Consider the following 57,671-nt stretch of genomic DNA (forward strand, 5'->3'; position numbering starts at 1 on the left):
CGGACATTCGGCGCACCCTTCAAGCATTCGCACGGATCACTGCCGGACGCCCGCGGGAACCTCGGAGAGGCCGCGCGGGAGCGGGCACGGAAGGGGGAGCGGGGCGAGGGCGGTGCGGCGGGGCCTGCGGCCGGAGGTCAGGAATCGCGGTTGCGCCGCGCCCAGGCCTTCCGGATTCCTGCTCGCCAGGCCTGGTAGTGGTCACCGCTGTGCGCGTTGTGGCCCAGCGCGATGAGCGTGGTGTCGGTCCAGGCGCCGGCCTCGTCCACCTCCACCCCGCACAGGGCGGGCGCGGCCGCGACGGTGTGCTCGGGGACGATCCCCGAGATCAGCCGGGAGGCGCAGCCGAAGGCACTGCCCTGGGCGAGGTGGGCGCGGAAGCCGTCCTCCGTCGCGGCCGAGGCCAGCCACTCCAGGTCCGCGGCGCTCGCGCCGCCGACGTAGGTGGCGGCCAGGCCCACGCCGCTCCACAGGTCGGCGCGGCGGCCGGCGGGGAACTCGGCGATGCGCAGGACCACGTCGTCCACGCCAGCGCACTCATGGAACCAGAGCATCCGCCCCAGCCCCTGGTCGAAGATCGCACGCTGGGTCCGGTCCATCAGGCCGGCCGTGCGCTGGCGCCCCACCGTCCTGTCGGTGAGGAAGAACCCCTGGTGGAAGCCGAAACCGTCGAAGGCCAGCCAGCGCAGCAGCGGGTGGACCGAGCGGATGCCCCACATCGGCCGCATGTGCAGCCGGGCGTACGCCCAGCCGGTGCCCATGTGGACGAGGTGCGGGTATCGCATCCCCTGCCCGTTGAGCAGGTCCCTGAGCCGTCTGCCGCCGGTGATCGTGAGGATGTCGAGGTGCGCGCAGGCCATGCCCGCGCCCTCGTAGGCGAAGCCGCGCAGTTCCTCGGGGAGGTCGTCGATCCGCTCGACCTCTCGGGCGATCATCGCGTTGAACCCGGTCAGGAACGACTGTCCCGCGGTCTCCAACCGCTCGCGGGCCGGACCCAGCCGGAACCGGCGCGGTCCGAAATCGGCCTGGCCGAGGTTCTTCCACAGCAGGCCGGCCAGGCCCCTCGGCCTGGTCAGCACCAGCTCCGCCGGGCCCGAGGGGGCCGGGACGTCCGGCTCCTCCCGCACGGCGTCCGGGACGTCCTCGGCGCCGTCGTCCTTCGGGCCGTGGTCCTCCGCGCCGGGTTCTCCCACGACGGTGTGCGCCGTGCCGGTCTCCGTGCCGGGTTTCGCGCCGTGGTCCGGTGTGCGGGACTCCTCCGTCCCGAGGGGCGGCGTATCCGTATCCGTACCCGTGCCGCGGTCCGGCGCCCAGGTCTCCGTGCCGTGGTCCGGCGTGCCGGTTTGATCCGTGCCGTAGTTCGCCACGCCGGCCTTCTCGCAGGGAATGTCCCAGAAGTCGTCCTCGAAAGCGTCGGAGACTCTCTCGGTGTCCGCGAACGGGGCGCTCTCGGCGCCGCTTCCGCCCGCGTCCGCTCTCTCCGTCTCAGGGACCTTGTGCGGGGCGGCCCGCTCAGCCTCGTCGCTCTGAGCTATTACCCGGGTGCCCTCCGCATTGCTCACAGGCTCGAACGTAGTAAGACGTATTCCAGCCTTCAAGCACCGCGTTTCTGGTTCCGGGCAAAGAAATTGTTAGGTCTGGAGGTCTGCCCGGGGCCGCGACGGGGAAAGGGACGTCAGGCTCGCGAACGGGCGTGGCTGCACCCGCAGTCCGCCGTGGGACGATCGGTCACGTACCTGCCCGCGTCACGGAAGACGCCCGAGGCCGGGGTGTGGCCGGTCAGCGCGTCGGCCGCGAGCACGACGGCGGCCGCGGTGTAGGCGGAGCGCTCGTGCGGGAACCACTTCTCGTTCACGAACTGCCAGCCGGTCCAGTAGGAACCGTCCTCGTGCCGCAGGTGCTGCATGTCCGCGAAAAGCTTCAGCGCCCGGTCCCGGTCGCCCACGGCGTCCAGCGCGAGCACCAGCTCGCAGGTCTCGGCGCCGGTCACCCACGGCTGGTCGGAGACGCAGCGGATGCCCAGATCCGGCTCCACGAACGTGTCCCACTCCTCGGCCAGCCGCGCCTCGGCGGCCGGGCCGCGTACCGCGCCGCCCAGGATCGGGTAGTACCAGTCCATCGAGAAGCGGCTCTTGTCGGCGAACGCCTCCGGGTGCGCGAGCAGTACGTGACCGAGCTGGTCGGCGGCGAGCTCCCAGTCGGGTTGCGGGTCGCCCAGATGCTCACCGAGCAGCACCCCGCTGCGCAGCCCCTGGTGGATGGAGGCGCAGCCGGTCAGCAGGGCGTACTCGGCGGGCCTGCCGTCGGCCGCCCGCTCCCAGACGATCTCGCCCCGGGTGGTCTGCAGCTCGACCACGAAGTCCAGCGCCGATCGGACGACCGGCCACATCTCGCGGGCGAAGTGCTCGTCCCCGGTCACCAGCAGTTCGTGCCAGACGCCGACCGCCACGTAGGCGGCGTGGTTAGACTCCCCGCCCCGCTCGACGGCCTTGCCCGCGACCAGCTTCATCGGCCAGGAGCCGTCGGCCCTTTGCGTGCGGACCAGCCAGTCGTAGCCCTTGCGCACCGGTCCGGTGAGCCCGGCCACGCTCATCGCCATCAGGCACTCGACGTGATTCCAGGCGTCCACGTGTCCTTCGGGCCAGGGAATGCCGCCGTCGGGTTCCTGCACCGCCGCGATGCTCCGGGCGGTCTGGACGACCTGCTCCCAGTTAATCAGGTCGCTCACCGCTCCTCATTCGCTTCGCGGGCCGCTTCGTTCCTCAGCGAACCGCTCCGCTCACCGCGTCGGGTTCGCTTCCGGTCCATGGGGTCGCTCACACGGGCTTCCGGACGTAGAGCACCACGCTTTTGCCGATGAGCGGGTTGAGCACCGCCTCGGCGATCCTGGTGGCGGCCGGGCGCTTCATGATGTCCCAGACCAGGATCTCGTGGTACGCCTTGGTCAGCGGGTGGTCGTCGTTGTTGACACCGACCGCGCACTTGAGCCACCAGTACGGCGCGTGCAGCCCGTGGGCGTGGTGGTGCGGGCCGATCTCCATGCCGATCGACTTCAGCTTGGCGCTCAGCTCGGCCAGCGTGTAGATGCGGACATGCCCGCCGGGAGCCGTGTGATAGGCCTCGTCCAGCGCCCAGCAGATCCGCTCGGGCAGGAAGCTCGGCACCGTGATGGCCGCCTGGCCGCCCGGCTTGAGCACCCGGAAGATCTCCCGCATCGCGGCCATGTCGTCGGGGATGTGCTCCAGCACCTCGGCCGCGATCACCCGGTCGAAGCTCGCGTCCTCAAACGGCATGGCGAGCGCGTCGCCGGTCACGGTTTCCGCCGTCGCCTCCGGGGGCACCTCGCCGGCCTTGTCCATCGCGGCGAACATGCTCGCCACGCCTTCCAGTTCCTCGGCGTCCATGTCGAAGGCCACCACGTCGGCGCCCCGCCGCAGAACCTCGAACGCATGTCGTCCGGCGCCACAGCCCAGGTCCAGAACTCGGGTTCCGGGCCCCACGGGCAACCGGCCGAAGTCGACAGTCAGCACTCGTCGCTCCTAATGAGGTGATCGGTGTGAGGGGTCTTACGTCGTGCGGCGAGCTTGGATGGCCTCGTGGTAGGCCTCCACGGTCCGCTGGGCGACGACGTTCCAGGTGTAGCGCTCCATGACCCGTTCGTAGCCCTTCCTGCCCACCGCGGCCCGCTCCTCGGGAGAGTCGTGCAGGCGGCGCAGTACGGCGGCAAGCTCCTCGGGATCGCCCGGAGCCACCTGGATCGCCGCGTCGCCGACCACCTCGGGCAGCGCGCCGGTACGGCTGGCGACCAGGGGGGTGCCGCAGGCCATGTGCTCGACGGCCGGGAGTGAGAACCCCTCGTAGAGGGAGGGCACGACCGAGATCTCCGAGGTGGCGATCAGCTCGCCCAGCTCGGTGTCGGAGATGCCGTGCACGAACCTGACACGGTCGTGCAGGGAGAGCTCGGCGACCAGCTTCTCGGTCGGGCCGCCCGGGGTGGGTTTGCTGACCACGGTCAGGTTGACGTCGCGCTCGGTGGCGAGCTTCGCCACCGCCCGCAGCAGCGTCGAGACGCCCTTCATCGGGGAGTCCGCGCTGGCCACCGCGACGATGGAACCGGGGCGCTTGGGCATCTCCGGGCGCGGATGGAAGTAGCGGGTGTCCACGCCCAGCGGGATGAGCCGCATGTTGGCCTGGGGCACGTTGAAATCACGGTGGATGTCGGCGAGAGAGGACTCGCTGACGGTCAGGATCGGGCTCAGCCTCGGCGCGACCTTGGCCTGCATCCGGACGAAGCCGTACCACCTCCGGAGCGAGAACTGCTTGCGCAGCGGCGCGGCCTTCAGCTCGATCCGCCGGTCCATGCTGATCGGGTGGTGGATGGTGCCGACCACCGGGAACAGCTTCTGGATGCCGAGCAGGCCGTAGCCGAGCGTCTGGTTGTCCTGCACCACGTCGAAGTCGCCGAGGCGCTTCTTCAGCGCGCGGTGCGCCCGCAGGCTGAAGGTCAGCGGCTCGGGGAACCCCGCGGTCCACATGGTCGCGACTTCCAGCCAGTCGATCCAGTCGCGATACTCGTGCAGCTTGGGAGTGCGGAAGGGATCTTCATCGCGATACAGGTCGAGGCTGGGAACCTTGGTGAGGATGACGCCCTCGTCGAGCTCGGGATAGGGCTGGCCGGAGAACACCTCGACGCGGTGCCCGAGGGCGACCAGCTCGCGACTGAGATGGCGTAGATAGACGCCCTGGCCCCCGCAGGTCGGCTTGCTGCGGTAGGACAGCAGCGCAACCCGTAGTGAGTCCGCACCTGGCACGGCAACCCCTCTTCCTCCCCTGTCCGAAAAGGGGACAGGTACCGTGAAAGATGACCTTAGTCCTCGGACCCTACCATTTGGTAGCTTCGTATACCGGATGTGGAATTGTTCCTAGCCGGAGCCTCACGTGCCGCGAACTGGGAGATTAGTCCTACCGAACTTGATTCGGTGAAACGTGTTCTCGTTACGGCCCAACGGACATGATGCCCATCCAGAGGTGTGGCGGTACATTCGCCAATCACACAGCACAAGACCGGGCGAAAGTCCCGCCCCACGAGCGAGGAGGACGCGTTGGCCAGGCGCGCGCTGATCACCGGTATCACCGGGCAGGATGGTTCCTACCTGGCCGAGTTCCTGCTCGATCAGGGGTACGAGGTCTACGGGCTGGCCCGTGGGCAGGCCAACCCCCGCGTCTCCCGGTTGCGCAAGTTCCTGCAGGACGTCCAGTTCGTCGGTGGGGACCTGCTCGACCAGGGCTCACTGATCTCCGCCGTGGAGAAGGTCCAGCCCGACGAGGTCTACAACCTCGGCGCCATCTCGTTCGTCCCGATGTCGTGGGAGCAGGCCGAGCTCACCGCGGAGGTCACCGGCATGGGCGTGCTGCGCATGCTGGAGGCGATCCGGGTCTGCTCCGGCATCTCCTCCTCCCGTACGGCTGCCGGATCCGGGCAGATCCGCTTCTACCAGGCCTCGTCCTCGGAGATGTTCGGCCAGGTCCGCGAGACCCCGCAGACGGAGATCACCCCCTTCCACCCCCGCTCCCCGTACGGCGTGGCCAAGGCGTACGGCCACTTCCTGACCCAGAACTACCGCGAGTCCTACGGCATGTACGCGGTGTCGGGAATCCTGTTCAACCACGAGTCCCCGCGCCGGGGCGCCGAGTTCGTCACCCGGAAGGTGAGCCTCGGAGTCGCGAAGATCAAGCTCGGTCTGGCCTCCGAGCTGCGCCTGGGCAACATGGAGGCCCGCCGCGACTGGGGCTACGCCGGCGACTACGTCCGGGGGATGCACCTGATGCTCCAGGCGGACACGCCTGAGGACTACGTGATCGGCACCGGCCGTACGCACACCGTCCGCGACCTCGTGGAGGCCGCCTTCGCCGCCGCGGGACTGGACTGGGAGCGGCACGTGGTCGGCGACCAGACCCTGCACCGCCCCGCCGAGGTGGATCTGCTCTGCGCCGACCCCAAGAAGGCCCGCGTCCAGCTCGGCTGGGAGCCCTCGGTCGCCTTCGAGGAACTCATCACGATGATGGTCGAGTCGGACATCAAGCTGCTGTCCAACGGCGGCGACCCCGACCAGTGAACTCCCGCGCCGGTTCCGGCTCGCCCTCGCCTCTCCACAGGGATCAGTCGGTGATCATGATGGGATTGCCCAGCGGGATGCGGGAGAGCAGCTCCAGCGCGGCGGGCGGAACGCGCACGCAGCCGTAACTGACGTCACGGCCGAACGAGGCCCTGTCCGGCCAGCCGTGCAGGGCCACCGTCGCGGGGCCGCCGGCGAAGGTGTCGAGGGTGCCCGAGTGGGTTCCCAGCGCGAGGAACAGAGGGGTGTAGGTCTGACGACCGGGGATCACGGAGGCGAGCAGGAAGGTCCGTCCCCGCGGGGTGGGTGTGCCGGGCGCGCCCACGGCCACCGGCCAGGATCCGAGCCGGCGTTCGGCGTCGAACACCGTGATCCTGCGAGCGGCCAGCTCGATCCGCACCCGGTAGGTGCTGTAGGCGCCCCGGAGCCCTCCGTCTTGGGTGTAGATCCATCCCGTGGATCGGTTCGGCCGGCTCGGCAACAGGATCCGGTCCCATCCCGGCAGCCTCTGGACGACCGGGACCCAGGTCGGATCGTCCAGCTGGGTGGTCGGCAGCACTCCCAGCGGGGGACCTCCGGGACGGGCGTAGACCACCCGTCTCGCCGTGGGGTGGATGAGGAATCCATCCGCGATGTGAAACGGGTCGGGATCCTTTGGCGCCCCGCGCAATGTCGTATAAGTGGTTATAGTCGGCAACTTTGCTATTTGTTCTTCTGGAATGGGAATCGGTTCGACGGGTACCGGCGGAACGGCCGGTGAGGCGGCCGACGGCATGGTCGGCGAGGCGGTCGGTGAGGTGGTGGGCGAATCGTCGTCCCTTCCACAGGAGGAAACCAGGGCCGCGACGACGAGGATGACCGTGCCCGTCGATCTGGCGTACGGATAACCGGAACCTCCGCGAGGAATCCTCGGTCTCCGCGAGCGACGGTGTCCGGCGGGAGTGGCTGAAGGTTCCATCGAGTTCCCGTGATCGAATCGGTTGTATCCGCACACTTACGGCATTTCCTCTGCTGAAAACGATTACCAATTCATGTTTCTCGGGCCGGTGGAAACGCCATTGAGGGTAGATAGAGAATCGGTTGATGAAACAGTCTGGCAAATACCATGATCAAATAAAATTCACGAAAAGTGACACGAAGCACCATGTCGCGGGTGGTGTGCCCGCCGGGACGCCTTCCGGTGGGCACGACCTGGGGCTCGGTGCGCGTCTGCCATCGATTCCCGGAAATGCGGCGAGAATGAATTGTCGCCGCGTAAAACTTTCTTTGGCTCACCCTGTCTCGTCGCACTGATTGTGAAGCTCTGTCCTGAAATGAGGGGGTGAAATCTCCGGTCCGGAGTCGTGGAGGGCGGGCTTCCATGTCTTCCCTCCGGAACTTCGCGCGAGGTCCTCGGGCCGGGTTCGCTCGATCCGTGAAACGAGTGCGCATTCTCATTCGCCGTCGAGCGCGACTGCGGTTTGAGAGAACCGGGATATGGGCCGGATGGACATCGGTGTTTTAGTCAATGGCCGATGGGCATGGTGGGGTCTGAAAGTCCAGTACGCAGAGCTGGAGTGGAAGGTTATCAGCATGAAAGCGGAGACCCTTGGGGAGACTTACTTAGCAAGCACCAGTGACTCGGTGCCGCAGGCTCGTTCGGAAGTCCGTAGATGGCTCGGCTGCGACCATCCCGCAGTTGAAGAAGTCATTCTGGTGATTTCTGAGCTGGTGACAAATGCCATCATCTACTCGGACCAGGGAAACGCTGGTGACCTCATAGGGGTCTCCCTGACCGCCACGGAGGATTTTCTCCATGTGGAGGTCTCCGACCCGGGTTCGGCGCTCACCGCTCCACATCTCTCGCGGGAGATGACCGTCCAGCCACGAATGAGCGCGGAGGGCGGTCGCGGGCTGTTCATCGTCGACGCGCTCTCCAGGGGCCGCTGGGGAATCCGCGAGCACGGCCGGGGGATGGGCCGGACCGTGTGGTGTGAGATCCCCGTTCCGCCGGCCTCCGGCCGTTCCCGCTCACCCGGCCCGTCCACCGTTTTTGCACTGTCCGACTGACGTGACGGGCGCGCGTCCGTCGATCCGCCGGTGTGGACATGTCCCGGTGGGCCACGGACAGGACACGTCCGTGGCCCACCGGGACGACGTTCTCGGCACCGCCTGAGACGGTGGCTTCGTGTCGATTACTCATAGTGATGAATATTCGACTTAAGGTGAATGTGACCCGGTCGGACATCATCGCGACCACGCGCCCACCGAAGTGCCGGAGCGGTGACGCCCAGCGCCGGGATACCTACCGCAGGCCCATGCCACACCAGCGCGGGGCCTTGTGCCAGCAGGAGGAGTCGTATGCTTTCCCGCGCCCACCGCGCCGCCTTGGCCGTCGCAGCCGCCGCGATCACCACCTCTTTCACTCTCGTCCCCGCTCACGCCGAACCGTCGCCGCAGTACGGAGCCGCGGAGTCCGTCGCCCCATCGTCGCTCGACCTGCGGCTGCGGCACGGATACGTCTCCTCGCCCAAGAGCCGGCAGGCCGCGTGCGCGGCGCGCTACGTCTCCTGCGGTCTCGCCTCCACCCAGCCGCAGAGCGTGAAGGGGGTCAAGAACCTGCGCAGGTGCAGCGGCAACAACCCCGCCTTCCGCGAACTCGACGACGAGACCAAGCCCTGGCCGGCCACGAAGGTGAAAAGCAACATCGTCACCTTCACCTGGGTGCTGACCGCCGCCTACCGGACCGGCACGTGGGACTACTACATCGGCAACACCCGGATCGCGCGGTTCGACAACCAGGGGGCGGTGCCCACCTCGCCCGTCGCGCACACCGTGGACCTGGGAGGCAGGACAGGCCGGTTGAAGGTGCTCGCGGTCTGGAACATCGCCGACACCGACGACGCCTACTACTCATGCGTCGACCTGCAGAGGTAGCCGACCTCCGAGGCGGGCGGCCCCGAAGGCGGCGGACCTTCGGGGGCAGGTGACCGTCTGCCCTCGCGGGCCGCCGCTCGTCCCGCGGGTCGGCCGGCCCGGCGCCGACCGGGCCGGCGACACGGACACGATCGTGGAGTTCGGTGTGTACGGCTACGCGACACGACGTCGTGGCGTCCCGGCGCCCGGCCCCGATGACCTCGTCACGCCGTTGTCTCACGACCGTGGACGGGCCGGTCGACCGCGCCGGATTGCAGGTCCGAATCTCGCTGAAACTGCTGGTCCGAATCTCGCCGCCTCCGGTCCGCGCGCTCGCCATAGCTTTCTCCCGTGAAGATCCCCCTCCTTTCCCGGGCGGGATGTGGCGATGAAAAGGACACTTGATGGATCTGCAGCTTTCCGGCCGCGTCGCGGTCGTCACCGGCGCCTCCAAGGGCATCGGCCTGGCCGTCACCCGTACTCTGCTCGGCGAGGGCGTCCGCGTCGTGGCCGCCTCGCGTAAGAGCACTCCGGAGCTGGAGGCGCTCGACGGCGCCGACCTGCTCCACGTGCGGGCCGACCTGATGGACCCCGAGGCGCCCGCCCAGATCGTGGCGCGTGCGGTGGAGGAGTTCGGCGGGCTCGACATCCTGGTGAACAACGCCGGCGGCCCGCCGCCCGGCGTGGCCCTGCCGCGCTTCTCGTTCCTGGCCCCCACAGACGACGACTGGCGGGTGATGTTCGAGTTCAACCTGTTCTCGGCCGTGCGCGCGATCCGCGCCGCCATCCCGCCGATGCTCCAGCGAGGCGGCGGTTCGATCGTCAACGTCTCCTCGGGCAACGCCCGGCTGCCCGCCCCGATGAACGTCGACTACAACGCCGCCAAGGCGGGTCTGAACAACCTGACCAAGGCGCTGTCGGAGGAGTTCGCACCGCAGGGCATCCGGGTGAACACCGTCTCTCCGGGGCCCGTGCGGACGGCGTGGTGGACCGAGGAGGGCGGTGCGGCCGACATCATCGCCGCCCAGGCGGGCACCGACCGCGACAGCGTGATGGACAGCGTCGCACCGGAGATGATGAAGCTGTCGACCGGACGCCTCGTCGACCCGCAGGAGGTCGCGGACGTGATCGCCCTGCTCGTCTCGCCGCGCTCGGCGAGCACCACCGGCGCGGACTTCGCCGTCGACGCCGGATTCCTCAAGCAGGTCTGACCCGCCGAGGGCGACCCCGCGGGGATCAGGGAGTCGTGCAGACGGAGCCGAGCGCGTCGTCGAGAGCGTCGCGATGCAGCCTGTCCAGGTGCCGGTGCCGTGTGGCGGACAGCACGGCACCGGACAGCCGGACGGCGCAGTCGCTCGCGCCCCGGGTGTCCGTGGTGGCCTTCAACTGCTCCATGACCTCTGTGGTGATCGTGTCGAGCTGCGGCCGGACCTCCCCGGCGAGGTCGGACCGTTCGGCCGGGCGCAGCTCCGGGCGGGTCGTCCATCGCGCGTACAGCCCGCGCTGAACGACCTTGCCGGCCTCGATCTGGTCGCGGAAGAAGCGCAGGCCGGCTGCCGGATTGAGCCCCATGCGGTCGGACAGGCTCGTGACCTGGTCCAGCACCTGCCGCTCCCGGGCGGGGTCGTCGATGGGCTGATCGGTGCCGAACTTCGCCGCGGCGACCTTGTCGGCCAGCAGGATGCGCTGCACGGCCAGCTCGGTCAGCGGCAGGAGAGAGCCGGATCGCCGAAGGTCGCCCGGTGCCTGGTCCGGTGCGGGGACGGGGGGTTTCGAGGCCGCGGCCACGGGCGATCCGCCAAGCATGAGCGCGGACACCGTGAACGCGATCGCGATACGGCGTGACAGCGGCAGAGCGGTGGACATGGCGAGCCTTTCCAGGAAGGACTCCGGGAGTGACCGTCAGGACGGCCGATCATCGGCTCCATGAGTTCTGACAGGCCCAGACCGAGACTAGAGCCTCCCCTCCCGCGGGGGAACAAGGAAACGGTGTGGGTTGAGTCAGTGGATTGCAACTCACAAAACCAGACAAAATCCCCTTAATTGAGATCGGTGACATTTGGTTTGATTGTATGATCCAAGGTGCAATCAAGTGTGAAGCAAAAGGATGAAATTGAAAGATCGGGACATGTTCTCGTTGTTGGCAAATCCATTTAAACCTCGCTAACCGGATTTGCGCATTGCCATGTCGATCATGGGGTACCTCCTGCTTGCCGCCATCGCCGCGGAATCTGATTCCCCGGAGTCATGAAACGACATGGAATTCAATGACCCCTGCTGGTGAAAGACGGTCCCTGGGCGTTGAATCCGGAAAGCGTAGCCGGAGTTTGGCCGTCGCCACAGCGGCAATCGGTGCCATTCTGGCTCTTTTGTGTCAGACTCCGGCGAGTGCCGTCGCCTTCATTGAAAATTCGGTATTACGTCTCCCCGGCGTGCGGGTCGGCAAAAATTACCCTGCAGCGACCTGCCATGCGATTTGTCCTCTCGAAAACTTGCGTCCCTATTTCAAGGGGGCCAAGTCCAAGAATATGAAATCCCGCGACATGAAAGTCGCGGGTATCAAGACCAAGAACAGGGACAGGGACTGGGATGGAGGCCGGGACGGGGACTGCAGGTGCCCGAGAAGGCACTGCAGGCGCCCGCCTGGGCCGCCCGCCCGCAGGGACCACAAGGGCCGCAGGGACCGACCGATCTCTCGGGCGGTCCTCCGGTCCGGCAGGTCCCGCTGGTTCTCCTGGCGCTCCGGGCTCGGCCGGCGAGGTGGGTGCCACAGGCGCCACAGGTCCGGCGGGTCCGGCGGGTCCGGCGGGCCCGGTTGGGCCCCTGGCACCGCCGTCCGCCGTCGACTCGGCGTTCCTGCCCCTCGACGAGATCATCACATCCGTGCGAACCGACGGAACGCTGTTCCTTCGCGACCCGCGGACGACTCCTGTCTGGCACGACATGTCCGGGATACCCAACTATCCCGCGGACACGGTCGACGTCGCCTCGACGGGGTTCTGCCGTACCTTCACATCACGGTGCAGAAGGAAGGTGGAGACATCGCTCATTCGAGATGTCTCCTGGGACTTCCCAGACCGGTACTCGAAGGCTTCTTCGCTCCGGGAGCGCCTCTCGGGCCTCCGGCCTATCCGGCGAACTGCACATCATTCGTCAACGCGACTCCGCCGCTCCAAGTCCTCGTAAGGGCCTGAGCGTATAGCCGCAAATGCCGCGCCTGGGAAATGCCAGGCGCGGCATTTGCCTTTTCGGTTGCTCGTGTGTGCGAGTTCGCGCGCAGGTCACCGCGGATTTTTCTTTGCGGGGCACGGTGATGACCGTTTCGAGCATCACTTACGAGGTCGGCCGTTCGGAGAACCGAGGGGTCCAGGCTTCCATCCACCGGCCGCGATTTCCCGGTCTGTCACGTCCTCGGCTCCGGTCCCTCACGGAGAAACAACCTTGTGGCCGACTCCACACCTCCTGGTCTCACTCACCCTGGCGCTCGGGCTCGTCACTCCTGAATCGCCGGCCGCCGCGTCAACCGACGCGGGCACGATGACGCATTCCGTCGCCTGACGCGCGCAAGGGGACGCGACGTGACTCACCGCCGCGCCCCCTGCCCTCCCGCCTTGTTCTCTCGTTTTCCCCACCGAGCCCTCCGTCGCCGGGCGAGGGTGACGGGCAGGTTCTGGATGTCCGAGCCCTCCGCCGTCAGGTGAGGGTGACGGGCAGGTCCTTGATGCCGTTGATGAAGTTGGAACGGAGCCGCCGGGCCGGACCGGCCTGGGCCAGGTTCGGCAGCCGCTCGGCCAGGACCTCGAAGAGCACCCGCAACTCCAGCTTGGCGAGGTGGTTGCCGAGGCAGAAGTGGGCGCCTCCGCCGCCGAAGCCGATGTGCGGGTTGGGGTCGCGGCCGATGTCGAAGCTCTCGGGATTGGCGAACACGTCCTCGTCCCGGTTGGCCGAGCTGTAGAACACCACGACCTTGTCGTCTTCCTTGATCTCCTGGCCGCCGATCACCGTGTCGGTGGTGGCCGTGCGGCGGAAGAGGTTGACGGGGGAGACCCAGCGGACGATCTCGTCGGCCGCGGTGCGCGCGAGGGCCGGCTCGTCGACCAGGCGCTGCCACTGCTCGGGGTTCTCGAAGAGGGCGAGCATGCCGCCGGAGGCCGCGTTGCGAGTGGTCTCGTTGCCCGCGACGACCAGCAGGAGCACGAACATGTCGAACTCCTCCTCGGTGAGCGTCTCACCGGCCGCGTCGGGCATGATCAACTTGGTGACGATGTCCTCGCGAGGACGCTGGCGCCGCTCGGCCGCCAGCGCGTTGGCGTAGGCGTAGACCTCCATGGCCGCGTTCGTGCCCTCGGCGGGGTCGGCCGCGTAGTCCGGGTCCTCGGCCCCGATCATCTCGTTGGACCATTTGAAGATCTTGTCGCGGTCCTCGACGGGGGCGCCGAGCAGCTCGCAGATCACATACAGCGGCAGCGGGGCGGCGATGTCCCGGACGAAGTCGACGGAGGGAAGGCCCTTGGCCTCGTCGACCAACTGGTTGCAGAGATCGCGGATGCGCTGTTCCAGGGCGCCCATCATGCGAGGGGTGAAGCCCCGGTTGACCAGGGAGCGGCGCCGGGTGTGCTCCGGCGGGTCCTGGTTGAGCATCATCAACCGCTGGAGCTCACGCTGCTCCTCGGGCACCTCGTTGAACAGCGCGAGCTTCCTGCTCGACGAGAACAAGTCGGACCGGCGGGAGACATGCACGACGTCGGCGTGTTTGGTGATCGCCCAGAAGCCCGGCCAACCCCGCTCCGCGTCGCCGTCGTGCAGGTAGACCGGGGTATTGGCCCGTAGCCAGCCCAACTGGTCGTATGGCGCGCCATTGCGCCAGTAGAAGTCCTGGTCGACCAGATCGATGTCCATAGGTCCTCCTGCGCGAACCGTGCGTGCGTCCTTGTGACGCGGCTCATAAAGGTGCAGCCTACGGGGATACGGGATCGGTAGGCCGTACTCACCTGATCTTGTGACATGTTCCTCGCGTGGCCGTCCGCCGCGGACGGAAGAGCCGCGAGTACGTCAAGAAGGCCACCTTCCACGAAGGTCGTGCCGAGCCGTCGGGGGGCCTGACGGCACAATGTTCTAGAACGTGTTCTATTACGCGGCGGCGACGGCGTCAAGGGCGACGACGCCCGGAGCTGCGACGTTCAGGGTCGCGGCGTTCGGGATGGCGGCGTGCGGGATCGCGAGGTTCGGAGTGGTGACGCCCGGGATGCGAGGGTCACAGCCGCGGCGTCCGGGCGATGGCGTGCGGGGCGGCGGCGTGCGAGGCGGTGATGTTCGGAGCGCCGGTGTTCGGAGCGGCACGGTGTTCGAGGCGGCGGGGCCAAAGAACGAGGCCCGGGGAGCGGTCGCTCCCCGGGCCTCGTCTCAGATGACCGTCGGACGGATCAGAAGGCGATGTCCCGCCAGCCGCCGACCTCGGCCGCGGTCAGCGCCCTGGGAAGGATGGCCATGCGGTCGACGGCCCCGGTGAGGCGCTGGCCGCCGCCCTGGTCGGCTCCGAAGCGGAGCGGGCGGGCGGTGCAGCCGGTGATGCCGTCGGTGGTCGCGGTGCCGCCGCCGATACGGGCGCCGTCCACGTAGGCGTTGATCGTGCCGTCGCGGCCCATGGTGACCACCAGGTCGATGTAGCGGCCGGTCGGGACGGTCCCGCTGAGCCCGACGTTGAGCCCCGCGCCGATGAAGCGCAGCGTGTTCGACGGGGTCAGGTCGATGATGATCCCGTCCGTTCCGGGGTCGCCGGAGGGCTGGGAGTCGAACAGGCGCCGGTAGCCGCTACCGGCGATCTTGACCTCCGCCGCGAACGTCGCCTCCTGGAGGAAGCCGAGGGTCGTGTCGCCGGTCGTCAGGTAGGTGGAGCCGTTCAGCATCAGCCCGCTGCCCGTCGGCGCCGAGGCGTCGTAGGTCGCGGTGCCGGAGACGGTGGCGTCCCTGCCGCTCCCGGAGGCGTCGGCGACGGTCGTGCCCGAGGACGGATCCCACGCGACGACCGCCCGGTCGGCCGGGGGAACCGCGCAGGGGGTGAGACCGACGGCGGTGGAGCTCGACGCCGTCCAGTTGTTCCCGGCGAGTACGGCGGTGATCCTGGCGAGCCGGCCGCCGCTCACCGGTCCGGGTGTGACGGTGAACGACGCGGTCCTGGTCTTGCCGGGCGCCACGGCGGGCAGCTTGACGGAGGCGGGCGTGGCGGTCCAGCCCTCGGGAAGGGTGAGCTTCAGCGTGCTCGCGGGCACGGCCCGCTTCTGGACGGCCGCGACGGTGACCTCCGCGGGAAGGGCGACGCCCGGTTCGGCGCCGGCGGGGGTGGCGATCTTGACCGACACCTCGTTCAGGATCGTGTAGGACTTCCCGGCGCGGGCGTTCCAGCTCAGCGTGTCGCCCGACCGCGAGGGTCCCACCTCGTGCCCCTGCTCGTCGTAGACGCGGTAGCGCCCGCCGATCAGAGCCGAGCGGACCGTGATGGGCCCGGTCTTGCCCGGGTGCAGGGTGATCTTCTCGCCGGCGCCGTCCTTCCAGGACACGTCCACGGTCACGTCGCCCCGGGCGCGCAGGCCGGTGACCGAGCCGGTGGGCCAGGCGGACGGCAGCGCGGGCAGCACGTCGATCGTGTCGTGCTGGCTCTGCAGCAGCATCTCGGAGATGCCGGAGGTGGCGCCGAAGTTGCCGTCGATCTGGAACGGCGGGTGGGTGTCCCACAGGTTGTCCAGCGTGGAGCCCTTGAGCTGCTCGCTGAGCATCTTGTGCGAGTGGTCGCCGTCCAGCAGCCGCGCCCAGAAATTGATCTTCCAGGCCTTGCTCCAGCCGGTGCCCCCGTCGCCGCGGGCGGTGAGGGAGATCTTGGCGGCCTCGGCCTCCGGGGTGCCCGCCTTGATCTGCCGTCCGGGGTGCAGGGCGAACAGGTGCGAGGCGTGCCGGTGGGTGTTGTTGGGGTCGTCCCAGTCGTTCTTCCACTCCTGGAGCTGTCCCCAGGAGCCGATCCGGATGCCCGGGTCGAGCTTGGCCAGCGCGGCCTTCACCTCCGCCTGGAAGGCGGTGTCCACCTTGAGCTTCTTCGCCGCCTCCAGGCTGTTGGTCAGCAGCTCGAAGACGATCTGCTCGGACATCGAGGCGCCGGCGGAGAAGTCGCCCTGCTCGGGGGAGTAGCTGGGGGAGACCACGAGCTTGCCGTCACGCGGGTCGACGTGCAGGTTGTCCAGCCAGAACTCGGCCGCCCCCTTCATCGCCGGGTAGGCGGTGTCGCGCAGGTAGGCGGTGTCGCCGCCGAAGCGGTAGTGGTCGTACATCTGCTGGGTCACCCATGCGGCGGCCTCGGGGAACCAGAACGAGCTGGCCCAGTCGTGCACGCCGGTGAACCCGAACGGGTTGGTCTCGTTGTTGACGACCCATCCGCGCGAACCGAACATCTCCCGGGCGGTCTTCGTGCCGGGAGCGATCATCGACTGGATGTAGCGGTCGTACGGCTCGGTCGTCTCGGAGAGGTTGGTCTGCTCGGCGAGCCAGTAGTTCATCTGCAGGTTGATGTTGACGTGGTAATCGGCCGACCAGGGGGGATTGGTCGAGTTGTTCCACACGCCCTGCAGGTTGGCCGGGAGCGATCCCTCACGGGAGGAGGCGATCAGCAGGTAGCGGCCGTAGGAGAAGAACAGGGCCTCCAGCGCCCGGTCGTCGGTCGTCGCGCCGCCGGTGTAGGTCGCGCGGAGCCGGTCGGTGGGGATCGCCGGGGCCTTCTGGCCGATGTCCAGCTTCACCCGGTCGAACAGTTCCCTGTAGTCGGCCTGGTGGGCGGCCTTCAGCGCGTCGTAGGTGCTGCCCGCCGCGTCGTCCACGGCCTTGGTCACCGCGGCGTGCGGGTCGGTGCCCCGGTAGGCGGGGTAGGTGTCGGCGTAGTCGGTGCCCGCCGAGAGCACGAACATCGCGCTGTCGGCGCCGGTGACGGTGATCCGGTCGGCCCCGTCGGTACGGGTGCCGCCCTGGGTGACCACCTGGACCTGCGACTCGAACTTCATGCCGTTGTCCTTGAGCGCGCCGCGGACCGTCAGCCGGCCGCCTTCGACCGAGACCTGCTGGTCGGAGCGGGGCGAGGAGGTGCGCAGCGTGAAGGAGACCTTGGCCGCCTGGTCGGCGGAGAGCCGCCCGACGATCACGTTGCCGGGGTGGCTGGCGAAGTACTCGCGGGAGTAGGTCACCCCGTCCGCGGTGTAGCCGACCTTGGCGACCGCGTCGCGCAGGCTCAGCTCACGCCGGTAGCCGGTGGCGGTCGTCTGGGGCATGTCGAGCCAGAGGTCGCCGAAGGTCTGGTAGGCGCCGAAGCCGCTCTTGGGCTGGCCGAGCTTGGCCGCCACCGCCTCGGGGGACATCTTCCCGTCGCGGTCGATCTGCGCCTGAACCTCGGCGATCGCTCCCGGCCGGGGGCTGGTCCAGTTTCCGAAGTTGTAGCCACCCGCGCCGGGACCGCCGGTCCACAGAGACTTCTCGTTGAACTGGATCTGTTCGGTCGTGACACCGCCGAACACCGTGGCGCCCAGCGCGCCGTTGCCGATGGGCAGCGCCTGGGTCTCCCAGTCGGTGGCGGGTTTGTCGTACCAGAGCGTCAAATCATCGGGTGTATCGGCCGCCACGACGCTCCTTTCCGATGTCGCCTGAGCCAGGTTCTGACCGTAGAGGCTGGTGGTGAGGGTGAGGAGAGCTAAGAGGGCGATGGCAAGTCGTCTTCTCGGGGGGTGGAACAACAGATTCCTCCGATCGCAGGGCTGATGTGTTCAAGGAGATAGCACCGAAACCTGGACGTAACAAGGCTCATCCTCCGATGTTTATGGCTTCCTGATCATTGGGATGGCCGCCGGTGCCGGGGATCGCAAGGATGATCTTGTTTGCCGTTCGGGTGATGCAATCCGATGACTGATGGCTGAAGATCCGGTGATGTACCGTTATATGGCTGCCATCTGCGGTTTCTTGTCTATAACGGATCGGATGTATCGGTCCATGAGGGGTTGACACGAGGGTTCGGCGTCATTCAGCATCTCGAGACAAGACATCCGATGTATGAATGAAGGGTGCGGTGTGAAGCTGCTGCGAGTAGGACCCGTCGGCCAGGAGCGACCGGCGGTCCTGGACGGCGCCGGCAATCTCCGCGAAATCTCGGAAGCCGAGATCGACGGGGCTTTCTTCGCTTCCGGGGGAGTGGCGCGCGTCCGCGAGGCGTTGGAGCGGGACGAGCTTCCCGTGCTGGACACCGAGGGACTGCGGATCGGTGCGCCCATCGCCCGGCCAGGGAAGATCGTATGCATCGGGCTCAACTACCGCGATCACGCGGAGGAGACGAACGCCCAGATCCCGGCGGAACCGATCATCTTCATGAAGGCCCCCAACACGATCGTCGGACCCCACGACGAGGTGCTGATCCCGAGGGACAGCGTGAAGACCGACTGGGAGGTCGAACTGGCCGTCGTCATCGGCCGGACCGTCCGCTACGCGGAGAGCCACGAGGAGGCCCTGGCGGCGGTCGCGGGTTACGCGATCTCCAACGACGTCTCCGAGCGTGAGTTCCAGCTGGAGCGCGGCGGCCAGTGGGACAAGGGCAAGTCCTGCGAGACCTTCAACCCGCTCGGCCCCTGGCTGGTCACCGCCGACGAGATCGCCGACCCGCAGGACCTCGGTCTCCGGCTCTGGGTGGACGGCGTGCCGTACCAGAACGGGAACACCAAGAACATGATCTTCCACGTGGCCGAGGTCGTCCGCTACCTCAGCCGGTTCATGGTCCTGGAGCCCGGCGACATCATCAACACCGGCACCCCCGCCGGCGTCGCGCTCGGCCTGCCGGACACGCCGTACCTGCGCGCGGGCCAGGTCATGGAGCTGGAGATCGACGGCCTGGGGCGCCAGCGGCAGACGGTGGGACAGGCATGAGTGAGCGAAACGGGCCGTCCGGCGCCGCGGTGCCGGACGCCTACCGCGTCACCTCGCTGGAGACCTACGACATCCGCTTCCCCACCTCGCTGGAGCTGGACGGCTCCGACGCGATGAACCCCGATCCCGACTACTCGGCCGCCTACCTGGTGCTGAAGACCGACGACGGGTTCGAGGGCCACGGCTTCGCCTTCACCATCGGCCGCGGCAACGAGGTGCAGACCGCCGCGATCAGGGCGCTGGAACCGTACGTGCTCGGCAAGGACGCCGAGGACATGGGCGCGCTCTGGAAGGACATGGTCCACGACTCCCAGCTGCGCTGGCTCGGCCCGGAGAAGGGCGTCATGCACATGGCGATCTCCGCCGTGGTCAACGCGCTCTGGGACCTGAAGGCCAAGCGGGCGGGCAAGCCGCTCTGGCTGCTGCTCGCCGAGATGTCGCCCGAGGAGCTCGTCGCGCTGGTCGACTTCCGCTACCTCACCGACGCGCTCACCCCGGAGCAGGCACTCGACATCCTGCGCGCCGCCGAGCCCGGCAAGAGGGAGCGGATCGCGACCCTGCGGGAGCGGGGCTACCCGGCGTACACCACCTCGCCCGGCTGGCTCGGCTACGGCGACGACAAGCTGCGCCGCCTGTGCAAGGAGGCGATGGCCGAGGGCTTCACCCAGATCAAGCTGAAGGTCGGCGCCGACCTGGAGGACGACCGGCGGCGGATGCGCATCGCCCGCGACACCTGCGGCGAGGACTTCCCCATCGCGATCGACGCCAACCAGCGCTGGGACGTCGACTCCGCCATCGCCTGGGTGAACGCCCTGGCGGAGTTCCGGCCGCACTGGGTCGAGGAGCCGACCAGCCCCGACGACGTGCTCGGCCACGCCGCCATCGCCCGCGGCATCGCGCCCATCCCGGTCGCCACCGGTGAGCACGTCCAGAACCGCGTGGTCTTCAAGCAGCTCCTGCAGGCCGACGCGATCTCCTACCTCCAGATCGACGCGGCCCGCGTCGCCGGGGTGAACGAGAACATCGCGATCCTGCTGCTGGCCGCCAAGTTCGGCGTCCCGGTCTGCCCGCACGCGGGCGGGGTCGGCCTGTGCGAGCTGGTGCAGCACCTGTCGATGTTCGACTACGTCGCGGTCACCGGCTCGATGGAGAACAAGGTGATCGAGTACGTCGACCACCTCCACGAGCACTTCGTCGATCCCGTGGTGATCAAGGACGGTGCCTACGTCGCACCGAGCCTGCCCGGCTTCAGCGCGGCCATGCACGCCGCGTCCATCACCGACCACACCTACCCCGACGGTCCGGTCTGGAGGTCCCTCAATGGGTGAGTTCGACGGCCTGCGAGCCCTGGTCACCGGTGGTGGCTCAGGCATAGGCCTGGCCACGGCCACCTTGCTCGCCGAGCGGGGGGCGGCGGTAGCCTCCCTGGACGTCAACGCGTCCGGCGGGCCGTTCGTGGAGGTCAAGGCCGACGTCACCGACGAGGAGGGGGTCCGTTCGGCGGTCGCCCAGGCCGTCGACCGGCTGGGCGGCCTGGACATCCTGGTCAACAACGCGGGGATCGGCGCCGCGGGGACGGTCGAGGACAACCCCTACGAGGAGTGGTTCAAGGTCCTGGACGTCAACGTCCTCGGCACCGTCCGGGTCACCCGGGCGGCCCTTCCCCACCTGCGACTCTCGGCGAACGCGGCGATCGTCAACACCTGCTCGATCGCCGCCACGGCCGGACTGCCCCAGCGGGCGCTCTACAGCGCGTCCAAGGGGGCGATCCAGTCGCTCACCCTGGCGATGGCCGCCGACCACGTCCACGACGGCATCAGGGTCAACTGCGTCAACCCGGGCACCGCGGACACCCCATGGGTGCAGCGCCTGCTCGACGCGGCGCAGGATCCGGTGGCCGAGCGCGGGGCTCTGGAGGGGCGCCAGCCGATGGGCCGCCTGGTGAGCGCGGAGGAGGTCGCGGCCGCGATCGCCTATCTCGCGAGCCCGCTCGCGGCATCCACCACCGGCACGGTCCTGGCCGTGGACGGGGGGATGCAGGGGCTCAGGCTCCGGCCCAAGCAGTGAGGATCGCGACGAGACGCCGTGTGGATCACGAGGATCACGACGGGAAGCCGCGTGGATCACGAGGTTGTGACGATAGGGCCGTGAGGATCACGGGAGAGACACCTCGTCGAATGAGATATCAGTCCAGAGATAATTCACCCCCCATATGGTTTCGAATCGAGGCAACGGTATGAAACTCGGAACTACGGCGACGGGCGCGGCACTGCTCGCGATCACTTTCACCCTTTCGGCGTGCGGTTCGTCGGAGCCCGCTGACACCGCGGCCACCACCGGTGCTCAGTCCAGCACCGGCGCCGCGGCGGCGGGCGGCAAGGTCGGGATCGACTTCCCGCGTGCCGACTCCGACTTCTGGAACTCCTACAACAAGTACGTCCCGCAGATGGCGAGCGAGCTCGGCGTCGACCTGATGCCGCCGACCAACTCCCAGAACGACGTGGCCAAGCTGGTCGCCAACACCCAGGCGCTGATCGGCCAGGGTGCCAAGGCGATCGTCATGGCTCCGCAGGACACCGGCGCGATCGCCTCCACGCTGCAGACGCTGGAGGGCAAGAAGATCCCGGTCGTCACGGTGGACACCCGGCCCGACAAGGGCAACGTCTACATGGTCGTGCGGGCCGACAACAAGGCCTACGGCACCAAGGCGTGCGAGTTCCTCGGCGAGAAGCTGGGCGGCAAGGGCAAGGTCGTCCAGCTCATGGGCGCGCTCTCCTCGATCAACGGCCGCGACCGCGCCGAGGCCTTCAGCGGATGCATGAAGGAGAAGTTCCCCGGAATCACCGTCTTCGACGAGCCCACCGAGTGGGACGGCACCAAGGCCGCCTCGATGCTGCAGACCCGCCTCCAGCAGCACCCGGACATCAAGGGCATCTACATGCACGCCGGCGGTGTCCACCTGGCTCCGACCCTGCAGGTGCTCAAGGCCAAGAACCTGATCGTGCCGCCGGAGGACCCCAAGCACGTCTTCGTGGTCTCCAACGACGGCATCCCCCAGGAGTTCGACGCCATCCGCAAGGGTGAGATCGACGCCACGGTCTCCCAGCCGGCCGACCTGTACGCCAAGTACGCGCTCTTCTACGCCAAGGCCGCGCTTGAGGGCAAGACCTTCCAGCCCGGCCCGACGGACCACGACAGCACGATCATCCAGCTGCCGAACGGTCTTGAGGACCAGCTTCCCGCCCCGCTGGTCACCAAGGAGAACGTGGACGACCCGGCACTCTGGGGCAACCAGGTTAAGTGATGACATCTCCTGTTAAAGCGGTCGAAGCGCTTGGCATCACCAAGCGCTTCGGCCCGACCACCGCTCTCAACGGGGCCGGGATCGCCATCACCGAGGGCGAGACGCACGCGCTGGTCGGCAGGAACGGCGCGGGCAAGTCCACGCTGGTGTCGATCCTGACCGGGCTCCAGCGCCCCGACGAGGGCGAGGTCCGCTTCGGCGGGCAGCCCGCGCCGCCGCTGGCCGACCGGGACGCCTGGCGGCAGCGCGTCGCGTGCGTCTACCAGAAATCGACGATCATCCCCTCGCTCACCGTCGCGGAGAACCTCTTCCTCAACCGCCAGACGGACCGGGGCGCGATCAACTGGCGGGCCATGCGCACGCGGGCCAGGCAACTCCTGGAGCAGTACGGCGTGGAGGTGGACGCCAACGTCCTCGCCGGCGACCTCGACGTCGAGCAGCGCCAGCTCCTGGAGATCGCCAGGGCGCTGTCGTTCGGCGCCCGGTTCATCATCCTGGACGAGCCCACCGCCCAGCTCGACGGCCCGGCCATCCAGCGGCTCTTCGACCGGATGCGCGCCCTCAAGGAACAGGGTGTGACGATGATGTTCATCTCACACCATCTTGAGGAGGTGTACGAGGTCTGCCAGAGCGTCTCGGTCTTCCGTGACGCCCGGCACATCCTCACCGCCTCGGTGGACGACCTTCCGCACGGCGAGCTCGTCGACGCGATGACCGGTGAGGCCACCGCCGCCTACGAGTACCGCTCCCGTACGGTCGACGACTCGGCCCCCGTCGTGATCGCCGCCAAGGGGCTCGGACTCGGCGGCCGTTACGAGGACGTGGACCTGACCGTCCGGGCCGGTGAGATCGTCGGCCTGGCCGGATCCGGGAGCAGCGGGAAGGTCGGCCTGGCGGAGACCCTGGTCGGCCTCCGCAAGGCCGACACCGGCACGGTGACGGTCAACGGCACCGTGGTCAAGCCGGGGGACGTGCCGTCCGTGCTCGCCGCGGGCCTCGGCTTCGTCCCCCAGGACAGGCACCACGAGGGGTTCGTCCCGCTGCTGTCGATCGCGGAGAACTCGACCATCCCGATCGCGCGCAAGCTCGGCCGGTTCGGCACGATCTCCCCGGCCCGCCGCCGTGAGCGCGGCGCCCAGATGATCGAACGGCTGGACATCAAGACGACGGGCCCCGACCAGCCGGTGGCGGACCTGTCCGGCGGCAACGCCCAGAAGGTCGTGTTCGCCAGGGCGCTGGCGGACGACCCCCGGGCACTGGTGGTCATCAACCCGACCGCCGGGGTGGACGTGAAGGCCAAGCACTCACTCCTCGGCGCCGTGGAGGACGCGGCCGACCAGGGGGCCGGAGCCGTACTGGTCTCCGACGAACTCGACGACCTGCGTATCTGCGACCGGGTCCTGGTGATGTTCCACGGAAAGATCGTGAAGGACGTGCCACGCGGCTGGACCGACACCGAACTGGTGACGGCGATGGAAGGTATCCACCACTGATGACCGCTACAAAGACCCCGCCGACCCCTCCCGCGGTGGCCACCCTGCCGGGCAGGCGCATCCAGCTCGGGCGCTTCCGGGACCTCACCCTGGTCCCGGTGATCGTCGTCCTGCTGATCGCCGGTTCGTTCGTGGACCCGGTCTTCCTCACCACGGGCAACCTGACCAACGTGCTCCAGCAGCAGTCGGCCCTGGCCCTGGTGGTGCTCGCCGAGGCGCTGATCCTCATCGCCGGCAAGTTCGACCTGTCGCTGGAGTCCACGGTAGGCATGGCGCCCGCCGTGGGCGTGATGCTGGTCATCCCCGTGGCGGCCGGCGGGTTCGGCCTCGAACTGCCCGGGATCCTGGCGATCCCGCTCTGCCTGCTGGTGGGCGGTCTGGTCGGCGCCTTCAACGGCTTCCTGATCATGCGATTCCAGCTGTCGGCCTTCATCGTCACGCTGGCCATGATGATCGTCGTGCACGGACTCCAGCTCGGCCTCACCCAGGGCAAGAGCCTGTTCGAGCTGCCCGAGTCGTTCCTCTACCTCGGCAGCGCCACCTGGCTGGGCCTCCCGGCGGCCATCTGGATCACCGGCGCGCTCTTCGCCGCCGCCATCGTCGCGCTCGGCTACTTCCGGGTCGGCCGCTCGCTCTACGCCATCGGCGGCAACGCCGACGCCGCCCGCGCGGCCGGCATCCGGGTCGAGCGGGTCCTGTGGGTCGTCTTCATCATCGGCGGAGTGATCGCCGCGCTCGCCGGAGTGCTGGAGACCGGCCGCCTGGGCGGCATCAGCGCCAACCAGGGCGTCGGCTGGATCTTCATGGCCTTCGCCGCCGCCGTCATCGGCGGAGTCAGCATGGACGGAGGCAAGGGCACGATCCTCGGTGCCCTCACCGGTGTCCTGGTGATCGGCCTCGTCGAGAACATCCTGACGCTGAAAGGCGTTCCCGGAGAGTGGAAGCAACTCGTCTACGGCGCCATCATCCTGGTCGCCCTGATGATCAGTCGTCTGGCGGGCGGCAAGGCCCAAGATTGACACGGTACGGCTCGCCCCGGCGATGCGGCTCATCCCCGATGGGGTGCGAGCCGCATCGGCGTGTGCCCGCACGGAGACGTGAAGTCGGGTGGAGACCCCGGCCGCACGAGGAACCTGAAGCCGGACGTGCGGCCGTACGGACGTGAAGCCGTTGGGAGACCTCGGGCCGCACGAGAGACGTGAGGCCGGACAGGACAGCAAACCGTACAGAACGGAGCGAGCGGTGCAGGTCAGCAGATACGGATTCGGCGCGGCCCCGATCGGGAACCTGTTCTCGGCGGTGGACGACGACACGGCGCGGGCGGCGGTGGACGCCGCCTACGAAGCCGGATTCCGTCTCTTCGACACCGCGCCCCACTACGGACTCGGCCTGTCGGAGCGGCGCCTCGGCGCCGCCCTGGCGGAAAGGCCCCGTGACTCCTACACCCTGTCCACGAAGGTCGGCCGCCTGCTCGTCCCCTCCTCGGACGGAGGCAGGGACGACCAGGGCTTCGACGTCCCCGCCGACGTCCGCCGGGTGTGGGACTTCTCGCGCGACGGGGTGCGGCGGTCGCTGGAGGAGAGCCTGGAACGGCTCGGCCTCGACACGGTCGACGTCGTCCTCATCCACGACCCGGACGACCACTGGGAGCAGGCCGTCTCCGAGGCGTATCCGGCGCTGGCGGAGCTGCGCGACCAGGGCGTCGTCAAGGCCGTCGGGGTCGGCATGAACCAGGCCGGGATGCTCGCCTCCTTCGTCCGCGAGACGGAGGTGGACGTGGTCATGCTCGCCGGGCGCTACACCCTGCTCGACCAGTCGGGGGCCGGGGAGTTGCTGCCGCTCTGCGAGGAGCGCGGCGTCTCGGTGCTCGCGGCGGGGGTCTTCAACAGCGGCCTGCTCGCCACCCACGAACCGTCCGGCACCTACGACTACGCCCCCGCCTCCGAACCCCTCCTCGCCCGAGCCCGCCGCATCGCCTCCGTCTGCGAGCGGCACGAGGTCACCCTGCCGCAGGCGGCACTGGCCTTCCCTCTGCGCCATCCGGTGGTCGCCTCGGTCGTCGTCGGCGCCCGCTCCGCAGGAGAGGTCATCCGCAACGCGGCCCTGGTGGCCGATTCCGTCCCCGAGGCCCTGTGGGCCGACCTCGTCGCGGAGGAGCTGATCCCGGCCTGACCGGAGTGAACCCGGTCGGCCGGGTTCTGCCGGTCGAACTCCAGGCACACCTCCCGCGCGTACCGTCAACGGCCGTGCCGCTGTTCCTCAACCCCGGAGCCGGGGAGTATCGGGGGCGGCGGTAGGGCGCCGACCGGCTCGTCGTCGGTTCACGGATGGACACGGCGTGGCCGTACGTGGCCGATTGTGGACAGTTTGTCCGCGGTCGCCCCGGCCTGCCGAGTGCGGAATCCGCAGGCGGTCGCCGCGACCAGCGTGGACGCGCTGTGCCCGGGCGGTCTGCCTTCCCACCTGGGCGACAGAGGCCGCCCACGGTCGGCCCCGGTGAGGATTGCCCGATTGATACGGGCATGGTCAAATCAAGATCTCACTCACGTCTTGAGATCGGCTGGCTACATGGCGCGAGCTGCGGCGGGCGGCCGACACCGCCGCGACCCTGCGGCCGGCCGGGCTCCGGCGGCGCTCGGGCGGTGGTTGTGCGGTGGCCGTTCAGGGCGGGCCGCCGACGGGCGAGTGCACGCCCGGCGCAGGGCACGAGGCCCTCCCGGCCACCGCCTGTGTTCGGTTGCGCATCAACGGCCACGGCGAGTACGGCGGGCAACCCTGCCGCCTGTCGCGGGCCGTTTCCAGTGCGGGTGGGGTGGACGGGGCATCCCCGGGCGTGTGAGGGCGCCGTCTCGCGCGATGATCCGACTCCGTCCCGACCAGGGGAACCCATGCATTCGACCATCCGCTTCGTCACGCCGTCCTGGCGGCGCACGTTGGCAGCCCTGTGCACTCTGCTCACCGCTGTGGCGTTGACCGGCCTGACGGCCCTGCCCGCGCACGCGGCCGCCCAGACCTTCGCCTACATCACCAACTACGACTCCGACTCGGTGTCGGTGATCGACACCGCGACCAACACCGTCACCGCCACCATCGCCGTCGGCGGACACCCCGCCGGCGCGGCGGTGTCCCTGGACGGCACCCGGGTCTACGTCGCCAACGCCAACGTCGGCTCCGGCTCGGTGTCGGTGGTCGACACCGCGACCAACGCCGTCACCGCCACCATCGCCGTCGGCGTCAACCCGCGCGGCGCGACGATATCCCCGGACGGCACCCGGCTCTACGTCACCAACACCGGCTCCGGCTCGGTGTCGGTGATCGACACCGCGACCAACACCGTCACCGCCACCATCGCCGTCAACCGCCCGGGCGGGGTCGGAGTGACCCCGGACGGCACCCGCGCCTATGTCACCAACAGCAACCTCGACACGGTGTCGGTGATCGACACCGCCACCAACACCGTCACCGAGACGATGACCGGCCTGGGCCTGTGGCCCTTCGCCGTGGTGTTCGTCGAGGTGGGCACCGCGACCTCCGCCGACATCGACGTCAACCTCGGCGCCCAACCTCGCCTGGGCCTTTTGGTGCCCTACCTCACCTACACCCTGACCGCCCGCAACACCGGACCCGGCGCGGTCACCTCCGCCACCCTCACCGCGACCCTGCCCCCCGGCAAGAAGGCCACCAACCTGGCCGCCGGATGCGTCACCACCCCCGGCACCGTCACCTGCACCTACGGGGCGATCGCCGGCGGCGCCAGCGTCGGCAAAACCTTCCGCGTCCCCCTGCGCCTGCTGTCACTGGGCAAGGTCAAGGTCACCGGCGCCCGCACCACCAGCGCTCCCGCCGACCCCAACCCGGCCAACGATCACGACGGCGCCACCTGCACTGTCATCTCCTTCCTCCTGGTCACCTGCCGCTAAGCACTCCGAGGGTCCGGCGGGCACCGCCCGCCGGGCCCTCGCACGGCCTTTCGCGGCCTGCGATGGAGGGGCTTGTCGCCGCGGCCGTTCCGCTCCGCGCCGGGGCCGAGTGGCCGTGGCCCGCCCGCGCCGGAGCCGGTTGACACGATAGACAATCTGGTTCACTATTTAGACAACCGCATTGTCTATTTTAAGGATCACCGATGCCTGTAATCCGCCATGCCGAAAGCCGCCGGACCGAGACGCCCAACGCCGTCATGACCACGCTCGCCTCCCCGTCCCAGGGCGGCGGCGGCCAGGTCGTCTGGCGCGTCGACATGGGCCCCGGCCAGGCGGGCCCGCCGCACGCCATAGACACCGAGCAGGTGTGGACCGTGCTGGACGGCGGCGCGACCGTCGAACTCGGCGGCGAGACCCTCACCGTCGAGCCGGGTGACACGCTCGTCATCCCGGCCGACGTGCCGCGCCGCCTGAGCTCGGCCCCGGCGACCGGCCTCACCGCCATCGTCGTCGCCCCCGCGGGCATGCGCGCCTACGTGACCGACGGCACCCGCGTCTCGGCGGAGTGCGCCGTGCCCGACGGCGACAAGCTCGTGCCGGCCTGGGTCGTCTGAGCATCTGCACGAACCGGGCGCGAAGTAGTGCGCGCAGATCCGGACGAAAGCGAGCAGGTCGTCCGGTGGACGGTCGCGGGTGACCCGGCCGACGTTGCGCGCGGGGTCACCGCCGTACGGGCGGCAGGGTCATGTCGGCGCCGATGCAGACGAATCCGGCGGAGGCCGCGGCGAGGTCCTCCCCGGCTCGCTGAGTCCGGGCCAGCGCGTCGGCCGCGGAGTGTCCCGCCCTGAGGAGCCGGTGCAGGGCGACCATGACCGGTGCGGTCTCGGTGTCGGGGACGGACATGACAGGCGCGATGATCGTACGGGCGCCGAGTGCCAGGAACGTCGCGCTGAGCCCGAGCAACTCGTCTCCCGCGCGCACCACGGATCGGCCGCTGTCACAGGCGGCCAGGATGACCATGCGCGGTGCCCGGTGAAGCCGCTCCAGGTCATAGATGGTGAGCGGGCCGTCTGCCAGGCGTAGCGATGAGAAGAGCGGATTGGTGGCATGCAGGCGACCGTGCGCCGCCAGGTGCGCCAGCCGGGCTCCGTCCAGGGCGGTGATCACCGCCTCCGCGGTGGCCTCCGGACCGACCAAAGGGGAAGTGGAGTGGATGCCTCCGACCGCTTCGGCCTCGGCGCGAGCGCCCGGCAGTCCCGGTCCGGCGACGGCGAGGACATACCCGTCAGCGTCACGGACGTTGAAGGCCGTGTGCCACAGCGTCGCCGACGGGGAGACGGTCACGGCCCGTCCGGCGCACGACGGCAGGATCGACCAGGGAAGCGCCTGCAGGCAACCGGTCGGGATCACGACCAGGGGCCGGTCGGCGATCACGCGGGCGAGCGGGCCGAGCAGGATCGCGTCCAGCCGCGCCGCGGCGTGGCGCAGCATCGCCTCGGCGGCCGCCCTGCCCGCTGTGGTGCTCCGCGCGGCAAGGCGGCGGAGTGCGAAGGGAACCCGGTCGAGCAGGTCTCGCACCGGAGCGACCGGTCCAAGTGGCCGCAGGGAAAGACGGCCGTCGACGAGGGCCAGGGCGTGGAGCTCCTCGTCCAACTGCACGAACTCGATGAGAGCGTTGTTCCGGAGCGGTTCGGCCAGCGCGCCGATCGACACCGGGCCCGCGGGGGCAGCCGACCTCCCCGGAGGCAGTTTGCGGCAGTAGTCGCGGATCTCTCGCTCAAGAGCGATCTGGTGCTGGACGAGCCGAGCGGTGTCGCGTCCCGCCGTGCGCATCTCGTGGATCTCGCCCACAGTGGCCCGCAGTTCGGTCATGGCCTTGGCCAGCATCGGATCGTCGGGAGGCCGGGCGGGCTTCATCAGCAGGTGAATGGCCCGCCCCTGCTCGGCCCAGTCGAAGACCTGGCTCGGCCGGCCGCTCTGGAACGCCATGCGCAGCCCGAGCCGTGCGAGGTCCACGCGATACTGGGCGCTGTAGGCGCGCAGGTCGGTCGCGCCCAGGGTGGCGCGGTGCTCGTCGAGCACACGCAGCCCCGTGCGGACCGCGACCGAGGCTCCGCGGCGGTTTCCGCGCGTCAGGCGCAGGAGCGCTTCGGCATGCCACGCCTGGGCTCGTAAGAGAGCGGGTCCGCGAAGCCGTCCCAGACCTGCCTGCTCAAGCTGACGGCAGCCCCGGTCGATCCAGCCGCGTCCCAACGCCGCCTGGGCGGCGAGCAGCCGTGCCTCCATGGACATGGCGGGCCAGCCGGCGGCCGTCAGGGCGATCGCGGAACGTTCCAGTGCTCCCACCACGGCCTGCGATTCCACGCCGTGTGTGATCCGCGAGCGCAGCACGACGAACCGGGCCAGTGCCGCCCACTCCGGCCGGTGCTGACGGGTGAACTCACTGACGGCACGCCGCGCCTCCCGCTGGGAGTGCTCGTGATCTCCCTGGAGCAGGGCGGCTCGGGCGAGCAGGAGCCGTACCTCCGGCAGGCCTATCTTCCGATGCCGGTGCTGGAGCTCCTCGACGGCCTCCTGTGCGGCCTGCCGCGCCTCGGCCACGAGACCGACCGACAGCAGCAGCCCGGCGCGGTCACTGAGCAGCCAGCCGAGCTGGTGGGTCCCGAGCGCGCGAAAGCGCCCCTCGGCGAGGTCAAGGCGGTTCAGTGCGGCCGGAACGTCGCCGCGCAGGGCGCTCACCCAGCCCAGGTTCAGCCGGACGATGGCCAGCGAAAGGTCCAGGCCCAGCGCCCGGCACAGTTTCTCCGCCTCACGCAGGTCGGACTCCGCCGCGCCGAACTCGTGGCGGTAGCCGTGAACGATGCCCCGGTTGGACAGCACGCGCTGCAGCCACAGATGATCACCTGCCCGCCGCAGCACGGGCACCGCCGTCCGGTAGCAGGCGAGTGCGTCGTCGAGTCGGCCGAGATGGTTGAAGACCGCGGCACGCTGGGCCTCGGCCCGGGCCCTGGCCACACCGTGGAGATCGGGCAGGGCCCGGCCGATCTCGTTCAGCGCCTGCTTCGGTCTGCCGCGAAGGCTGGTCACGAACGCCAGCCTGATCAGCGCCTCGGCGGCGAGCTCCGCCGATCCCGCTCGGCGGCCGAGTCTGATGGCGGCCCGGAAGTGCCGCGTCGCGGTTTCCAGGTCCTGCAGATGCACGGCGGCCACGCCCCAGGCCCGTTCCGCGATCGACTCCAGAGCGACATCGCCCTCCGCGCGTGCCCGCTCGGTCACCTCGGACGCCAGCACCACCAGCCGCCCCGGGTCGGCCTCGGCCAGGCGCAGCATCTCCCAGCTGAGATCGGCCGTCGTGCTCACTCCCGAAGTTTGTCGGAAGGTTTTTCCCCTGTGATGTATCAACCGGGTGACACCCGCCTCCGTACACAGAGAGCAAGCTCGCCGGAGAGAAAAGGAGCGGACATATGGCCGAAATCCGAAAGGACCGTGTCGAGGGTGATGCCGCCACAGGCGCCTATCTCGGCACTCAGATCGTGGTCGACCTCAGGCACGAACGACTGCTCCGGCAGAAACTGGAAGAGGTCGGCGTCACCCCACCCGAAAAGCCGGTGAGTAACGTCGTGCTCGGCCTCGCGGTGCTGGAGCTCGGCGACCCCGGCCTGTGGCGCATACCCGACAGAGAGCAGGTCGTCACCCGGATGAAGGCCGCCGCCAATGGGCGGGGCGGTCCTCCCAGCGAGCTGGACACCCTGCTGTTCCATGTGCGGGAGCGGTTCGGGGAGGAGTACGACGGGTGGGAGCCGGAGTTCGCGAAGAACCGGTTGTACGCCGAGGGCACGCCGTACACGGGAGGCGGCCAGGGCGACCCCGAGAAACTCAAGACCGGCGAGAGCGTCGTCATCCCCGACCGCGAGGTCGTGAACGGTCCGCGCGTTCGGATCGGTCTTCTGGACACCCCGCTCTTCGCCCATCCACGGCTCAGCGGACGATACCTCGCCGACACCGCGGCGCTTCTCCCCCCGAAGGGGGATCCGCTCGTGACCCAGGGACACGCCGTCCATCTGGCGGGAATCCTCGCCCAGCAGGCGCCGAACGCCGATCTGATCGTCCGGCAGGCCCTCACCGACTTCGAGGTCGACTCATGGACGCTCGCCACGAAGATGGTCGAGTTCCGGAACGAGGTGGACATCCTGGTGACCGCACTCGGCGGCACCACCTGGGACAACCAGCCGCCCATGGTCCTGCGGAGGGCCGAGGCCAGGCTCGGGTGCGTGCACGTGTCCAGCGCGGGAAACTGGGGAAACGTCGACGACCCTCTCCGATTCCCGAGCCCGACAAGACGCAGTGCGATCTTCCCCGGTGCGCTTGCCGATGTGATCGCGGTCGGGGCACTGGACGAAAGCGGCGAGCGAACGCCGTACTCGCAGTCCGGGCCCTGGGTCACCGCCATGGCGCCCGGACGGCACGGGAGTCTCTTCCTGGAGCGGGCCGGTCTCGTCGGCCGCGACGCGAAGGGCGTGTTTTTCTCGACGGGCGTTGTCGAGCTCTTCGGCGGGTTCGCCCGGTGGGACGGCACGTCGGCCGCCGCCGCGTACTTCGCCGGGGTGGTGGCCGCCGAGGCACAGAACCGCGAGACGAGCGTCGAGGAGGCGGTTCACCGCCTCCTCGACGGCCCGGCGACGTCTCGAATCAGGCCGTTCGATCCCGAGAGGGATAAGTACTAGCGTCCAGCGGGAGGAGGCGCTCCGATGCGAGACGACCCGACCGTCATCGCTCTGGTCACCCGTGCCCGCAAGGGGGACCAGGGCGCGTGGGACGAAATTGTCGAGCGGTACGCCCCGCTTCTGTGGTCCATCTGCTGCCGCTACCGTCTGAGCCGCGCCGACTCCGACGACGTGGCCCAGACGGTGTGGCTGCGCCTTGTCGAGAACCTGCGGAAACTGAACGACTCCGCGGCGCTGGCCGGCTGGCTGGCGGTGACCACTCAGCGGGAATGTCTTCGCGTCGTGCGGGCAGTACGCAAGCAGGAGGGCGCGGAGAAGCCTTTCGGCGTTGACATGACGACGGGCGAGGACGAGGCCGCGATGATCGAGCGGGAGCTGGAGAGAGCGGAGCGTCTCGCCATGCTCCGCGCCGCCTTCGCCCAGCTTCCCTCCCCATGCCGGGAGCTGCTCTCCCTGCTCATGCAGGACCGGCCGCCGCCGTACTCCGAGATAAGCGCGCGGCTGCGTATGCCGGTCGGCGGGATCGGACCCAATCGCGCGAGATGTCTGGCGAAGCTCCGCCGAAGCCCATATTTGAATGGTTATGTGGAGAGTGACGGAGATGCCTGAGCGATGGGCCGACGACGAACTTCTGGCCGAGCTCGCCGCGGCGCTGCACGCCTCCGATGTCGTCCCGCGTGGCTTCGCCGAGGTGGGCAAGGCGGCGTTCGCGTGGCGGAACATCGACGACGAGCTCGCCGAGCTGATATTCGACTCAGATCTGCACGACGACCTGGCGGCGCCTCTCACCCGGGCCGAACCGGCGCCCCTGCGCGCGCTGACCTTCGTCGCGCCCGAGCTGACGATTGAACTCGAGGTCACGGAAGAGACGCTGGTGGGGCAACTCGTGCCCTACCAGTCGATCGAGGTGTCGGTGCGGGTCCTGTCCGGTCAGGACATCACGGTCACGACGGACGAGGTGGGTTGCTTCACGATCCGTCCGATCCCCGCGAGCCTGTTCTACCTGCACTGCCGTACGGCCGACGGGACCAGCGTCTCGACCAGCTGGATAACGCTCTGACGGGATGTATCAGATCCGAGGTGGGTCCCTCCGACCAGGTGTACGGACTCCCCCACCTCGAAAGGTGATCATCAATGCTTCCGAAGAGCACGCTGAAGAAGGGCGACAAAGGCCCGGAGGTCCAGTTCCTGTTCCAGTATCTGAAGCGCTTCGGGTACTTCCCCAACGAGTCGCTCAGCGCCGGGAACACCCTGTTCAGACCCGCGGTCCCGTTCGCCCCCGAGGACACCTCGGTCTACGACGACCGGATGGAGCTGGCCGTCACCGCGTTCCAGGAGCGGCAGGGCCTCGAACCCACCGGCATCGTCGACGATCAGACCATCGCTCTGATCCAGCGGCCCCGCTGCGGCGTCCCCGACTACCCCGTCACCGGAGGGGACCCCACTCTCGCCCAGGGAGAAGCGGACCCCTTCGTCGTCTGGGGAACCAGGTGGCCCACCAGAAACGTGACCTACAGCTTCAGCAACACCACGTCCGACCTCAGCGTGGCGGACCAGCGCGCCGCCGTCGAGGCCGCCTTCGCCCGCTGGGCGGCGGTCACTCCGCTGACGTTCACGGAGATCGCGGCCGAAGGCGATATCAGGATCGGCTGGTACACCGGTGAGCACGGGGACGGCAAAGCGTTCGACGGCCCGGGTGGCAGCTTGGTCAATGTCCTCGCGCACTGCTTCTACCCGCCGCCCAACGGCGGCCCCATCGCGGGAGACTGCCATTTCGACGACGCGGAGACCTGGTCGGTCAACCTGCCGCCCAGTGGCATCGACCTGCACACTGTCGCTCTCCACGAGTTCGGGCACGGCCTCGGGCTGGACCACTCCTCCGTGCCGTCCTCGGTCATGTACGCCTCCCACGAAGGTCCGCGTCGCGAGCTGACCGACGACGACGTCTACGGCATCCAGTCGATCTACGGCAGACGCTTCCCGTGGGCCTCGCTCGGCGGTACGGTCTTCCAGCCCGCCGTGGGCCGTAACCAGGACGGGCGGCTGGAGGTGTTCGTCCGCGGGAACGACGCGAGGCTGTATCACATCTGGCAGGTCGCTCCGGGTGGTGTCTGGTCGGGCTGGACCTCGCTCGGCGGGGCGATCCAGGGCCGTATCGCCGTGGGCCGTAACCGGGACGGGCGGCTGGAGGTCTTCGCTCGCGGGGCCGGCGGGGATCTGCGGCACATCTGGCAGACGTCGGCCGGCGGTGTCTGGTCGGGCTGGGCCTCGCTCGGCGGGACGATCGAGGACCCGGCCGTGGAGATCAACGCCGACGGGCGGCTGGAGGTGTTCGTCCGCGGGAACGACGCGAGGCTGTATCACATCTGGCAGACGTCGGCCGGCGGTGTCTGGTCGGGCTGGACCTCGCTCGGCGGGGCGATCCAGGGCCGCGTCACCGTGGGCCGTAACCGGGACGGGCGGCTGGAGCTCTTCGCTCGCGGGACCGGCGGGGACCTGTGCCACATCTGGCAGACCTGGGCCGGTGGTATCTGGTCGGGCTGGGCCTCGCTCGGCGGAGCGATCGAGGACCCGACCGTGGCGATCAACGCCGACGGGCGGCTGGAGCTCTTCGCTCGCGGGGCCGGCGGGGATCTGCGCCACATCTGGCAGACGTCGGCCGGCGGTATCTGGTCGGGCTGGGCCTCGCTCGGCGGGACGATAACCTCTCCCGCCGCCATCGCCAACGCCGACGGTCGCCTGGAGGTCTTTGTGCGAGATTCCACCAGCGGCAGCCTCTACCACATCTGGCAGGTCGCCCCGGGTAGCGTCTGGAGCGGTTGGGCCTCACTCGGCGGGCTGCTGCCCGAAGGTCCCATCGTCGGCATCAACCGGGACGGGCGGCTTGAGGCCTTCGTCAGGGGAGCCGACTCCGCGCTCTGGCACACCTGGCAGACCGCTCCCGGCAACGGCTGGAACTGACCGTTCTCCCCGGATCCTGGGCGGCCCCTGAGGGCCGCCCAGGACTCCACGGCGGTGAGAAACCCGTCCGGCTCCTCCTCGGGGGCAGAGGACGGGGCGCTGCCGGGTGGTCTCGACGTCCGGCCGAGGTTCGGCTGTGCGGTTCCCCGGAGGTCGCTTTACCGCCGGGCGAACCGGTCGAGCGCGCCGCGCATCTCCGCGCGCATCGAGTCGCTGCCCGTATGCCCCGAGTCGTCGACGACGATCAGCTCCGCGTCGGGCCAGACGCGGGCCACCTCCCAGGCGGTGCCGAGCGGGCTTCCCAGATCGAGGCGGCCGTGGATCAGGATGCCGGGGATCCCGGCCAGGCGTCCCGCCTCGCGCAGCAGGACGTCGTCGTCGAGCCACGAGCCGTGCGCGAAGTAGTGCGAGCAGATCCGGACGAACGCGAGCAGGGCGGCCGGCGGGCGGTCGCTGTAGGCGTTCGGCGCGCCGTTGGGCTCCATGGAGATCACGGCGTCCTCCCAGGTGACCCAGTCGGTCGCGGCCTTCGCCCGCACGTCCGGGTCGGGGTGTTCCATGAGGCGCGCGTAGGCCGCGACGAGGTCGCCGTCGGCTTCGGGGACGCCGGCCCGGAACCGGTCCCACTGCTCGGGGAAGAACCGCCCGACGCCCCGGTAGAGCCAGTCGATCTCCGACTGCCGGCTGGTGGTGACGGAGGGGATGACGATCTCCGACACCCGGTGCGGGTGACGCTCGGCGTAGGCGAGGATCAGCGTGGACCCCCACGAGCCGCCGAAGAGCAGCCAGCGGTCGATCCCGAGGTGCTCGCGCAGTTTCTCCATGTCGGTCAGCAGGTGCTCGGTGGTGTTGAGGCTCATGTCCGTGGCCGGGTCGCTCGCGTGCGGGGTGCTGCGTCCGCAGCCGCGCTGGTCGAACAGGACCACCCGGTAGCGGTCCGGGTCGAAGTACCGGCGCAGGCCGGGGGAGCACCCCGATCCCGGCCCGCCGTGGACGACGAGGGCGGGCTTGCCGTCCGGGTTGCCGCAGACCTCCCAGTAGACGAGGTTGCCGTCACCGGCGTCGAGCATCCCGTGGTCGTACGGCTCGATCGGCGGATAGCGCTCGGTCATGTCCAGGGTCCCTTCGACTGAAATACAACAGCGCTGTTATATTCCTTTCATGGCTTCTCCCGCAACCGGACCCGAACTGCTCGGAACCCGGCTACGCCACCTGCTGGATCTCCTGGACGGCGATGTCGCGGCCGTTTACACCGACCTCGGGCTGGACGGGTTCCGTCCCCGGTTCACCCCGGTCATCCGGGTGCTGGCCGCCTCGGGTCCCAGCTCGATCCGCGACCTGGCGCGGGCGATCGGTGTCACCCACTCCGCGGCGAGCCAGACGGTGGCCCAGATGGTCAAGCAGGACCTGGTCGCCATCACCCCGGGCGAGGACGCCCGCCGGCGGATCGTCAGCCTGTCGCCGAAGGCCGAGCCGCTCCTCCCCGTGCTGGACGCCGAGTGGGCCGCCACCGCCGCAGCGGCCACCGAGTTCGAGGCCGAGCTGTCGTTCCCCCTGAGCCGTCTCATCGACGAGGCGCTCGACGCCCTGCGCCGGCGTCCGATGCGGCGGCGGATCGCCGACGCGAACCCGGACCTCATCGCCCGGGCCCGTGCCGACCCGGGGCGTTGACGACGGTGCCGCGTGCCGTTCCGGCCCTGTGCCGGCCAGGCGGTCAGTCTCGGCTCCTCATGCGGCACGGGACGGCTCAGCGGCGCAGGGCGGTCTCCCGCTCCATGTGTGACAGCTTCTCGGGATTGCGGACGGCGTAGAGCCCGGTGATGAGGCCGTCGTCGACGCGCACCGCCATGACGGTGTCGACCTCGCCGTCGAGCCGCAGAACCAGCGCCGGACAGCCATTGACCTGTGCCGGGCGCAGCGACACCGCGGCGGCGATCCTGCCCAGCACGTGGACCACACTGTCGGCTCCCACGACGGGCGTCAGCGCGGCCCGCACGACACCGCCACCGTCACTCAGGAAGACGACATCCGGCGCGAGTATGTCGAGCAGGCTCCGCATGTCTCCCGTTTCGACCGCCCGCTGGAACGCCGCGAGCGCGTCTCGGGTCTCGGTTGCGGAAACGATGCCGCGTGGCCGGCGGGCGGCGACGTGGGCCCGTGCCCGGTGGGCGATCTGGCGTACCGCGGCGGGGGTCTTGCCGACGGCTTCGGCGATCTCGTCGTAGGCCAGATCGAACACCTCGCGCAGCACGAACACCGCCCGCTCGGTCGGCGCGAGCGTCTCCAGCACCAGCAGCATCGCCATCGAGACGCTGTCGGCCAGCTCGACGTCCTCGGCCACGTCGGGCGAGGTCAGCAGCGGCTCGGGCAACCAGGGGCCGACGTAGGACTCCTTGCGCCGGCCGAGTGTGCGCAGCCGGGTGAGCGCCTGGCTGGTGGTGATCCGGACCAGATACGCACGGTGATCCCGCACCGTGCCCAGCTCGACGTTCGTCCACCGCAACCAGGTCTCCTGCAGGACGTCTTCGGCGTCGGCGGCCGAGCCGAGCATCTCGTAGGCGACGGTGAACAGCAGGTCGCGATGGGCGACGAACGCCTCGGTGGCGGAGTCCATGGGGCCGCCGCGAGCGAGCCGCTCGCCGGTGTCCGTTGTTCGCTCGCCGTGCTCACTCATCGCCGGCTCCCGCCCGTTCGCTCTCGATCGTGCCACACGCACAAGACGCCGCTTCCCACCGCTTTGTGACACCCGTGATCGGTGGCGCACGTCACATCGCCACGTCGTCACAGGGGTCGGATCGGCGGCGTCTCTTGTCCGTCGGGCGCCGCGCGAACGATCCGCGCGGCGCGCCAGCCCACGAGTGAGGACAACGTCATGGAACCCCGTTTCAACCTGATGACCAACGAGATCGGCGCCAAGATCGGTAAGCGGTTCACCAACGTCAGCCTGGCGATCCAGCAGTCGCCTCTGCCCAGGGACACCCAGGAGTTGGTGATGTTGCGCGCCAGCCAGATCAACGGCTGCGGTTTCTGCGTCGACTACCACACCAAGGAGGCCACGGCCGCCGGGGAGAGCGCGGTCCGGCTCCACCTGGTCGCCGCCTGGCGCGAGTCCACCGTGTTCACCGAGGCCGAGCGGGCCGCGCTGGCGCTCGCCGAGGAGGGCACCCGGCTCGCCGACGCCTCTCACGGCGTGTCCGACGCGACCTGGGCCCGGGTGCGCGAGCACTACGACGACGACCAGATCGCCGCGCTGGTCTACCTGATCGCCATGATCAACGCGGCCAACCGGCTCGGTGTGATCGTGCGCAACCAGGGGGGCTCCTACGAGCCCGGGATGTTCGCCGGCTTGACGAGCTGATCGGCGGGAGAACCGCGCCCGGCTCGGGATCGTTCGATCCGGGCCGGGTCTCGGCTATTCGCGGGTGCCGACGAGTCGCACCGTCCTGGCACGCAGTGCCGCGCCGACGGGCAGCACGGTGCCGACCACGGCGAGCAGCGTGGACATGACCGTGACGCCGATGACCACTGCGTACGGCACCACGATGGGCGTCATGCCGAACAGCTGGAGCTGCGCGGCCCACAGGCCGGAGAGGTTCACCGCGGTCGCCACCAGCGCGAGTGCCAGCCCGATGGCGGCCACCAGCAGTGACTCGGCGACGAAAAACCGCACGACCTGTTTCGGCGTCGCCCCGGCCATCCGGAGCACCGCCAGATCGCGTCGCCGGTCGGCGGTCGCCATGAGCAGGGTGTTGAGGATCGCGATGAAGCAGAACAGCACGATGATCAAGGCGGTGGAGCGCTGCCGCACCTCGGTGAGATGACGTGCGTACACGCTCTCGGATGCGACCAGTTGATCCCTGGTCATGAAGCTCGCCCCGGTTCCGTCGACCGCCTCGCGGATCGCCGCGATGGTGGCGGCCCGGTCGGTGCCGGGTTCCAGCGAGATGTAGGCGCGCCGCGCGAGTCCGTCGCGGGCGTAGGCGGCGGTCTTGGAAAACCTCTGGGGCAGATAGGCGACGTCCTCGCCGGGTAGCGCCTTGTAGGTCGCCGCGATGCGCAGGTTGACCTTCTGGCCGTCGGCCATCAGAACCTGGAGCGTCGAGCCGACGTGCATGCCCCACAGATCGGCCACGATCGTGCTGTTGTCGTCCAGATCGTCCAGGGAGCCGTCGACTACCTGCAGCTCCATCGTCCGCTTCAGCGCGGCAGGGTCCACGACGAGCCCGTCGTTCTCCTCCAGCCGTCCCTCGTCGGGGGTGTAGATGGTGGTGAGGAGAGGGGCTGCGATCTGCACTCCGTTGATATGAGAGACCCGGTCGGTCACCTGCGGGCTGATCCCCGGAGTGCCGTCGGGGGCGAGTGCGTACTCCGACCTCACCTGATTGTGCAGTCCGTTGTCGCGTGCGGCACTCAGCGAGTCGGTGGCGGCGATCAGTGAAAACGTCAGTCCGACGGTGAGCAGTATGGGCGCCGCGGTGGCGGCGACGCGACGCCGCGAGGTCAGCGCGCTCTCCCGTACCAGCATGGCGGTGGGTCCCGAGAAGCGGTTGAACGGCCACATCAGCAGCTTGGTGAGCGGTCCGACGGCGAGTGGTGCGAGCACCGCGGCGGCCAGCACCGGAATCATCAGTGAGACGACATAGGTGTTGGGCGACAGGACGTTGCCCGGGTCGCCGACGGCGATCCAGGCGGTCCAGCCGACACCGCAGATCAGCCCGGCGGCGCCGAGCAGCCGCCGGCTCGGTGTCATACCGGTGTCGTCGACCGCCGCTTCGCGCAGCGCCTCGACGGGAGGGATGTTCCCGGCCCGCCGTGCGGCGGCGACCGCCCCGCCGAGCGCCACCAGGAGGCCGAGCAGGAAGGCGCCGGCGAGTGGCGCCAGCACGGTCCAGTGCAGCGAGGGTTCGACCTCGAACCAGGGGGGTGAGATGCCCATCTCGATGAGCATGTCGGCGAGCAGTCGCGCACCGAGCAGGCCGAGTGCCGTGCCGACCGCCGAAGCGAGGACGCCGACAAGCAACGCCTCGCTCCGCACCATCTTGCGCACCTGTCTGGGTGTGGCGCCGACGGCACGGAGCAGGGCGATCTCGCGACGGCGTTGAATCACCGCGAAGGCGAAGGTGGAGGCCACCACGAAGATCGCTGTGGTGCCTGCCACGCCGGCCATCACCGGTACCAATGTGATGGTGTTGTCCAGCGTCTCGCGGTCGCGTTCCTCGCTGGCGTCCGCCTTGTGGCGATCCTGCTTGGTGAGCACCTCGGCGTCCTTGCCGACGGCCTCGCGCACCTTGTCGGTCGGGCCGAGTGCCACCAGGGCCTCGATCCGCGGGGAGAGCCGGGCCGCTTCGGCGTCGGTGAAGAAGACCGCGTCCTCCCAGGCGACCGGGGAGACGGTGCCGCTCACCGTGTACCGCGCGACGCCCGCGGCGGTCAGGACGGTCACCCTGTCGCCGGTACGGGCCTGGTCGGAAGCGACGACGATCTCCTTGTCGGACGACGGCTGCCTGCCGTCCTTCAACGCGTAACCGCCGAATCGCGCCACCGGCCACGGGTGCCCGACCTGGTCCTTGGGACCGCCTTCGAGCTGAGCGTAGAAGGCCCGATCCACCACGGTTTCGCCGGTGGCGGCGACCTTCTGCCGCAGCTCCGGGGAAACGCCCCTGGCTTCCGACAGGGAGCGGATGCCGAGGTCGTGCCGGGCGGAGTTCCACGTCGGGTCGGAGGGCTGCACCACCGCCAGGGCCTGGGCGAACCGTTCCGCGGGCCGGTCCGGCAGATTGAACATGGTCATCAGCAGCACGCCCATGGCCGCGACCTGGGCGACCCCGAGCACCAGCGCCACAAGGGTGCCGAGGAACGACACCCAGCGGGCCCGCAGGGTCTGGAAGGCCACTCTGATCATCGGGACACCGTCAGATCCGTCATTCGCGCGGCGACCGCTTCGGGTGTGGGAGAGATCAGTTCGCCGGCCAGGCCGCCGTCGGCGAGGAACAGCACCCGGTCGGCGTACGAGGCCACGTTCGGATCGTGCGTGACCATCACCACCGTGGCCAGCCCGTCGTCCACGGGGCTGTCGACCAGTTTCCGCAGCATGTCCAGAAGTTCGCGTCCTGTGGTGAGGTCGAGCGCGCCGGTGGGTTCGTCGGCGAAGAGCACAGCCGGACGGGTCACCAGTGCGCGGGCGATGGCGACACGCTGCTGCTGGCCGCCGGAGAGCTGACCGGGACGGCTCCCGGCCTTCTTCTCCAGCCCCACCTGGGCAAGTGCCCGCTGCACCGTCCGCCGGTCGGGCTTGCGCCCGGCCAGCCGCATCGGCAGCGCCACGTTCTGCTCGGCGGTCAGCGAGGGCAGCAGATTGAACGCCTGGAAGACAAAACCGGTCGACTCTCGTCGCAGCTCGGTGAGCGCGGTCTCGTTCAGCCCCGCGATGTCCGTCCCGTCGATGAACACCCGGCCGGATGTGGGCCGGTCCAGGGCGGCGGCACACTGCAGCAGCGTCGACTTCCCTGAGCCGGACGGCCCCATGACGGCGGTGAACGTCCCCCTGGGGAAGCTCAGGTGGACATCGCGGAGCGCGGTCACCGCGCTGTCGCCCGAGCCGTATGTCTTCGTCAGCGACTCAAGCCGCACTGCGTCATCCATCGATTCTCCGTAAGTGAAGCGTGATGAGGGGGTCGGATGCCGCCCGCGTGGTGCCGCAGGGCGGAGGTGGCAGCCGCCGATGGGCCTTGTGTACGATGTCCACATTTGCGGCGCCGCAGAGAGCGGAGTTGCTCGAGGGTGAACGCTCGTAGGTTACACAGCTAAGTGGATGCTGTCCACATATTGGAGTGGTGATGGATTCCAGCGCGGGCGTACCAAAGCGCAACACCTACCGGCACGGCGATCTGCGCAATGCGCTGATTCAGGCCGGACTCGAACTGACCCGCGGCGGTGGACCGGACGCGGTGATCCTGCGTGAGGTCACCCGACGGGCGGGCGTGGTCCCCAACGCCGCCTACCGCCACTTCGCCGACCGCCGCGCCCTCCTGCGCGCCGTCTCCCAGGCGGCGCTGGCCCAACTGGCCTCCGCCATGGAAACCGAGTTGGCCGCCCTGCCGTCGACCGGCGACCCGGCCGAGTCCGCCCGCGCCCGCATCCGCGCCCTCGCCACCGGCTACCTGCGCTTCGCCCAGGCCGAACCGGGACTTTTCCGTGCCGCGTTCTCCACCACCGACATGGTCGACACCGGGGGTGAATCCGCCGCCGGAGCCGGTGGCCTGACCGCGTTCCAGCTCCTGGGCGCCGCACTGGAGGACCTCGTCGAGGCCGGCGTCCTGCCGCCCGACCGCCGCCCTGGCGCGGAATACTTCGTCTGGTCTGCCGTGCACGGCCTGGCCGTACTTCTCATCGACGGCCCTCTGCGCGGCCTGCTTCCCGTACAAGCCCGCGAAGCCGAACAACGACTCATGGACTCCATCGAACGAGGCATCTGACCTGCGCACAGACACCTGCGTACGCCGGCGCTCACGTTCGGCCTGGCCGGTGAGCCGATGGACCGGTGCACCGGCACGGGCAGCTCAAGCCGTAGGACGACGCCGAAGAGGCCATCCTGAGCCGGAAGGCGGGCGGAAGCCACTCGGCCGGATCGACGACGGTCACCTGCTCGTACGGCCGGACCTCCTTGATGTCCCCACGCCTTGCGTCGAGCGGCCTGCCGCCGGGCGGTTCACAGCAGCCGTCTTTGCACGACATCGGCGATGACCGTGGTCACGACCTTGTCGACGGCTCCGGTGTCCGGCGGGGCGCTCTCCCGATCGGCGAACAGCAGGTGCCCGGCCCCGATCAGTGAGAGCGCGAGCGAGTCGACGTCCGCGTCGGCCGCGATGCGGCCCAGTTCGCACTCGTCGGTGAGGTAGGAGGCGATCATGGCCGCGGCTTCCGCCAGGACCGGGACGCTATGGGCCGGCCTGGTCTGGCGTAGCCGGGCGCGCAGCTCGTCCCGGAAGATGACGAGACTGACGATCGCCACAGCGATCGAGTCGAACAGGTCCATTCAACGGCCAACCGCCGAGGCCGGCCCTGGACCTCTACCAGGCGATGTTCACCACGTTCGCCGACGGGATCCGGGAGGCGGGCGGGTTCGGCGACCCGGAGCGGTGGCGATTCGACGGGGAGCGTTCCTACACCCGCGACGAGTGGCTGGACCTGGCGCCCACTACCGGCGCCCTCACACAGCTCCCACCGGACAGGCTGGCCGAGGTGCTGAAGGGCGTCGGGGCCGCCATCGATGCGATCGGGGGCGGCTTTACCGTGCCCTTCACCACGCTGGCGGTCACCGCGGTGCGCACCGGCGCCGCGTGACCCGGTCAGGCGAGGGCGCTGCGGAGCCACTCCTCGACGCCGGCGATGTGGACCGTGGCCCAGGCCCGCGCGATCTCCGGCTGGCGGGAGGCGATGGCCTCGCAGATCGCGCCGTGCTGCTCCCGGGTCTTCTCCAGGGCGTTCTCCTGGGTGAGACCCCGCCAGATCCTGGCCCTGGTGGTGGGGCCCGACAGGCTCTCGATGAGAGAGCACAGCACCGCGTTGCCGGAACCCTCCGCGATGAGCTGGTGGAACCGGAGGTCGTTGGCGACGAGCTGCTCGACGCTCGGGTCCACGGGCAGCGCGTCGAGGATCTTGCGCAGCTCGGTGATCTCCGTCTCGGACATCCGCGTCGCGGCCATCGCGGTCGCCGCGGGCTCCAGGATCCGCCGGACCTGGAAGAACTGCAGGACGGTGTCGTCCTGGTGGAAGTCGACCACGAACGACATCGCGTCCAGCAGGAGCCGCGGCTCCAGGCTGGTCACGTAGGTGCCGTCGCCCTGGCGCACGTCCAGCACGTTGATCAGGGCCAGGGCGCGGACGGCCTCGCGCAGGGAGTTTCGTGACAGGCCGAGCCGCTCGGCCAGATCGGCCTCCTTGGGCAGCCTGCTGCCCGGAGCGAGCTCGCCAGACAGGATCATCTGCTTGATCTTGTCGATCGCGGCGTCGGTGACCGCCACACTCCACCGTCCTCAGGGTCGCCCAAACATCCGATGTCTACCCTAAGAGTGTAGGGCGAAGCGGACCGGATCAATCTCCGTCGTACGACGGATCACGCCGCGGACCTCCAGCGTGCGCAGATGGGCCGCCGCCTCGCCGGCCGCCATACCGCGCAGTATCGCGGGAAAGTCCGCCCACGGACGGTTCCAGGTCATCCGAGCGGCGATCTCCCAGATGGTGAGCGGTCCTTCCGCCTCGGCGAGCAGGGCGGCGATCCCTACGAGCTTCTCCTCGTGGTGCGCGATGATTTCCATCGCGCGGGCCGCCGTATCCGGAAATATCCATTCATGGGCGGGGAGGGCTTCGAGGTCGCCGAGGTTTTTCACCTTCTCCAGCGAGGTCAGGAAGTCGCTGAGCGGGTCGACGTCCGCGCGATCGTAGGGATAGATGCCGATGTGCGGGGTGATGGCCGGGAGCACGTGATCCCCGGTGAAGATCCGATCGGCGTCCTCAAGGTGCAGGCAGATGTGACCGGGGGTGTGGCCGGGGGTCCAGATCGTGCGGAGCCTGCGCCCCGGCACGTCGATCAGGTCACCGTCGCGAAGGACGAGGTCGGGTTGCGCGGGCGGCCTCGGCCGGGTCGCCGTCACCTCCTCCACCTCGACGGCGCCCGCCCCGGCCCGGCGCAGCATGTCGGCCTGGAAGTCCTGGTGCGCGCCGTCCGCGAAGTCGCGCATGAGCCTGACCAGAGCGACGTCGGCCTCGTGCATGGCGATCCACGCCCCGGACTCCTCCCTGACCTGCCCGGCCAGCCCCGCGTGGTCGGGATGGAAGTGGGTGACCACCACGCCCCTGACGTCGCGGATGTCCATGCCGACCGCGCTCAGCCCGTCACGCAGCGCCAGCCACGACTGCGGATCGTTCCACCCCGCGTCGACCAGCACCGGTCCGGCGGGGGACTCGATCGCGTAGATCAGGGTGTAGCCGAGCGGGTTGCCGGGGATCGGGACGGGCACGCTCCACACCCCGCCGCCGGCGTCGATCGGGCGTTGCTCGCTGTACGGCCTGCGGCGGGACTTCACGGGGGACTGCTCCTTATCGGCGCCGTTCAAAGGCGCTCGAGGATCGTGGCGGTGGCCAACGCCCCGCCCGCGCACATCGATACCAGCGCGGTCGAGGAGTCGGATCTCTCCAGTTCGTGCAGGGCGGTGGTGATCAGCCGGGAACCGGTCGCACCGACGGGGTGGCCGAGTGCGATGGCGCCGCCGTTGGCGTTGACCCGGTCCATATCCGGCTTGTGCACCGATGCCCAGGATAGGACCACCGAGGCGAATGCCTCATTGATCTCGAATCGATCGATGTCCTCGACGGTCATTCCCGTGTCGGCGAGGACCTTGGCGGTCGCGTCCACCGGGCCGTCCAGGTGGTAGTACGGCTCGGAGCCGACGAGGGCCTGGGCGAGGATCCGCGCCCGGGGGCGGAGGCCGTACCGGGCGGCGGCCTCCTCGCTCATCAGCAGGACCGCCGCGGCGCCGTCGGAGATCTGGGAGGAGGTGCCCGCGGTGTGCAGGCCGTCGCCCCCCATCGCCGGCTTGAGCCTCGCGAGCCCCTCGACGGTCGTCTCCCGCAGTCCCTGGTCCCTGTCCACCGTACGGCTCTCGCCGGTCGGCCCGCCGTCCTCGCCGAGGACCGGCGCGGTCACCTGGACGACCTCCCGGTCGAAGTGGCCGGCGGCCCACGCCTCCGCTGCGAGCCGCTGCGACCGCGCGCCGAACAGGTCGAGCCGCTCTCGGGTCAGCCCGCGCCGCTGCGCGATCCGCTCGGCGGCGGTGAACTGGTCGGGCAGGTCGAGATCCCAGTCGTCCGGCCGGGGCCTCGCGGGAAGCACGTTGCTGCCGAGCGGCGCCCGGCTCATCACCTCGACGCCGCAGGCGACGCCGACGTCGATGACGCCCGCCTGGATGAGGGCGGCGACCAGGTGCACGGCCTGCTGCGAGGATCCGCACTGCGCGTCGATCGTGGTCACACCCGTCCGGTACGGCAGGCCCGCGTACAGCCAGGCGTTCCGCCCGACGTGCCCGCCCTGCTCGCCCGCCTGCGTGACGCATCCGGCGAAGACCTGGCCCACGATCGCCGGATCGATTCCGGACCTCGCCATCAGGCCGTTGAGCGCCGCGGCGAGCAGCGCCTGCGGCTTCACCCCCGCCAGCCAGCCGTTGCGCCTGCCGATCGGAGTTCGTACGGCTTCGACGATCACTGCACCCATGGGGATCCTCTCGCCCGGCGGCTCGGAACCGGCGTCCGCGAGCCGGTCCCCTGGCGCGTCTGTCCAGAACGTTGTTCTGATCGCCTTCCGACTGAGACTGTAACCCGTTCTAGTTTCAGGCGGAAGATCTGAGCGGAAGCTCGCGGATCGTTCCGTCGCACCTGCCGGCCTCGATCTACCCTGCCGGAACAAGACCGGAAATCATTGGACATATTGCAACGCTACGTTTAACAGAGTATCTTCGTCGCCGTGCCAAAGATCATCAGAGCTGTTGAGCCGATGAGCTCCCTTCCGTTCCAGGCGGTGCCGCCGCGCGGTGCGCGCCCCATTCCTGAAGATCCATGAAAGCCGTCCTCGGGACCGCCCTGGCCCTTTCCCTGCTGACGGGATGCGCGCCGAAGGCGATCGCATTCACGACGCCCTCCAAGCCGCCGGGTGCGACCGAGGCCCAGTGGGAGATGGAGCAGATGAAAGCCGGCTGCATGAAGAAGAAGGGCTTCAAGTACGTCCCGCACGTCTCTCGAAAGCCCGAGAAGACCGACCCGCAGCGCAGGGCGGCCGAAGGTGATCACGTCGCGGCCAGGGAGTTGAGGGCCAAGTACGGTCACCAGATCTTCGCCTCGTACGTCTATCCCGACGACCCCGCCGCAGGCGCCCTCGTCGCTGATGAAGACGACCGGTATGTCAACCTGCTGGGCCGCCTGAACGACAGCCAGCTCATCGTCTACCAAGCGGACCTCGGGACGTGCGCCCACGAGGCATTCAAGGCGGTGCTGCACAAGGAGGTGAAAAGTTTCTTCGACCTCATCACACAGCGGGGGGACGCTCTGCGGCAGCTCAGGACGCGGCGGCTCGACGGGGATCCGCGTCTGGTGGAGCAGGCCGTCGCGTTCGGCGACTGCCTCGTGGCGAAGGGATACCGGGTCACCTCGCGCAAGCCGACGGACCTGGCCCAGCGCGGATCTCGGACGTTCGGCGCGCAATTGAAGAGACTCGGCCAGGGGGAGCGGGAACTCACCGCGGAACAGGCCCGGCCGTACCTGGCCAGGGGGATCGAGGACGCCCTGGACGACCTCGCGTGCGGCAAGGACTTCTACGCCCGCTATTCACCCGCCGACTCGGCCATCATCGAGGAAATCGACGCGGAGTTCGGCATGTGAGACCTGGGTTGTCCCGGGCGGCTTCCCGCGTCGGGACGATTCTGCTCCTCTGCCTCGAACGCCACGGCGCCGCGAATCCACCCACGGCGCCGGCCGGATCACCCCGGCGGCCCTGAGCGGTGCGCGTCCCCTCCCACGGCCACGCGGCGAATGCCGCCGACCTGGTGCCCGGCTGACCGTCACCACGGACGTAGATCATCCCCTATTGCCGAAAGAGGCAGTTTATGACTTTAGGTAGATCATTCATCGCCGTTCTCCTGGCGGGAACGCTCGGCCTCACGCCGACGCAGGGCGGGCAGGCCGGCGCCCCGGAGCCGAGCGCCGGAAAGGGGAGCGCCGGAAAGGTGAGCGGAGTGACCCTGATCACCGGTGACCGGGTCGTGGTCGTCGGCAAGGGGTATCGCGTGGAGCCCGGCCCCGGCAGGCAGGTCGGGTTCATGAAGCAGGTGCGCGAGGGCCACCTGTACGTGATCCCGTCCGATGCCAGGCCCCTGATCGCCAAGGGAGTGCTCGACCGGCGGCTGTTCGACGTCACCCAGCTTCTGGCGTGGCGCTACGGCGACGCCGACACGGCCGACATCCCGGTGATCACCCAGTCGTCCAAGGGGCTGGCTCCCCCGCCTCTGGGCGCGCGGCAGACCCGGCAGCTCGCAGATCTCGGCATGAGCGCGCTCCGCGTGCCCAAGGCGAGTGCGGCCCAGACGTGGAAGGACCTGACGGACGGTGCCCGCACTCTGGCCGCGGGGACGACGAAGCTGTGGCTGGACGGCCGCCGGTCCTTCACCCTGGACCAGAGCGTCAAGCAGATCGGTGCCACCGAGGCGTGGAAGCAGGGCATGACCGGCAAGGGGGTCACGGTCGCCGTGCTCGACTCCGGTTACGACCCCGACCATCCCGATCTGAAGGGTGTGGTGGCGCAGGAGCGCAACTTCAGCGAGGATCCCGACATCCGCGACGCCGTCGGTCACGGTACCCACGTCGCCTCGACCGTCGCCGGCGCCGGGGAGAAGTACCGGGGGGTGGCGCCGGACGCGAAGCTCGCCATCGGCAAGGTGGGCAGCGCCTCCGGCCTGACCGAGTCTGCCATCCTGGCGGGGATGGAATGGGCCGCCGTCGAGGTCAAGGCCAGGGTCGTCAACATGAGCTTCGGCACGATGGACACGCCGGAGCTCGACCCCGTGGAGCAGGCGGTGAACTCGCTGTCGGAGCGGACGGGCACCTTGTTCGTCGTCGCCGCGGGCAACGGCGGCGGAGCGCCGGTGAACAGCCCCGGCGGCGCCGACGCCGCCCTCACGGTGGGCGCCGTCGACAGGGAGGACCGGATGGCTCCCTTCTCCAGCACCGGACCGCGTGAGGGCGACCACGCGATCAAGCCGGACGTCACCGCGCCGGGCGTGGGCATCGTGGCCGCCGCGGCCGCCGGCACCGCCGAGGGCTCCCACGTCGCGATGAGTGGCACCTCGATGGCCGCCCCGCACGTGGTCGGAGCCGCGGCGATCCTCGCCCAGCGCCACCCCGAGTGGACCGGGCAGCAGCTCAAGGCCGCACTCATCGGCAGCGCCGCGCCCTCGGCCGGCGCGACGCCGTACCAGCAGGGCAGCGGGCGGGTGGATCTGGTCCGCGCGCTCGCCCAGCAGGTCGTGGCCGTGCCGGGCAACGTGTGGGCCGCCTTCCCCTGGAACGGCCCGGACGAGCGGACGGCGGTCAAGACCATCACCTACGCCAACTCCGGAGACGCTCCCCTCTCCCTCGACCTCACCGCCGAGGGAGAGGTGCTGAAGCTCTCCGCTCAGCGGATCGAGGTGCCCGCCGGAGGGCAGGCGTCGGTCACGCTCACGATCGACGGTGGCGGGAAGGCGCCGGGCGACTATCTCGGGACCGTCACCGCGAGGTCGGGCGAGACCGTGATCCGCACCCTGGCCGGCGCGTACGTCGAGCCGGAGTCCTACGACGTGACCGTCAACGCCATCGGCAGGGATGGCGCGCCCGTCGACGCCTACGCCCAGGTTTACGACCCGAAGACCGGCGCCATTCGCGATCTGGGCTTCCAGAACGGGATCGCCAAGATCCGGCTGCCCAAGGGCGAGTGGAACCTCTATTGGGAGGTCATCGGGAGGACGACCGGGGTCACGATCGCCCACACCACGCTGGAGGTCGACGACGCCGACCAGCAGATGACACTGGACGCCCGCCAGGGCAAGCGCGTGCGGATCACGCTTGACGACCCGACCGCGGTACGTCAACCCGTCATTGAGGCCCAGATGGGCTACGGACCGTGGACGATGGGCTGGACGCTCTGGTCGTCCCCCACGCAACCCGAAAAAGAGGTCTTCACCGTTCCCGTGCGCCAGAAGGGACTGCGCTACATGCTCAGGACCCTCTGGGAGAGCAAGGACGTCTCACCGAGCCCGTACGTCTACGACCTCGTGGACCGCAGGACCGACGGGCTTCCCGAAGATCCCACGTACGCCGTCAGGCAGCGGGACCTCGCGAAGGTGACGGCGACCTACCGGGCGTCCGGGGTGGCGGCCAAGGGCTGGCCGCTCACCGGGCCCCGACTCCGCGACACCGAGGCCACGTTCTTCACGGCACCCGTGGGGGAGATGGACCTGCCCGGCACGCTCACCCACTACCGGACGCCGGGGCTGGTCTGGGACAGCGGACTTGAGGTCGGCGCGTCCGTACTGGCCGACGAAGGCAGGGCCCTGAAGCGCGAGCACATCCGGGAGACGTGGAACGCCGCCGTGACCGGCCCCTCGTTCGCCAGGCCCGGCGGCAGCCGTACCGGCGACAGACTGACGCTCTCCGCCGGCACGTTCTTCGCCGACGGCACGGCGGGACGGACCGGGACGGACGGCGAGGCCACCGGCACCGCCACCCTCACCGGGAGCGGGCAGGTGATCGCCAAGACCGACATCGCCGGCTGCTTCTACTACGACCCGAAAACGTGTGAGTTCCGTGCCGACCTGCCGGCTGAGGCCGCCGCCTACACGCTGAGCACGTCGATGCGCAGGCAGGTGCCGTACTCGACGCTGTCGACGGCGGTGGACGCCACCTGGACGTTCCGCTCGGCGAACACCGCGAAGGAGCAGCCGCTGCCGCTGATGGCGGTGCGCTACGCCCCCGAAGGGCTCGACGACCTCAACCACGCCAAGCCGGGTTCGCTGACCCGGCTGCCGATGTGGATCGAGCGGAACCCCGGGGCGCCCAAGGCGACGGTGAGGTCCCTCCGGCTGGAGATGTCCTCCGACGACGGCGCGAGCTGGCACCGGATCCCGGCGGCTCCCAGCCCCTCGGGATGGACCGCCGCGGTGCCGAACCCGCGCACGCCGGGGTTCGTCTCACTGCGAGTGACGGTGACCGACACGTCCGGCGCCGGTCTCACTCAGGCGATCACTCGCGCCTACGCGGTCGGGTGAGCGCCTGACCCGTCCACGCGCGCCGAGGTCGGCTCCGCGGTCTCGAACCGTCCGAAGCCGACCTCGGTGTCCTTGGGCCGTTCGGCGTCGACGGGCTCACCGGGGGCGGGGCCCCCGGTGAGCCCTCGCCACATCCCGCGCGGGACATGGCGAGAGGAGGGCGACGCACCGGACAGGACCCCCTCATCGAGGTGGCCTACGCGGACGGATCCCGGCGAGGCATGGCAAGAGTTGTGATACTTCGTTGCACGAAATACGGTCTGCCGTATGCCAAGGGGAACCTCTGAGGTCAGCGAGCCGATGTATTTCGTGCTCACCGTCCTCCTCGACGGCCCGATGCACGGGCACGCGATCATAAAGGGGATCGGTGAGCTGTCCGGTGGTCGCGTGCGCCCCGCGGTCGGCACGCTGTACGGCATCCTGGAGCGGCTCTGCGAGCGCGGGATGATCATGGTGGACCGCGAGGAGACCGTCAGCGGCCGCAGTCGCCGCTATTTCAGGATCACCGACGGCGGCCACGCCGTCGTGCTCGCCGAGGCGCGCCGCATGCAGGAGGTCGCCGCGCTGGTGACGAACAGGGCGGCCCGGCTCGCATGACGCACCTCGAACGGCGGTACCGCAGGTTCCTGCGGGCCTACCCGCGCTCCTACCGCTCGGTCCACGGCGACGAACTGCTCGACGTCCTGCTGGAGATGGCCGGGCCCGACCGCAGGGTTCCCGAGGTCCGCGAGGCGGCCGGGCTGGTGCTCGGCGGGCTGCGTGAGCGGCTCGCCGACGCGGCGCAGGGCTCCGCCTGGGCAGGCGGACTCCATCTCGGCGTCACCGCACTGTCGGTCGCCCATCTGGCCGCGCTGCTGCCCTACGCCGGTTCCATCCCGCTGTGGACGGCCCTGTCCGCGCTCGCGCTGCTCGCGGTGCTGCGCGGAAGGATGTGGCCGGCACTGCCGCTCGTGCTGCTCACCGGTGCCAAGGCGGTAACGATCGCGTACGGCGGGCAGCTCTTCGAGCAGACCCTGTTGCCCGTCGACCCCGGCCTGCTCACCGATGACGCCCTCTTCGGGATGACCGGGCCGGCGCCGGTCGCCACCGGCTACGCGCTGGCCCTGGTCGGCCTGCTGGCCTTGGCCGTGCGCGGCGGGCCGCCGCGCACCCGCTCGTGGTGGTGGACGGCCGCGATCCTTCCCGCGGCGTGGGCGGGTCCCGCCTGGATGGCGCCGGGGACCTCCTACGTCATCAGCCTGAGCCGGGTCGCCTTGGAGCTCGCCCTGTTCGGCCTGGCCGTCTACGCGGGCCGACTGACGTGCGACCTGCGATGGGCGTTGGGCGCGTGGCTCTACCTCCTCGCCGTCTCGGCCACGCTCGCTCAGAACGCCGAGGGCCTCACCCGCCAGCACGTGGCGTACTGGGGGCTGCTGGCGCTCCTCGCGGTCACGGCGGCCCTCGTGCCATACGGCTTCAGGAGGCGGGCGCTCAATTGACGCCGTCGATCTTCAACGAGGCCGGCGAAGGCCGCGGATCCCGTCCGTCGTGACGGATCCACTCGCGCGACACGTCGTGGACCCGATCCCGGACATCGTCCGCCGCCCGGACGCGAACCGGCGGTAGGAGGCATCCCGCCCGAGCGATCACCCGGCACCGTCTCAGACGGAGGCGGAAGGAGGGGCCTGGAAATCGGCGAACAGGCGGGCGGCGGCGATCTCGATGCGGCGCTGGATCTGCTCGTACGTGCGACGCCCGCGGAGCATCTCCAACAGTTCGTGCACCCAGACGCTGGACAGCGAGCCCGCGAGGGCGAACTCCTCCTCGGTGGCGCTCTCCACGGTGAGGTCGTCTCCGGCGACGCGGAGCAGCAGCCCCGCCATGCGGTCGCCGAACGGGGTGTCGACCTCGGCCATGATCAGAGAGCGGATGAGCGCGTCGGCGAGCTCGGGCTCGCGCATCAGGCCCCGGGTGGCGCGCATCAGGATGTCGACGGCACGTCCCGACGCCGTGACGGCGCTGGGCGGGCGGCGCTCGATGCTGCTCTCCAGAAGGTCTATCTCCTCGCCGACGACGGCGACCACGAGATCCATCTTGGAGGGGAAGTAGCGGTAGAGGGTCCCGAGGGCGACTCCGGCGCGCTCGGCGACCGTGCGCATCTGCATGGCCTCGACGCCGCCGCGAGAGGCGAGGGCGGCGGCCGCCTGGACGATGCGCTTGCGCCGCTGGTGCTGGCTTCTCGTACGGACGCCCGTGGAGGCCGATTCGCTCTGCATGCCGGATGCCCCCCTGGTCATGGCCGATTCGGCGTCGCTCGGGGCTGTCGTGCCGGCGGGAAGCGGGGTGACCCGGATCCCGGCGGGCACATGCGGGGTGCGCATGAGAACACGTTATCTGATTTCCGGAGGCTCGGATGAGTTACTCGCCGGTCACAAAGACGCCCCACCCTTACATGGGATATGCGGTACGGAGGTTATGTCGCCACCTGTTGCGGCCGGCAACCCCTAGACGCGGAATAGAATCCGTTCTATTTTTTGGAACGGCTGGCGTGGCATCCCGGCATTCCTCGCGGGAAACGGGATGTCCGGCGGATCGACGACGGGTTCATCAGCACGGTCGACAGCACCCCTGGAGCGCTAGTGGACTTCAATCTTGATGAGACGCAGACCGACCTGCGCAAACTCGCGGTGGAGCTGCTCGGCCGGGAGGTGACCGTCGCCAGGCTGGAAGCCCACGAGGCGAGCGGCGCGCCGTACGACACCGGCCTCTGGCACTCCCTCGCCCAGGCCGGGATACTCGGCGTCTGCCTCCCCGAGGAGGCGGGTGGCGCCGGGCTCGGACCGATCGAACTGGCGGTCGTCCTGAGGGAGATCGGCGGCCACGTGGCCCCGGTTCCCGCCGAGCAGAGCCTGGTCGCCGCGCTGGTCATCGCCCGGCACGGCTCCCGCGAGCAGCGCGAGGCGCTGGCCCCGCTGGCCGACGGCGAGATCGTGCTGACCTCCGCGCTGCGCGAGCCCGGCCGCGACCTCGGCGCCGCACCCGCCACGACCGCCCGCAGGAACGGCGACGGGTGGGTGCTGGACGGCGTCAAGAGCACGGTCTCCTACGCGGCCGAGGCGTCGAGGATCCTCGTCCCCGCCGTCACCGACGACGGCGTCGGCCTGTTCCTGGTCGAACCGGCGGCGGTGACCATGCGGCCGGTGTCCACCACCACCGGCGAGCCCGCCGCCGCGCTCGTCCTGGAGAACACCCCCGGCGAGCCGGTGGGGGCCGCGGACGGTGCGGCGTTCGACGAGCTGCGCCGGCTGGCACTGGCCGGGATCATCGCCGTCTCCTCCGGAGTCCTGGCCGGAGCGCTGACGCTGACCACGGAGTACATCAGGACCCGCAAGCAGTTCGGCCGGGCGCTGGCCGAGTTCCAGGCGGTGACCGTGCAGATCGCCGACGTCTACATCGCCGGACGGGCACTGGACGTGGCCGTGTGGTCGGGGGCGTGGCTGCTGGCCGAGGGATCGCCCGAGGAGGCCGAGACGGACCTGGCCGTCGGCGCCCTCACCGTGACCGACGCGGCGCTCCGGGCGCTCTACATCTGCCAGCACCTGCACGGGGGGATCGGCGTGGACGTGACCTACCCGCTGCACCGCTACTTCTCCTGGGGCAAACACCACGCCCACCTGCTGGGCGGCGTGGAGGCCCGGCTCGACACGATCGGAGCACGCGTCTGATGCTGATCGACCTGACCCCCGAGCAGAAGAGACTCCGCGGCGAGCTGCGCGAGTACTTCGGCGCCTGCCTGACCGACGAGGACCGCAAGAGGATCGCCACAGACCCGTTCGGCCAGGTCTACATGGAGCACTGCCGCAACCTCGGCCGTGACGGCAAGCTCGGGCTGGGCTGGCCGAAGGAGTACGGCGGCGGCGGATACGGCCCGCTGGAGCAGCAGATCTTCGCCAACGAGATCGCCCGCGCCGAGGTGCCCTACCCGATCATCACGGTCCAGACCGTCGGCCCGACCCTCATGCAGTACGGCACGGAGGCGCAGAAGGAGTTCTTCCTGCCGCGCATCCTGGCCGGGGAGTGCCACTTCGCGATCGGCTACAGCGAGCCGGGGGCGGGCACCGACCTGGCGTCCCTGCGCACCGCCGCCGTCCGCGACGGCGACCACTACGTCGTCAACGGGCAGAAGATCTTCACCTCGGGCGCGCACTACTCCCAGTACATCTGGCTGGCGGCCCGCACCGACCCGGACGCCAAGAAGCACCGCGGCATCACGATGATGATCGTGGACTGCGCCGACCCCGGCTTCTCGTGGACCCCGATCAGGACGATGGACGGGCGGCACCACACCAACTCCACGTACTACACGGACGTGCGCGTGCCGGTGGACATGGTGGTGGGGGAGGAGAACAAGGGCTGGGATCTGATCGTCAACCAGCTCAACCACGAACGGGTCACGCTCGGTCCCGCGGGGAACATCGCCCACACCTACGACCGGTTCCTGAGCTGGGCCCGCCGTACGGGCCGGATCGAGGAGCCCGCGGTGCGCCGGGCGCTCGGCCAGGTCTACGCCTACTTCAGGACCAACGAGCTGCTGAACTGGCAGGTCGCGGCCAACATGGACCTCGGCTGGCTGGGCGCCCCCGACGCCTCGGCGACCAAGGTCTACGGTTCCGAGCGGCTGCAGGACGTCGGCAGGATCGTCGGCGACGTCCTGGCCCGCTTCGGCGACCCGTCCGACCCCGAGACCGCGGACCTCATGGAGCGGGTCGACCGCGGGGCCAAGGGCGGGCTCGTGCTCACCTTCGGCGGCGGCGTCAACGAGGTCCAGCGGGAGCTCATCGCCATGCTCGGCCTGAGCCTGCCGAGGCCGCCCCGATGACGGGCGCGGAGGGCGGGACGAACGCGGCGGCGGTGACGGAGGACGACGCCTTCCACGAACGGCTCACCGCCCTGGCCGAGCGGCAGATCGAGGCCGGCGAAATCCGGGGGATGGCCGCGACCGACCCGGTGAACCTTCCGATGATCCGGCACTGGACCGACGCCATAGGAGACGCCAACCCCCTCTACACCGATCCCGAGGCGGCGGCGGACGGCGTGCACGGGGAGATCGTGGCGCCCCCGGCGATGATCCAGGTCTGGACCATGCCGGGCGTGAACCGGGGCGGGAAGCAGGTGAGCACGCCGGTCGACGACGTGCTCAGGACGCTGGACGAGAACGGCTACACGGGCGTGGTCGCGACCAACTGCGAGCAGACCTACCACCGTTACCTGAGGCTCGGCGAGAGGACGGTCCCGGCCACCCGGTTCACCGGGCTCTCCGGGCCGAAGAGGACCGCGCTCGGCGAGGGCTACTTCGTCACCTGGGACGTCACCTGGTACTCGGGCGACGAGCCCGTGGCCCGGATGCTGTTCCGGGTGCTGAAGTTCCGGCCCAGGGAGCGGGAGGAGGATCCGCCGAAGGCCGCGCCGTACCCGCTGAGGCCCGCGGTCAACAGGGACACCGAGTTCTTCTGGGAGGGGGTCGCCAAGGGCGAGCTCCGGATCCAGAAGTGCGCCGACTGCGGGGAGCTCCGGCACCCGCCGGGGCCGGTCTGCCCCTCGTGCCGCTCGGCCGGCCGGACGCACGTGGTGGCCACGGGGGAGGGCGAGGTCTACAGCTACGTCGTGCACCACCATCCGCCGGTTCCCGGACGCGAGACGCCGTTCGTGGTCGCGGTGGTGGAGTTGCCGGAGGGCGTGCGCCTCGTGGGCAACGTACTGGAATGTGAACCTTCCGAAGTGGGTATCGGTATGCCGGTGCGTGTGACGTATCGCCAGATGGACGACGAGCTGATCCTGCCCATGTGGGTCCCCCGGGAGGCGTGATGCGGACACTTACCGACGACGAGGTCGAGATCGGCACGGTTCTTCCCGATCTCGCGATCGATCTGAGTCCCACGTTGATCGTCTCGACCGCGCTGGCGACGATGGACTTCACATCGGTCCACCACGATGTCGAGGGTGCCAGGGCACAGGGGTCGAAGGACATCTTCCTCAACATCCTGACCACGATGGGCCTCGTCGAGCGCTATGTCACCGACTGGGCGGGCCCCGAGGCGATCCTCCGCGGCATCAACGTCAGGCTCGGCGCCCCCGCCTACGCGGGCGACAAGCTGACCTTCACCGGCGCCGTGGTCGCGCGGGAGGACGACGGGTTCGTCGTCGAGGTCCGGGGCAGGGTCAGCCTCGGCGACCACGCCTCCGGAACGGTCAGGCTCGTCCTCCCCCGTCGCTGACGGCGATCCCCCTCGCAGAAAGGTTCCATCAGCGTGGTCTCCTTTTCGGGGAGTACGGCCGTCGCCGGCATCGGCGCGACCGAGTTCTCCAAGCAGTCGGGCCGGTCCGAGCTCCAGCTCGCCGCCGAGGCGGTGTTCGCCGCGCTGAACGACGCGGGCCTGACGCCGTCGGACGTGGACGGGCTGGTGACCTACACCCAGGACGGCAACGACG

The 57,671-nt window shown here is 69.4% G+C and carries 50 protein-coding genes (2 of these 50 running past the window's edge); 31 read left to right on the forward strand and 19 right to left on the reverse strand.

Going from position 1 to position 57,671, the window contains the following annotated elements; all coding sequences use genetic code 11:
- The 5 genes from J2853_RS41585 to J2853_RS41605 all read right to left on the reverse strand — a co-directional run.
- Positions 1-7 carry the 5' end (the start) of an SDR family NAD(P)-dependent oxidoreductase gene (locus J2853_RS41585; RefSeq protein ID WP_307567006.1) on the reverse strand. Its footprint begins 4,397 nt before the window's first position, so 7 of the gene's 4,404 nt are visible here — the first part of the coding sequence; the start codon lies at positions 5-7; its stop codon lies off the left edge, out of view.
- A gap of 130 nt (positions 8-137) precedes the next feature.
- Positions 138-1,562, reverse strand: a complete 1,425-nt coding sequence (locus tag J2853_RS41590; RefSeq protein WP_307567009.1) for a DUF1702 family protein — start codon at positions 1,560-1,562, stop codon at positions 138-140.
- A 113-nt stretch (positions 1,563-1,675) separates the two neighbouring features.
- Positions 1,676-2,728 carry a prenyltransferase gene (locus tag J2853_RS41595; protein WP_307567011.1) on the reverse strand — a complete coding sequence of 351 codons (1,053 nt, stop codon included), beginning with the start codon at positions 2,726-2,728 and terminating at the stop codon, positions 1,676-1,678.
- Positions 2,729-2,816: 88 nt separating this feature from the next.
- The gene (locus J2853_RS41600; RefSeq protein ID WP_307567013.1) at positions 2,817-3,530 is read right to left on the reverse strand and encodes a class I SAM-dependent methyltransferase; all 714 of its coding nucleotides are present in this window, start codon (positions 3,528-3,530) and stop codon (positions 2,817-2,819) included.
- A gap of 36 nt (positions 3,531-3,566) precedes the next feature.
- A complete protein-coding gene (locus J2853_RS41605) occupies positions 3,567-4,811 on the reverse strand; it encodes a glycosyltransferase family 4 protein (RefSeq protein WP_307567015.1) in 1,245 nt (414 codons plus the stop codon).
- Between the two features lie 291 nt (positions 4,812-5,102).
- On the opposite strand from J2853_RS41605, the gene J2853_RS41610 reads away from it, so the two are divergent.
- Positions 5,103-6,116: a GDP-mannose 4,6-dehydratase gene (locus tag J2853_RS41610; protein WP_307567016.1), complete on the forward strand. Its 1,014-nt coding sequence runs from the start codon at positions 5,103-5,105 to the stop codon at positions 6,114-6,116.
- A 43-nt stretch (positions 6,117-6,159) separates the two neighbouring features.
- Here J2853_RS41610 and J2853_RS41615 read toward each other — a convergent pair whose 3' ends face one another.
- Positions 6,160-6,786, reverse strand: a complete 627-nt coding sequence (locus J2853_RS41615; protein WP_307567017.1) for a L,D-transpeptidase — start codon at positions 6,784-6,786, stop codon at positions 6,160-6,162.
- 49 nt (positions 6,787-6,835) lie between these two features.
- Between J2853_RS41615 and J2853_RS41620 the strand changes: the two genes are divergently transcribed.
- The 4 genes from J2853_RS41620 to J2853_RS41635 all read left to right on the forward strand — a co-directional run bounded on the left by J2853_RS41620 (position 6,836) and on the right by J2853_RS41635 (position 10,222).
- Positions 6,836-7,003, forward strand: a complete 168-nt coding sequence (locus tag J2853_RS41620) for a hypothetical protein (RefSeq protein ID WP_307567018.1) — start codon at positions 6,836-6,838, stop codon at positions 7,001-7,003.
- Positions 7,004-7,601: 598 nt separating this feature from the next.
- The gene (locus tag J2853_RS41625) at positions 7,602-8,165 is read left to right on the forward strand and encodes an ATP-binding protein (RefSeq protein ID WP_307567020.1); all 564 of its coding nucleotides are present in this window, start codon (positions 7,602-7,604) and stop codon (positions 8,163-8,165) included.
- A 291-nt stretch (positions 8,166-8,456) separates the two neighbouring features.
- On the forward strand, positions 8,457-9,032 hold the full coding sequence (locus J2853_RS41630; protein WP_307567022.1) for a lytic polysaccharide monooxygenase auxiliary activity family 9 protein: 576 nt from the start codon (positions 8,457-8,459) through the stop codon (positions 9,030-9,032).
- Between the two features lie 383 nt (positions 9,033-9,415).
- Entirely contained in the window at positions 9,416-10,222 is an 807-nt protein-coding gene (locus J2853_RS41635; protein WP_307567024.1) for an SDR family NAD(P)-dependent oxidoreductase, read from the forward strand.
- Positions 10,223-10,247: 25 nt separating this feature from the next.
- Here the strand turns inward: J2853_RS41635 and J2853_RS41640 are convergent, their stop codons facing one another.
- The 3 genes from J2853_RS41640 to J2853_RS41650 form a co-directional block, all read right to left on the reverse strand.
- On the reverse strand, positions 10,248-10,877 hold the full coding sequence (locus tag J2853_RS41640; RefSeq protein ID WP_307567025.1) for a chorismate mutase: 630 nt from the start codon (positions 10,875-10,877) through the stop codon (positions 10,248-10,250).
- Positions 10,878-12,704: 1,827 nt separating this feature from the next.
- Positions 12,705-13,910, reverse strand: coding sequence for a cytochrome P450 (locus tag J2853_RS41645; protein ID WP_307567027.1), 1,206 nt, complete (start codon positions 13,908-13,910; stop codon positions 12,705-12,707).
- 524 nt (positions 13,911-14,434) lie between these two features.
- Positions 14,435-17,665, reverse strand: coding sequence for a glycosyl hydrolase family 95 catalytic domain-containing protein (locus J2853_RS41650; protein ID WP_307567029.1), 3,231 nt, complete (start codon positions 17,663-17,665; stop codon positions 14,435-14,437).
- Between the two features lie 442 nt (positions 17,666-18,107).
- Between J2853_RS41650 and J2853_RS41655 the strand changes: the two genes are divergently transcribed.
- The 9 genes from J2853_RS41655 (at position 18,108) to J2853_RS41695 (ending at position 28,284) form a co-directional block, all read left to right on the forward strand.
- Positions 18,108-18,953 (forward strand): fumarylacetoacetate hydrolase family protein, encoded by an 846-nt coding sequence (locus tag J2853_RS41655; protein ID WP_307567030.1) that lies wholly within the window; start codon positions 18,108-18,110, stop codon positions 18,951-18,953.
- Entirely contained in the window at positions 18,950-20,281 is a 1,332-nt protein-coding gene (locus J2853_RS41660; protein WP_307567031.1) for an L-fuconate dehydratase, read from the forward strand. Before J2853_RS41655 ends, J2853_RS41660 begins: the two co-directional genes overlap by 4 nt.
- Positions 20,274-21,020 carry an SDR family NAD(P)-dependent oxidoreductase gene (locus tag J2853_RS41665; RefSeq protein WP_307567033.1) on the forward strand — a complete coding sequence of 249 codons (747 nt, stop codon included), beginning with the start codon at positions 20,274-20,276 and terminating at the stop codon, positions 21,018-21,020. Before J2853_RS41660 ends, J2853_RS41665 begins: the two co-directional genes overlap by 8 nt.
- Positions 21,021-21,189: 169 nt before the next feature.
- Positions 21,190-22,257, forward strand: a complete 1,068-nt coding sequence (locus J2853_RS41670) for a sugar ABC transporter substrate-binding protein (RefSeq protein WP_307567035.1) — start codon at positions 21,190-21,192, stop codon at positions 22,255-22,257.
- Positions 22,257-23,750 carry a sugar ABC transporter ATP-binding protein gene (locus tag J2853_RS41675; RefSeq protein ID WP_307567037.1) on the forward strand — a complete coding sequence of 498 codons (1,494 nt, stop codon included), beginning with the start codon at positions 22,257-22,259 and terminating at the stop codon, positions 23,748-23,750. The genes J2853_RS41670 and J2853_RS41675 overlap by 1 nt, the downstream gene beginning before the upstream one ends.
- Positions 23,750-24,769 (forward strand): ABC transporter permease, encoded by a 1,020-nt coding sequence (locus J2853_RS41680; protein WP_307567039.1) that lies wholly within the window; start codon positions 23,750-23,752, stop codon positions 24,767-24,769. The genes J2853_RS41675 and J2853_RS41680 overlap by 1 nt, the downstream gene beginning before the upstream one ends.
- 223 nt (positions 24,770-24,992) lie before the next feature.
- Positions 24,993-25,922, forward strand: a complete 930-nt coding sequence (locus tag J2853_RS41685; RefSeq protein ID WP_307567041.1) for an aldo/keto reductase — start codon at positions 24,993-24,995, stop codon at positions 25,920-25,922.
- A 716-nt stretch (positions 25,923-26,638) separates the two neighbouring features.
- Positions 26,639-27,670, forward strand: a complete 1,032-nt coding sequence (locus J2853_RS41690) for a choice-of-anchor I domain-containing protein (protein WP_307567043.1) — start codon at positions 26,639-26,641, stop codon at positions 27,668-27,670.
- 203 nt (positions 27,671-27,873) lie between these two features.
- Positions 27,874-28,284 (forward strand): cupin domain-containing protein, encoded by a 411-nt coding sequence (locus tag J2853_RS41695; protein WP_307567045.1) that lies wholly within the window; start codon positions 27,874-27,876, stop codon positions 28,282-28,284.
- 106 nt (positions 28,285-28,390) lie between these two features.
- Here J2853_RS41695 and J2853_RS41700 read toward each other — a convergent pair whose 3' ends face one another.
- Positions 28,391-31,030, reverse strand: coding sequence for a CHAT domain-containing protein (locus J2853_RS41700; protein ID WP_307567046.1), 2,640 nt, complete (start codon positions 31,028-31,030; stop codon positions 28,391-28,393).
- Positions 31,031-31,134: 104 nt separating this feature from the next.
- Here J2853_RS41700 and J2853_RS41705 point away from each other — a divergent pair, with 104 nt between their 5' ends.
- From J2853_RS41705 to J2853_RS41720, 4 genes are all read left to right on the forward strand, one after another.
- Complete coding sequence (locus tag J2853_RS41705) at positions 31,135-32,394, forward strand: S8/S53 family peptidase (protein ID WP_307567051.1); 1,260 nt, start codon at positions 31,135-31,137, stop codon at positions 32,392-32,394.
- Between the two features lie 24 nt (positions 32,395-32,418).
- Positions 32,419-33,003: an RNA polymerase sigma factor gene (locus tag J2853_RS41710; protein WP_307567053.1), complete on the forward strand. Its 585-nt coding sequence runs from the start codon at positions 32,419-32,421 to the stop codon at positions 33,001-33,003.
- Positions 32,996-33,454: a hypothetical protein gene (locus tag J2853_RS41715; protein WP_307567054.1), complete on the forward strand. Its 459-nt coding sequence runs from the start codon at positions 32,996-32,998 to the stop codon at positions 33,452-33,454. Before J2853_RS41710 ends, J2853_RS41715 begins: the two co-directional genes overlap by 8 nt.
- Positions 33,455-33,528: 74 nt before the next feature.
- Positions 33,529-35,355 carry a DUF8189 domain-containing protein gene (locus J2853_RS41720; protein ID WP_307567056.1) on the forward strand — a complete coding sequence of 609 codons (1,827 nt, stop codon included), beginning with the start codon at positions 33,529-33,531 and terminating at the stop codon, positions 35,353-35,355.
- Positions 35,356-35,513: 158 nt separating this feature from the next.
- On the opposite strand, the gene pip is transcribed toward J2853_RS41720, so the two are convergent.
- Entirely contained in the window at positions 35,514-36,467 is a 954-nt protein-coding gene (gene pip / locus J2853_RS41725) for a prolyl aminopeptidase (protein WP_307567058.1), read from the reverse strand.
- A gap of 49 nt (positions 36,468-36,516) precedes the next feature.
- On the opposite strand from pip, the gene J2853_RS41730 reads away from it, so the two are divergent.
- Entirely contained in the window at positions 36,517-37,026 is a 510-nt protein-coding gene (locus J2853_RS41730; RefSeq protein WP_307567061.1) for a MarR family winged helix-turn-helix transcriptional regulator, read from the forward strand.
- A gap of 76 nt (positions 37,027-37,102) precedes the next feature.
- Here J2853_RS41730 and J2853_RS41735 read toward each other — a convergent pair whose 3' ends face one another.
- Positions 37,103-37,969: an RNA polymerase sigma-70 factor gene (locus tag J2853_RS41735; RefSeq protein ID WP_307568996.1), complete on the reverse strand. Its 867-nt coding sequence runs from the start codon at positions 37,967-37,969 to the stop codon at positions 37,103-37,105.
- A gap of 258 nt (positions 37,970-38,227) precedes the next feature.
- Here J2853_RS41735 and J2853_RS41740 point away from each other — a divergent pair, with 258 nt between their 5' ends.
- Positions 38,228-38,713 carry a carboxymuconolactone decarboxylase family protein gene (locus J2853_RS41740; RefSeq protein WP_307567062.1) on the forward strand — a complete coding sequence of 162 codons (486 nt, stop codon included), beginning with the start codon at positions 38,228-38,230 and terminating at the stop codon, positions 38,711-38,713.
- A gap of 54 nt (positions 38,714-38,767) precedes the next feature.
- Here J2853_RS41740 and J2853_RS41745 read toward each other — a convergent pair whose 3' ends face one another.
- Entirely contained in the window at positions 38,768-41,257 is a 2,490-nt protein-coding gene (locus J2853_RS41745) for an ABC transporter permease (RefSeq protein WP_307567064.1), read from the reverse strand.
- A complete protein-coding gene (locus tag J2853_RS41750) occupies positions 41,254-41,997 on the reverse strand; it encodes an ABC transporter ATP-binding protein (protein WP_307567066.1) in 744 nt (247 codons plus the stop codon). The genes J2853_RS41745 and J2853_RS41750 overlap by 4 nt, the downstream gene beginning before the upstream one ends.
- 194 nt (positions 41,998-42,191) lie before the next feature.
- Here J2853_RS41750 and J2853_RS41755 point away from each other — a divergent pair, with 194 nt between their 5' ends.
- The gene (locus tag J2853_RS41755) at positions 42,192-42,830 is read left to right on the forward strand and encodes a TetR/AcrR family transcriptional regulator (RefSeq protein ID WP_307567068.1); all 639 of its coding nucleotides are present in this window, start codon (positions 42,192-42,194) and stop codon (positions 42,828-42,830) included.
- A gap of 233 nt (positions 42,831-43,063) precedes the next feature.
- Here J2853_RS41755 and J2853_RS41760 read toward each other — a convergent pair whose 3' ends face one another.
- Positions 43,064-43,390: a hypothetical protein gene (locus tag J2853_RS41760; protein WP_307567070.1), complete on the reverse strand. Its 327-nt coding sequence runs from the start codon at positions 43,388-43,390 to the stop codon at positions 43,064-43,066.
- A 44-nt stretch (positions 43,391-43,434) separates the two neighbouring features.
- Here J2853_RS41760 and J2853_RS41765 point away from each other — a divergent pair, with 44 nt between their 5' ends.
- Positions 43,435-43,698 (forward strand): hypothetical protein, encoded by a 264-nt coding sequence (locus J2853_RS41765; protein ID WP_307567072.1) that lies wholly within the window; start codon positions 43,435-43,437, stop codon positions 43,696-43,698.
- Positions 43,699-43,703: 5 nt separating this feature from the next.
- Here the strand turns inward: J2853_RS41765 and J2853_RS41770 are convergent, their stop codons facing one another.
- Genes J2853_RS41770 through J2853_RS41780 form a run of 3 tightly spaced genes read right to left on the reverse strand, consistent with a single transcriptional unit; the run spans position 43,704 to position 46,624 of the window.
- Positions 43,704-44,378, reverse strand: a complete 675-nt coding sequence (locus tag J2853_RS41770) for a FadR/GntR family transcriptional regulator (protein ID WP_307567074.1) — start codon at positions 44,376-44,378, stop codon at positions 43,704-43,706.
- 42 nt (positions 44,379-44,420) lie between these two features.
- Positions 44,421-45,440, reverse strand: a complete 1,020-nt coding sequence (locus J2853_RS41775; RefSeq protein WP_307567075.1) for an MBL fold metallo-hydrolase — start codon at positions 45,438-45,440, stop codon at positions 44,421-44,423.
- Between the two features lie 26 nt (positions 45,441-45,466).
- On the reverse strand, positions 45,467-46,624 hold the full coding sequence (locus tag J2853_RS41780; protein WP_307567076.1) for a steroid 3-ketoacyl-CoA thiolase: 1,158 nt from the start codon (positions 46,622-46,624) through the stop codon (positions 45,467-45,469).
- A gap of 341 nt (positions 46,625-46,965) precedes the next feature.
- Between J2853_RS41780 and J2853_RS41785 the strand changes: the two genes are divergently transcribed.
- From J2853_RS41785 to J2853_RS41800, 4 genes are all read left to right on the forward strand, one after another.
- Positions 46,966-47,784 (forward strand): hypothetical protein, encoded by an 819-nt coding sequence (locus J2853_RS41785; protein ID WP_307567078.1) that lies wholly within the window; start codon positions 46,966-46,968, stop codon positions 47,782-47,784.
- Between the two features lie 224 nt (positions 47,785-48,008).
- Positions 48,009-51,203, forward strand: a complete 3,195-nt coding sequence (locus tag J2853_RS41790) for a S8 family serine peptidase (RefSeq protein WP_307567079.1) — start codon at positions 48,009-48,011, stop codon at positions 51,201-51,203.
- A 267-nt stretch (positions 51,204-51,470) separates the two neighbouring features.
- Positions 51,471-51,800 (forward strand): PadR family transcriptional regulator, encoded by a 330-nt coding sequence (locus J2853_RS41795; protein WP_307567080.1) that lies wholly within the window; start codon positions 51,471-51,473, stop codon positions 51,798-51,800.
- Positions 51,797-52,681: a hypothetical protein gene (locus tag J2853_RS41800; RefSeq protein ID WP_307567081.1), complete on the forward strand. Its 885-nt coding sequence runs from the start codon at positions 51,797-51,799 to the stop codon at positions 52,679-52,681. The genes J2853_RS41795 and J2853_RS41800 overlap by 4 nt, the downstream gene beginning before the upstream one ends.
- Positions 52,682-52,843: 162 nt before the next feature.
- Here the strand turns inward: J2853_RS41800 and J2853_RS41805 are convergent, their stop codons facing one another.
- Positions 52,844-53,479 (reverse strand): TetR family transcriptional regulator, encoded by a 636-nt coding sequence (locus J2853_RS41805; RefSeq protein ID WP_370879558.1) that lies wholly within the window; start codon positions 53,477-53,479, stop codon positions 52,844-52,846.
- 342 nt (positions 53,480-53,821) lie between these two features.
- Here J2853_RS41805 and J2853_RS41810 point away from each other — a divergent pair, with 342 nt between their 5' ends.
- The 5 genes in view from J2853_RS41810 to J2853_RS41830 are tightly spaced (at most 33 nt apart) and all read left to right on the forward strand, a layout consistent with a single transcriptional unit that may run on beyond the window.
- Positions 53,822-54,907, forward strand: a complete 1,086-nt coding sequence (locus J2853_RS41810; RefSeq protein WP_307567083.1) for an acyl-CoA dehydrogenase family protein — start codon at positions 53,822-53,824, stop codon at positions 54,905-54,907.
- Entirely contained in the window at positions 54,907-56,061 is a 1,155-nt protein-coding gene (locus J2853_RS41815; RefSeq protein ID WP_307567085.1) for an acyl-CoA dehydrogenase family protein, read from the forward strand. Before J2853_RS41810 ends, J2853_RS41815 begins: the two co-directional genes overlap by 1 nt.
- On the forward strand, positions 56,058-57,047 hold the full coding sequence (locus J2853_RS41820) for a bifunctional MaoC family dehydratase N-terminal/OB-fold nucleic acid binding domain-containing protein (protein WP_307567087.1): 990 nt from the start codon (positions 56,058-56,060) through the stop codon (positions 57,045-57,047). Before J2853_RS41815 ends, J2853_RS41820 begins: the two co-directional genes overlap by 4 nt.
- The gene (locus J2853_RS41825; protein ID WP_307567089.1) at positions 57,047-57,457 is read left to right on the forward strand and encodes a MaoC/PaaZ C-terminal domain-containing protein; all 411 of its coding nucleotides are present in this window, start codon (positions 57,047-57,049) and stop codon (positions 57,455-57,457) included. The genes J2853_RS41820 and J2853_RS41825 overlap by 1 nt, the downstream gene beginning before the upstream one ends.
- A 33-nt stretch (positions 57,458-57,490) precedes the next feature.
- On the forward strand, positions 57,491-57,671 hold the 5' end (the start) of the coding sequence (locus tag J2853_RS41830; protein ID WP_307567090.1) for a lipid-transfer protein. 992 nt of this gene lie beyond the right edge of the window; the window shows 181 of its 1,173 coding nt (coding positions 1-181); it begins with the start codon at positions 57,491-57,493; its stop codon lies beyond the right edge, outside the window.

It is taken from the genome of Streptosporangium lutulentum (genome assembly GCF_030811455.1).
GTDB classification, from domain to species: Bacteria; Actinomycetota; Actinomycetes; order Streptosporangiales; family Streptosporangiaceae; genus Streptosporangium; species Streptosporangium lutulentum.

Coding starts and splice junctions, on each gene's coding strand:
- J2853_RS41635 (WP_307567024.1), top strand. CDS start 9,416: ATGGATCTGCAGCTTTCCGGCCGCGTCGCGGTCGTCACCGGCGCCTCC.
- J2853_RS41815 (WP_307567085.1), top strand. CDS start 54,907: ATGCTGATCGACCTGACCCCCGAGCAGAAGAGACTCCGCGGCGAGCTG.
- J2853_RS41760 (WP_307567070.1), bottom strand. CDS start 43,390: ATGGACCTGTTCGACTCGATCGCTGTGGCGATCGTCAGTCTCGTCATC.
- J2853_RS41780 (WP_307567076.1), bottom strand. CDS start 46,624: ATGGGTGCAGTGATCGTCGAAGCCGTACGAACTCCGATCGGCAGGCGC.
- J2853_RS41660 (WP_307567031.1), top strand. CDS start 18,950: ATGAGTGAGCGAAACGGGCCGTCCGGCGCCGCGGTGCCGGACGCCTAC.
- J2853_RS41645 (WP_307567027.1), bottom strand. CDS start 13,910: ATGGACATCGATCTGGTCGACCAGGACTTCTACTGGCGCAATGGCGCG.
- J2853_RS41640 (WP_307567025.1), bottom strand. CDS start 10,877: ATGTCCACCGCTCTGCCGCTGTCACGCCGTATCGCGATCGCGTTCACG.
- J2853_RS41705 (WP_307567051.1), top strand. CDS start 31,135: ATGGCCGAAATCCGAAAGGACCGTGTCGAGGGTGATGCCGCCACAGGC.
- J2853_RS41820 (WP_307567087.1), top strand. CDS start 56,058: ATGACGGGCGCGGAGGGCGGGACGAACGCGGCGGCGGTGACGGAGGAC.
- J2853_RS41690 (WP_307567043.1), top strand. CDS start 26,639: ATGCATTCGACCATCCGCTTCGTCACGCCGTCCTGGCGGCGCACGTTG.
- pip (WP_307567058.1), bottom strand. CDS start 36,467: ATGACCGAGCGCTATCCGCCGATCGAGCCGTACGACCACGGGATGCTC.
- J2853_RS41675 (WP_307567037.1), top strand. CDS start 22,257: ATGACATCTCCTGTTAAAGCGGTCGAAGCGCTTGGCATCACCAAGCGC.
- J2853_RS41715 (WP_307567054.1), top strand. CDS start 32,996: ATGCCTGAGCGATGGGCCGACGACGAACTTCTGGCCGAGCTCGCCGCG.
- J2853_RS41755 (WP_307567068.1), top strand. CDS start 42,192: ATGGATTCCAGCGCGGGCGTACCAAAGCGCAACACCTACCGGCACGGC.
- J2853_RS41680 (WP_307567039.1), top strand. CDS start 23,750: ATGACCGCTACAAAGACCCCGCCGACCCCTCCCGCGGTGGCCACCCTG.
- J2853_RS41740 (WP_307567062.1), top strand. CDS start 38,228: ATGGAACCCCGTTTCAACCTGATGACCAACGAGATCGGCGCCAAGATC.
- J2853_RS41765 (WP_307567072.1), top strand. CDS start 43,435: ATGTTCACCACGTTCGCCGACGGGATCCGGGAGGCGGGCGGGTTCGGC.
- J2853_RS41805 (WP_370879558.1), bottom strand. CDS start 53,479: ATGACCAGGGGGGCATCCGGCATGCAGAGCGAATCGGCCTCCACGGGC.
- J2853_RS41735 (WP_307568996.1), bottom strand. CDS start 37,969: ATGGACTCCGCCACCGAGGCGTTCGTCGCCCATCGCGACCTGCTGTTC.
- J2853_RS41670 (WP_307567035.1), top strand. CDS start 21,190: ATGAAACTCGGAACTACGGCGACGGGCGCGGCACTGCTCGCGATCACT.
- J2853_RS41665 (WP_307567033.1), top strand. CDS start 20,274: ATGGGTGAGTTCGACGGCCTGCGAGCCCTGGTCACCGGTGGTGGCTCA.
- J2853_RS41800 (WP_307567081.1), top strand. CDS start 51,797: ATGACGCACCTCGAACGGCGGTACCGCAGGTTCCTGCGGGCCTACCCG.
- J2853_RS41825 (WP_307567089.1), top strand. CDS start 57,047: ATGCGGACACTTACCGACGACGAGGTCGAGATCGGCACGGTTCTTCCC.
- J2853_RS41710 (WP_307567053.1), top strand. CDS start 32,419: ATGCGAGACGACCCGACCGTCATCGCTCTGGTCACCCGTGCCCGCAAG.
- J2853_RS41695 (WP_307567045.1), top strand. CDS start 27,874: ATGCCTGTAATCCGCCATGCCGAAAGCCGCCGGACCGAGACGCCCAAC.
- J2853_RS41620 (WP_307567018.1), top strand. CDS start 6,836: ATGGGAATCGGTTCGACGGGTACCGGCGGAACGGCCGGTGAGGCGGCC.
- J2853_RS41625 (WP_307567020.1), top strand. CDS start 7,602: ATGGACATCGGTGTTTTAGTCAATGGCCGATGGGCATGGTGGGGTCTG.
- J2853_RS41750 (WP_307567066.1), bottom strand. CDS start 41,997: ATGGATGACGCAGTGCGGCTTGAGTCGCTGACGAAGACATACGGCTCG.
- J2853_RS41790 (WP_307567079.1), top strand. CDS start 48,009: ATGACTTTAGGTAGATCATTCATCGCCGTTCTCCTGGCGGGAACGCTC.
- J2853_RS41730 (WP_307567061.1), top strand. CDS start 36,517: ATGGCTTCTCCCGCAACCGGACCCGAACTGCTCGGAACCCGGCTACGC.
- J2853_RS41785 (WP_307567078.1), top strand. CDS start 46,966: ATGAAAGCCGTCCTCGGGACCGCCCTGGCCCTTTCCCTGCTGACGGGA.
- J2853_RS41795 (WP_307567080.1), top strand. CDS start 51,471: ATGCCAAGGGGAACCTCTGAGGTCAGCGAGCCGATGTATTTCGTGCTC.
- J2853_RS41630 (WP_307567022.1), top strand. CDS start 8,457: ATGCTTTCCCGCGCCCACCGCGCCGCCTTGGCCGTCGCAGCCGCCGCG.
- J2853_RS41745 (WP_307567064.1), bottom strand. CDS start 41,257: ATGATCAGAGTGGCCTTCCAGACCCTGCGGGCCCGCTGGGTGTCGTTC.
- J2853_RS41720 (WP_307567056.1), top strand. CDS start 33,529: ATGCTTCCGAAGAGCACGCTGAAGAAGGGCGACAAAGGCCCGGAGGTC.